Source organism: Paraburkholderia monticola, from assembly GCF_001580545.1.
In the GTDB taxonomy this organism is placed as follows: domain Bacteria; phylum Pseudomonadota; class Gammaproteobacteria; order Burkholderiales; family Burkholderiaceae; genus Paraburkholderia; species Paraburkholderia monticola.
Genome location: NZ_LRBG01000017.1, coordinates 1 through 46,131, shown reverse-complemented (window position 1 = coordinate 46,131; position 46,131 = coordinate 1). Strand labels below are relative to the sequence as shown.

Below are 46,131 nucleotides of genomic sequence, written 5' to 3'. Positions count from 1 at the left end.
GCTGCCGTTCGACTTGCATGTGTAAGGCATGCCGCCAGCGTTCAATCTGAGCCAGGATCAAACTCTTCAGTTCAAACCTGTTACTGTTTTCGGTTCTTTCGAACCGGTCGCTCACTCAACGTACTGACGAAGTGTTCAACCATCTCTCGATGGAAAAACCTTCCTTTCATTACTGTGTGAGGCTTCTGATACTTTTGCTTGACGACAGATTCCGGAGAATCCGCCGCTGCATTCCGCATCAAGCGCCCACACTTATCGGCTGTTAGTTTTTAAAGATCGATCCGCGCACTGCGCAGCACCTGACTACCCGGCACCGCTTCGTTTGCGTCGCTGCGTCTGCAGCAGAGAAACGAGATTATGGAGAGCCGCCTGCGTTCCGTCAACACCCTTTTCGCAATTTATTCTAAAAAGTTGAAGAGCTTAAAAATTGAGCACCGACGTGCACCAACTTCAATTAGTTAGTCCTCCGATGGAACTCGCCCACTCGTCGAGCCGATCGAGAACCCAGCATCTTTTCCACAGAAAATGTTCGCAAGCCTGTGGATAACTGCTCCACAACCGCGCCAAGTACTTGATACAAAACCGTTCTCGCGCGTTGCGCGCGAAACGCGGCCGCTTGCGCGGCCGCACGTACCCCTCATATTCAGGCGGACTTCATCGTCACACGCGCATTCGTACGCAGAAAAGCGCTGCGCTCGACCATCGCGCCGAACAGCAGCCCGATCGTCGTCCACATGATCACCTGCATGCCGATCGCCGCGACGCGGAACTTCCACAGCAGCACGGCCGGGAACGCAGCCGGCACTTCGTTGATGACCGGCATCGACAGTTGCACTGCCGCGATGATCGCGACGTACACGAGTGCCGCGACGATCGAACCGTTCCACGCGCCCAGCTTCGCCACCGCGCGACGGCGTACCTTCAGCGAAAACACCATCGTCGCAAGCGAGATCGCGATCATCAGAAAGAACAGGCCCGTGCGCGCGCCGATCGTCTCCGGATCGCCGACCGATGGCGGATTGGCCGGATACTTGAGATTCGGCACGATCACGAGCGCGATGAAAGCGCCGAGCGCGAGCCACGCGGACAATGCGCGCACGCTCAATGCGCCCGCGCGTCCATAGGCATACGCAAACACCAGCGAGAACAGACCGCCGAATGCCGCGCCATAGGCGACCACGCCCGTCAGCAGGCCGAGGCCCGCCTGCGTCTCGCGGCTCACGATTTCCGGCTCGGGTGCTTCGCCGCGCGCGGCGGCCGCCTTTTCTTCGAATGAAATGGCCTGATCGACGTGCGGTTCGCCGACGATTCGCGCGAACGCGAACGTGAGCAAGCCCGCGACGATGCCCGCGAGCATCCCGCGCACCAACAATTTGCCAACCATGTCGAACTCCGTCAGTGGCAGGGGAAGCCGAGCAGATGGCGGCCGTCGTGCACAAACTCATGCACGTACATGCCGGGCACGAGCGACGTGGCGCCCTGTTCCGCACCAACGAAGTAAAGCGCGAGCAACAGCAACAAACCGCCGAACACGACCCACGGCAGCAGTTCGCGCAAAGGAATGGGAGTGGGCTGGGCCGCGGGTTGCGCGGCGGGATCGAAGACAGCTTCGGTCATGATGGACATCTCCTGGGGTAACGCGCCCCGATAGTCGATTGCAGAGGAATAGTGCGAAGCTCAGGTCTGGCTTTCGGCTTTTGTAGATTGCAATGCCGATTACAGTGGCGCGACCGCGCCGGGCTCTCACCGGCTTCCGTGCTTCGCAGCCCCGTTATTCTACGCGCTAAACTGCGGCTTCCGTAGCGCCGAGGGCTACGGCGCAAAGGCAAGGAATGGATACGCGACTATTACTGGTGAGCCATGCGGCAACGGCCGCGCAGCGTGCGGGCCGCTTCCCCGCCGACGATCCGCTCGACGCGCGCGGCCGCGCCGAAGCCGAAGCGGCGCGCACGCGTCTCGCGCTCCCGGCCGACGCCACCGTGTTCACCAGCCCTGCGGTCTGCGCGCGCGAGACCGCGGCGGCGCTAGGCCTGAGCGCAACACCGGCCGACGCCTTGGCCGATATCGACTACGGCCAGTGGCGCGGCCAGCGCCTCGCGGAGATCGCCGACCAGGCGCCCCACCAACTCGCCGCCTGGACACGCGAGCCCGACGCCGCGCCGCCCGGCGGCGAATCATTCGGTGAACTGGTTCGACGCATTGGAGACTGGCTCGACGCGCAGCAGGCCAACGCGCATTCATGCAATGCCGTCAACGAAGCCACCTTCGGAGCCCCGGCGCACGGTCGAAGCATCGTCGCCATTACCCACGCGCCGCTGCTGCGAGCGGCGATCGTCCATGCGCTCGGCGCATCGCCAGCCGTGTTCTGCCGCATCGAGATCGCACCGCTGTCGGTCGTCGAATTACGCCACTCGCGACGCGGCTGGACATGGTGGCCGGCCGCCACCGTCTGACTGGAACGGCCGCCTACCTGCCCGACACCACGAGCCGCAAGCGATTGGCCCCGTCCGGCGTCAGCGTGATCTCGGTCCGCCGATCCTTCGCGCCGAGATAAAAGTGCTGCCGTCCCGGCGAATTCTGGTCGTGCGTCGCATCGGGAAGGCACGACGCGATGTCGGCCGCGACCGCTTCCACTGCATCCACGTTCGAGCCCGCCGCCTGATGCGGCGTCCATGTGCACTGGAAACTGCGATGCGCGGCTGAACATTGCGCATCGTCGCCATAGGGCTGCGCGACGCCTTTGGCGTCGTCGGGTGTGAGAGAGGTAAAGCCGTCCGGCGCCGCGGCCACGATCCGTTTGAGCGCGGCGCAAGGTCGGGGGCTATCGTCGGCGGATGCGCTGCCCGGCAGCAGCGCAACGAGCGACGCCGCGGCCAGCGCGATAGCGGAGAGTCGATAGGTAGTCATGTCGTGGGTGATGAAGCTCTCAAAGTTCTACCGAAAAAGCTCGCAGCAAGCTTTGCATCCAACAGCACGCTTCATGCCCATGCGCGCAATCAGCGAGCACTCGGGCGACCCAGAGCGGCACACAAATTGCGTGGCGCCGTATCTGCCGCTATATCGCGCCCTTTCCGATGAAAACCCCTGCCGACGTCATTTCAAACATCATGTCGACCACTACCGCCGCCCCTACTCCCGCCCGCCTGTCGTCGGGCATCGAAGGAATCGACGACATCCTCGGTGGCGGTCTCACGCCGAACCGCATGTATCTCGTGGAGGGTGAGCCGGGCACGGGCAAAACCACCCTGGCGTTGCAATTCTTACTCGACGGTCTCGAAGATGGGCAGACCGGCCTCTACATCGCGTTGTCGGAAACACGCGCTGAACTGCTGGCGATCGGGGCGAGCCACGGCTGGGATCTGAGCCGTTTCACGATACTCGAACAGTTGCCCGAAGAAGGGCTCGATCCGCAATACGAACAGACCGTGCTGCACCCGGCCGAAGTCGAACTCGGCGAAAGCGTGCGCAACGTGATCCAGCACGTCGACGAACTGAAGCCCGCGCGCGTCGTGCTCGACAGCCTGTCCGAACTGCGTTTGCTGGCGGAGAACCCGTTGCGCTACCGTCGGCAGATTCTCGCGCTCAAGCATCATTTCTCCACGCGCGAGTGCACGGTGCTGCTGCTCGACGACACATCGGCCGGCGCCTCCGGCATTCAGCTTCACAGCATCGTGCACGGCGTGATCAGCCTCGACAACATCGCCCACGATTTCGGCGGCAACCGCCGCCGTCTGCGCATCGCGAAGATGCGCGGCATCAAGTTCCGCGAGGGCTATCACGACTTCACGCTGAATACCGGCGGGCTGCGCGTCTATCCACGTCTGGTCGCCGCCGAGCATCACCGCGTATTCGACACGAAGCCCAGAAGCACCGGCACCCCAGGTCTCGACGCGCTGCTCGGCGGTGGCCTCGTCCCCGGCACGAATTCGCTGATCATCGGCCCGTCTGGTGTCGGCAAAACCACCACCGTCGTGTCGTGCCTGCTTGCCGCGCTCGAACGCGGCGAGCGTTGCGCGTACTACGTATTCGACGAAACGCTCAGCACGCTGATCACGCGCTGCGCGACGCTCGGCATGGATCTCGCGCCGCACCTCGAAAGCGGTCTGCTGACGCTGCGCCAGATCGATCCCGCGGAAATCTCGCCGGGTGAACTGTCGAGCGATGTACGCAATGCAGTCGAAAACGAAGGCGTGCGCTACATCGCGGTGGACAGCCTGAACGCCTATCTGCAGGCCATGCCCGGCGAGCGCTATCTGCTGCTGCACATGCACGAGCTGCTCGGCTATCTGAATCAACAGGGCGTGGTGACGATGCTCGTCCTCGGGCAACACGGCATCATCGGCGAAGTGCAAACCGAGGTCGACATCAGTTATCTCAGCGACGTGGTCGTGCTGTACCGCTATTTCGAGCATCACGGCGAAGTGCTGACCGCGGTGACCGCCGTGAAGAGCCGCGCGAACGACCATGAACGCACGATCCGCCAGTTCCGCCTCGGCGCCGAAGGTCTCGAGATCGGCGAAGCGCTGCGTGACTTCGAAGGCGTGTTGTCGGGCCTGCCCGCGTATCGGGGCAATACCGCGATGCTCGGCTCGACGAACAGTCTGATCGATACGTCAGGACGGTGAGCGATGGAGCAGCGTGTCCTCATCCTCGCACCGTTCGGCCGCGACGCCGAAGTGATCACCGCTGTGCTGCACAACGACGCGCGCGCCTGCGTGAGGTGCGTCGATGCCGACGCGCTCACCACCGAGCTCGACGTCGGCGCGGGCACCGCGCTGCTGACCGAGGAAGCGCTCGCGAACGGCCACGGCTCGGGTCTCTTTGCATGGCTCGCCCGCCAGCCCGCATGGTCCGACTTCCCGTTCATCCTGCTCGCCGCGCGCAGCATCGGTCATCGATCCGCGCGCGGGCTCGACGTGCTCGAACGGCTCGGCAACGTGGTGGTGCTCGAACGCCCGCTCAATTCGGACACGTTGCGGCGCGCGGTCGCGTCGTCGTTGCGGGCTCGCGGGCGGCAGTACGAATCGCGCCGGCTGCTTGCCGAGCGCATCGAGGCGCAGAACGCGCTGGAGCAGCTGAACGATTCGCTGGAGAGTCGCATCGCGGCGCGCACGTATGAACTCGCGTCGGCCAACGACCGGCTGATGGCCGAGATCCACGAACGCGCGAAGGTGCAGGCCGTGCTCGTGCAAGCGCAGAAGATGGAAGCGCTCGGGCAGCTGACGGGCGGCATCGCGCACGACTTCAACAACCTGCTGAACGTGATCATGGTCAACGCGGAGCTGATCGCGCGCGTGAGCGGCGACGAGCGCCTGCGTGGCATGGCGGCGACCGTCAAGCGCGCGACCGAGCGCGGCGCGAAACTGACCGGCCAGTTGCTGACCTTTTCGCGCAACAGCAACCCGAATCTGAAAGCGATCGACGTGGTCGCCCTGCTGCAAGGGATGCGCGACATCATCGCGGTGTCGCTCGGCTCGGGCATCCGCTATGACAACGACTTCGAGCGTAACGAAATGTGGACCCAGGCCGACGCGAACCAGCTCGAGCTCGCGGTGCTCAATCTGGCGATCAACGCCCGCGACGCGATGCCGACCGGCGGCCGCCTCGACATTCACGTGAGCGCCCGCGATGCGCCCGACCCGACCCTGACGCACGGCCGCTACGTCGTGATCGAAGTCGCCGATACCGGTGAGGGCATTCCGCACGACATCGTGTCGCGCGTCTTCGATCCGTTCTTCACGACCAAGCCGGTCGGCAAGGGCACGGGGCTCGGTCTGAGCCAGGTGTACGGCATCGCGAGGCAGGCGGGCGGCGCCGCGCGCATCTTCAGCGAAGAAGGTGCCGGCACCAAGGTGCAGATCTGGCTGCCGTTGCGCGAGCGCGTGGCGACGCGCGGCGAAGCCGAGACCGACGCGGAGGCGAACGCGGTCGGCGACAAGCGCGTGCTCGTTGTCGAGGACGACAGCGAAGTGCGCGCGATGCTCGTTGAATCGTTGCGTATGCTCGGCTATACGGTGACCGAGGCCGCCGACGGCCAGGCCGGCCTCGACCGTTTGGCCGACGACCACCCCGATCTGCTGATGGTCGACTTCGCGATGCCGGGCATGAACGGCATCGACGTGATCGCCGCGGCGCGCAAGCTGCGCGCCGATCTGCCGGTGATCCTCGCGACCGGTTATGCGGACGTCGACATTGCCGATCTCGCGGTCGAGCATTGCACGATCCTGCGCAAGCCGTTCCAGCTCGACGATCTGGCGCGCACGGTGCGAATCGGGCTGGTCGCGTAAATCGAGTGAATCAGGTAGACAAAGCGCATCAAAACACCTCTTGAAACGCGGCGCATCGCACCTGCAACGGATCTGTAAGCTCACCTCACCGCCGCTTTAACGCCACTGTCGCATTCGCGCCGCAGACTCCACCGGTTCGGCAAGAATTTCCAAATCAATAGTTTGCTAACGAATATTTTGGAAATACAATACCGGCCATGTCGAATCTCGATGCCCTGCGCCGCACCGTCAGCAGCACGCTGGTCGTCGCCGCCAGAAAGTGGCGGCGCACGAGTCATGGCGTGCTCGCGGCCTTCAACGTCTCCGAAGCGTGCGCGACGCCGCTTCTAACCGCGAGCCGGCTCGGCTCGGCGGTGCGCCAGGTCACGCTCGCCGATCACATCGGCATCGAGGGGCCATCGCTCGTGCGGCTGCTCGATCAGTTGTGCGCGGCCGGCCTGATGCGCCGTGACGAAGATCCCGAGGACCGTCGCGCGAAAACCGTCGCACTGACCGACGAGGGCCGCGCCGTCACCGCGAAGATGGAAGAGGAACTGGTCACGCTGCGCGCGCAGGCGCTCAAAGGCGTATCGCGCGACGATCTCGAAGCCGCGCTGCGCGTGCTCGACGCATTCACGACCGATGCCGCCGAACGCGAAGAAGCGGGAGAGCGCGCCCAGCCGGCGCGCCCGGAATCCCCCAGACGCGCGCCGACCAAGCGCACTTCGCCGGCGAAGCGAGAACCCGCCAAACGCGCGGCGCCTGCAAGCAAAGTCAAACCGGCGAGCGGCAAGACCGCGACTAAAGCAGCCAGCAAACCGCGAGGCACCGTCAAGGCGCGCAAGTCCACCAAACGCGGCGCGCGAGCCACTTCGCCGCGCAACGCCGATTCCGCTTAACGGTTTATGGTCTACCCCACTCTCCGCGACTGGCTGTTCTCCGTCAAGACGTTCGCCGCGGCCATGCTCGCGCTTTACATTGGCCTCGCAGGCGAACTGCAGCGGCCCTATTGGGCGATGGCCACCGTCTACATCGTGTCGAATCCGTTCGTCGGCGCGACCCGCTCGAAGGCGATCTATCGTGCGCTGGGTACCGTGCTCGGCGCGTCGGGCGCGGTGCTGCTGGTGCCGCCGTTCGTCGAATCGCCTTACCTGTTCAGCGTGATCGTCGCGACGTGGACCGGCACGATGCTCTATCTCGCGGTAGCGGACCGCACCGCGCGCAGCTACGTGTTCATGCTGGCCGCCTATACGATGCCGATCATCGCGCTGCCATCGGTGACGAATCCGACCGGCATCTTCGATCTCGCCGTGAGCCGGACCGAGGAGATCCTGCTCGGCATCATCTGCGCGAGCGTCGTCGGCAGCGCGGTGTTTCCGAGCCGGCTCGCGCCGACGATCATCGAGCGCACCGACGCATGGTTTCGCGACGCCGCGTTCTACGCGACCGAAACGCTGTCGGGCCGCATGGCCAGCGCGGCGATTTCCGGCGCGCGGCAACGGCTCGCGATCACGATCAATGGTCTCGAACTGCTGCTGAGCCAGCTCGCCTACGATCACACGCGGCCCGACGTACTCGGGCGCGCGCACGAACTACGCGGCCGCATGCAGTTGCTGCTGCCGATCATGTCGTCGCTCGCCGATCCGCTGGTCGCGCTCTACAACAACGGCCCCCAACACTGGCCCGAGGGACTCCAGACGCTGATCGACGACGCGATCAAGTGGTTCAACCAGCCCCTCCCCGCGCCGCGCGAGGGCTACCACGCGGACGAAACCGCCAACGCGCTGCGCGCGCGCATCGCCGCGATGCGCCCGCCCGCCGCCGCACTCACGCATTGGGACGGCGCGCTGCTGTCGAATGCGCTGTGGCGCCTGGGGCAAGTGATCGACGTGTGGCAGGACTGCCGCTCGCTGCGCATCATCATCACGCGCGAAGAAGGGTCGTGGCGGCCACATTTTCGTCACTGGCGGCTCGGCGGCACGGAGCGCTTCTACGATCGCGGCATGATGCTGTTCGCGACCATGTCGGCGGGCCTCGCCGTGGTGCTCGCGTGCGTGCTGTGGATCAGCTCGGGCTGGAACGACGGCGCGAGCGCGGTCACGCTCGCGGCGGTCGCCTGCTGCTTCTTCGCCGCGCTCGACGAGCCCGCGCCATTCGTGTTCCGCTTCTTCGTCGCGACTGCCGTCGCCGTGGTGGCCGCGGGTCTCTACCTGTTCGTCGTGCTGCCGAAGGTGCACGACTTCCCGATGCTGGTCATCCTGTTCTCGGCGCCGTTCATTCTGGTCGGCACGCTGATTCCGCGCCCGCAGTTCAACATGGTGACGGTGCTGGTCGCGGTGAACACGGCCACTTTCATCAGCATTCAGGACGCGTACGACGCGAACTTCCTGACCTTCATGAACGCCAATCTCGCGGGCCTCTCGGGTCTGTTGTACGCGTACCTGTGGACCCGCGTGACACGTCCGTTCGGCGCCGAGCTCGCCGCGGCGCGCCTGTTGCGCTCGAGCTGGGCCGACGTCGCGCTGACTGCCTCGACGCGGCCGATCGAAGACCCGCGCAACCTCGCCGCGCGCATGCTCGACCGGCTGATGCAGTTGATCCCGCGCCTCGCCGCCACCGACGATCACCGCCATCCGTCGATCGAGAGCTTCCGCGACCTGCGCATCGCGTTCAACGCGCTCGATCTGCGCCGCCTCACGCGCAAGCTCGGCGGCGAAGCGCCCGCCGCGATCGACCCGGTGCTCGATGGAGTGCATACATACTACGAGAGCTGCGTCGCCCGACGCCGCCGCGAGCCGGTGCCGGACAGCCTGATGTCGTTGATCGACGTGGCGGTCGCGCGCATCACCGCGCAGGGCCTCGCCAACGCCGCGGCCCCCACGGAGACGTCGCAGACTTCGGCGCGCCAGTTGCGCGATGCGCTGCACGCGCTGGTCGGCTTGCGTCTTTCGCTGTTTCCGGCGACCCTCACGAAACCGACGCCGACCGAACCGGAGGCCGCCGCATGATGTATCCGTTCGTGCGCCCGTTTCCGCAACCCGTTCCACCCCTTGCCCAGTTCCCGCGATGATCGGTGAAATCGATATCTTCGGCGTGTTCGTGCCGGCCGTGCTGGTCCTGATGTTGATCGCGTATCTGATCAACCTCGGCATTCGCACCGTGCTGGACTACGTCGGCTTTTACCGCTTCGTCTGGCATCGCTCCATCTTCGATCTCGGCATCTATGTGCTGGTGCTGGGCCTTGTCGTTGTCGTTTCGCACAGACTAATAACGTGAAAAAAACCTGGTTCTCCGTCGGTCAGATCCTGCTGACCCTGATCGTCGTGGCGGTCGCAGCAGTGGTGCTGTGGAAACTCGTCGACTACTACATGTTCGCGCCGTGGACCCGCGACGGGCACGTGCGCGCCGACGTGATCCAGGTTGCACCCGATGTGTCCGGACTGATTTCCTCGGTCGAGGTCGTGGACAACCAGCAGGTCAAGCAGGGCCAGGTGCTGTTCGAGATCGACCAGGCGCGCTACACGCTCGCATTGCGTCAGGCCGAGGCAACCGCGCAACAGCGCCGCGCCACGCTCGATCAGGCGCGTCGCGAGTACGCGCGCAACCGTCAGCTCGGCAACCTCGTCGCTGCCGAAGTGCTCGAAGAAAGCCGCTCGCGCGTCGAAGCCGGCGAAGCGGCGCTCGCCGATGCGAACGTTGCGATCGATACCGCGAAGCTGAACCTCGAGCGCTCGACGATCAAAAGCCCGGTCGACGGCTATCTGAACGACCGCGCGCCGCGCGCCGGCGAATTCGTTGCGGCCGGCCGCGCGGTGGTGGCGGTGGTCGACATGCATTCGTTCCGCGTCGACGGCTACTTCGAGGAAACCAAGCTGCGCGGCATCGACATCGGCCAGCCGGTCGATATCACCGTGATGGGCGAGCCGAAGCCGCTGCGCGGGCACGTGCAGAGCATCGTCGCCGGTATCGAAGACCGCGACCGCACGCAGAGCGCGAATCTGCTGCCGAACGTGAATCCGGCGTTCAGCTGGGTGCGGCTCGCGCAGCGCATTCCAGTGCGTGTCGCGCTCGATGAAGTGCCCGCTGACTTCCGCCTGATCGCGGGACGTACCGCGACGGTGGCGGTGCGTGATCTGTCGCCGGTCAGGACGCGGGCCGTGTCGGGTACGGGCGCGGCGTCGGGCACGGTTCCGGCTTCGGCCGCGCCGGTGGCGCCGGGTTCATCCGTGGCTTCGGCTGCCGCAGCGTCGGGCGCATCGCAATGAAGTTCGTGCGTACCCTGTCCGCACTGGCGCCGCGCTTGCCGCTGCTGCCACTGCTGCCGTTGTTGCCGCTCACCGTCGCGCTGAACGCTTGTATCAACGTCGGCCCGAACTACACGCTGCCGAAGCAGGCGATCGTCAACGCGCCACTGGCGAACGGACCGCTCGAGGGCGCCGATCCCAGGCTAACGTCGACACTCAACCTTCCGACCGTCTGGTGGAAGCTGTACGACGATCCGGTGCTGAATAGTCTGGTCGACCAGGCGCTGAAATCGAATACCGACCTGCGCGTCGCGGCCGCGAATCTCGCGCGCTCGCGCGAGGCGCTAGGCGTAGCGCAAGCGCAGGGCGGTTTCTCGGGCAACGCGTCGGTGTCGATCGAGCGCGCACAGGAATCGGCCGAGCAGTTCCTGCTGTTCGAGAAAATACCGGTCGCCAACCTCGGTGACATGGGCATCAACGTCTCGTACGAATTCGATCTGTTCGGCAAGCTGCGCCGCGGCGTCGAAGCGGCGGCGGCGGACACCGAGGCCGTGGAAGCCGCGGCCGACCTCGCGCGCATCACCGTCGTGGCGGACGTGGTGCGCTCGTACGTCGAGCAATGCTCGGCGGCCGACGAGTTGCGTATCGCGCAGCAATCGCTCGCGTTGCAGAAGGAGCGAGTGGACGTGTCGCGCCGTCTGCGCGACGCCGGCCGCGGCAATCAGACCGCGGTCACGAGCGGCCAGACCCAGGTCGAGACCCTGACGGCCGACATTCCGCGCTACACCGCGCGCCGCAAGATCGCGCAATACCGTCTCGCGATGCTGCTCGCAGAATCGCCGTCGCAACTGCCGCCGGCCGTGCTGGCCTGCGACCGCCTGCCGCAAATCCACCAGCCGATTCCGATCGGCGACGGCGCCGCGCTGCTGCGCCGCCGCCCCGACGTGCACGAAGCCGAGCGTCAGCTGGCGGCGTCGACGGCGCGCATCGGCGTCGCGACCGGGGCGCTCTACCCGAGCATCAGCATCGGCGCATCGGCGGGCTACACCGGCGTTCTCGAAGACATTCCCACGATACCGACCGCGCGTTGGGCCTTCGGTCCGCTGATCAACTGGAACTTCCCGACCAACGGCGCCCGCCAAAGGGTGCATGAAGCGGAGGCGTCGAGCCAGGCTGCGCTCGCGAAGTTCGACGGCGTCGTGCTGACCGCGCTGCGCGAAACCGAGACCAATCTCGCGACCTATGCGTCCGACTACGCACGTGCCGACTCGCTGCGGGCGGCGCTGAAGTCGGCGGCGCAATCGGCCGATGAAACGCATCGGCTCTATCTCGCGGGCCGCGAGTCGTTCATCTCCGACCTCGACGCGACGCGCACGCTGACGGCCGCGAAGTCGCAGCTTGCGACGGCGGAGGGCCAGGTGGCGGTGGATCAGGTCAATCTGTTCCTGTCGCTTGGCGGTGGCTGGGAAGTTGGCGGACAGGCCACGCCGGGCGAAACGCACCCACAACTGAAGGCGACGCCAGTCGCTGACAGGACGACAGCGAAGCCGGGAGCATCGACGGCCGGGACTGCCAAATCACCGTGATCGTGCGGTGATCGACGAGCCTTACAAATTATTTTTGAGAAGCTTTCTTTTTGCTTTCTGCTCAGGTTAAATACGTGACACCACTACACGCTACGGGGTCTCGTATGTCGCCATTCATGCAGGGTGCAGTCACGTTGGGCGGATGCATCGGTATCTTCACGGTCCTGATTGCGGTGATCGAAATGTTTGCGAATTGAGTTGGACTGACGGCGGCCCGGAAGACTCGCTCAGCTCTTCCGGGCCTTTGCCGCCGCCAGATGTATCGCCGCCCGCACCCGCGGGTACGTGCCGCAACGGCACACCACTGGCGTCATCGCTTCGTCTATATCAGCATCGGTAGGATCTGGCTTGTGCTTCAGCAGTGCGCAAGCCGCCATCAATTGCGCGCTCTGGCAATAACCGCACTGCACCACATCGAGTTCGATCCACGCGGCCTTCAGCGCCTGCGCCTCGCGTCCCTGCAAGCCCTCGATCGTCGTAATCTTCTGCGTATGCAGGCTCGACATCAGCGTCTGACAGGCAAAGGCCGCGGCGTCATCGAGATTGATCGTGCACGCGCCGCAAATGCCCACGCCGCAGCCGAACTTCGTGCCGGTCATGCCGAGGTCGCAGCGCAGCACCCATAGCAGCGGCATGTCCGGCTCGGCGTCGACCTGCACCTTGCGTCCGTTGATATTCAGTACCGCCATGCCTGCCTCCTGAATCGTCGCGCCAGCCCTCATGCGAGCCGCAGCGGCAGCGTCTTCAAACGTTGCCCCGTCAGCGCGAACACCGCATTGGCCACCGCCGGCGCAACCGGCGGCACGCCCGGTTCGCCGACGCCTTGCGGATGCAGCTGGCTCGGCATGATGTCGACTTCGATGGCCGGGCACACGTTCATCCGCACGACCGGAAAATCCACGAAGTTCTTCTGTTGCACCTGGCCATTGCAGATCGTGATCTCGTTCTGCAATGCGCTGGACAGCCCGAACACGATGCCGCCTTCCATCTGCTGACGGATCAGGTTCGGATTCACCGGCAAGCCGCAATCGATCACGCACACGACGCGATGCACGCGAATCTGCTTGTTCGCCCCGATCGACACCTCCGCGACCTGCGCGACGACGCTGCCGAACGCCTCGTGCAACGCGACGCCACGCGCGCAACGCGCGCCATCGGCGGCGGGTTTGAGCGGGCGCCCCCACTCCGAGATGGCCTCGACCCGCTTCAGAACCGCCAGATGCCGCGGATGCTGCGCGAGCAGCATCGCCCGAAACGCGATCGGGTCCTGACCTGCCGCCACGGCCGCTTCATCGGTGAAGCTCTCGGTGAAGAATGCCTGATGCGAGTGACCCACCGAACGCCAGAAGCCGATTGGCACCGGCAATTCGACGATCTTGTGCGACACGCGCGCGGCCGGCCACTCGTACGGTTGATCGAACGCGCCTTCGCAGGTGGTCTTGTCGATCGGGATGTGCGGTACGCCGTAGTACCGCGCCAGCGCGTCCGGCACGATCGCCTGCCCCGCCGACTTCGCGTGCCACGCGACCAGCTTGCCGTGCTCGTCGAAGCCGGCTTGCAGCCACGCCACGCAAGCGGGCCGGTAGAAATCGTGGGTGAAGTCCTGCGCGCGCGACCAGATCGTTTGCACCGGACGGCCATCGGCCTCGCGCGCGATCGCCGCGGCCTGCGCGATGAAATCGAGTTCGAGGCGACGCCCGAACGCGCCGCCCAACAACTGCGTCTGCACGTCGACGAGATCCGTGTCGATGCCAAGTGCTTTCGCCGCATGGTGCCGCGCCAGCGCCGGCATTTGCGTCGATACCCACACGGTCGCCGCGCCGTCCGCGAATTGCACCGTGCAGTTCAGCGGCTCGACCGCGCCATGCGCGAGATAAGGCGCGTGATACACCGATTCGATCCTGCTCTTCGCGCGGCTCATCGCGTTGTCGACGTTGCCGACGTGGTAATACACGTGACCGTCGGTGTCGTCGAGCGCGTCGACGAGCTGGCGGTCCACGTCCGTGCTCCTCACCTTCGCGGCCGCGCCGTCGTGCCAGATCACCTTGATCGCCTCGACGGCGTTCATCGCGCGAAACGCGTTGTCCGCGATCACGGCCACCCCGCCGGTGCCGCCCGCATACGGCGGCACGGCGAACGCCTTGATGAAACCCGGCATTTTCTGCGCGGGCGTCGCGTCGAAATGCGCGACCGTGCCGCCGAGCGTCGGGCACATCACCACGCCCGCATACAGCAAACCGTTGGGCAGCACGTCGATGCCGAAGCGCGCCGCGCCGTCGATTTTCGACGCGGCCTCGATGCGCCGCACGGGCTGGCCGATCAGCTTGAAGTCGCCGGCCTGCTTCAGCACGACGCTGCGCGGCAGCGGCTGGCGTGCCGCCATCGACGACAACTCGCCGAACGACGCCTTGTGCCCCCATGGATGCACCACATAGCCCTTTTCCGCGCGGCATTCGCGGACCGGCACATCCCAGCGCTCGGCCGCCGCGCCGATCAGCATCACGCGCGCCGACGCACCGGCCTCGCGCATCGGCACCCACAGGTCGTTCATGCTCGACGAACCGCCCGTCATCATCGTGCCGACCTCGCGCACCGCCTTGCGCGTGATCCACACGATGCCTTGCTTGACGTAGCTGTCGTCGTCGGGGCGAAACGGCAGATCGTCCGTGACGCTCTGCACGGCGTTGTAGATCCGGTCGATCGGCGACTCTTCGACTCGCACCTGCGACCAGTCGGCGTCGAGCTCTTCGGCGAGCACCATCGCGAGACCGGTGTGGATGCCCTGGCCCATTTCGGCCTTGGGCATCATGATCGTCACGTGGTTGTCGGCGTCGATCTTGACCCAGCCGTTCAGCGCAATCTCCGAGCCTTGCGTCGGCAGCGGCGTCGAGGTGGTCAGGCGTTGCCGCGGCGGCACCACGGCCCAGCCGACCAGCAGCCCGCCCAATGCGCTGGCGCCGCCAAGCAGGAAGGTTCTGCGCGTCAACATGGCATGGCTCGCACGGCTGGCTCGATTATTGGAAAGCGGCGACAGCGCCGATGCATCCGTCTTTGTCTGCGAATAGTAATAAGACGGATAGCCGAGCGGGAGACTTAAATGCGCGCGCGACGCTCAAGCGGCCGTGCGGCGAGGAAAGACGGGGAGGGAATGCAGCGGGGGAAAGCCGTGGGGTGCTTCATTAACTGCCGGGAACGCGGCCGGCGGCGCGACCGGCGGTGCGGGGCCAGCTGTGCGCCGGCGGGAGTCACCGCCGGCACACAGCGCTTGCGCCCGAATCGATCAGGCGATCGATCAGATCAACGGCGGTTCGAACCCGACACCACGTCGATCCACACCGCCAGCACGAGGATGCCGCCCTTCACGATCATCTGCCAGTACGCGTCGACGTCGAGCATCGACATGCCGTTGTCGAGGCTCGCCATCACGAGCGCGCCGATCAGCGCGCCGTACACGGTGCCGGAGCCGCCACGCATCGAGGTGCCGCCGATAAAGCAGGCGGCGATCGCGTCGAGTTCGCCCATCGAGCCCGCCGACGGCGAACCGGCCGCGAGTCGCGCGGTGTTGACGATGCCGGCGAATGCGCACATCAGCCCCATCAGCGCGAAGATCGCGAGCTTCACCCGGTCGGTGTTGACACCCGAGAGCCGCGTCGCTTCGAGGTTCGAGCCGACCGCGTAGATGCGGCGTCCGAACACGGTCTGCGTCGCGATCCACGTGAAGATGCCGAGCAGCGCGAGCAGCAGCAACACCGGCACCGGAATACCACCGTAGTTGTCGAGCATCGCAACGAAGCCGGCGAGAATCGCGCCCGCGCCGATCACCTTCGCGACGTCCTGCCAGAACGGCACGACGCGCAGCTGATAGCGCTGCCGATTCGCGCGCTGGCGGATCGTCAGGAACGCCAACAGCACGAACAGCACGACGGCGAGCGTGTCACCGGCGAGCCGGGGCAGATAGCCCTGGCCGACGAACACGAAGCTGTCCGACACCGGCGCGATCGTCGACCCGCCTGTAATGCCGAGCAGGATGCCGCGATACGCGAGCATGCCGCCGAGCCCGACGATAAACGAAGGCACGCGCCGATAGGTCGACCACCAGCCGTTGAACATGCCGACCGCGATGCCGAGCAGCAACACGATCGGAATCGTCACGCCGATCGGCCAGTGCCGGTTCACGTCGAGAATCGCCGCGACGCCGCCGAGCAGACCGAGCAGCGAACCGACCGACAGATCGATCTCGCCCGCGATGATCACGAACACCATGCCGCACGCGAGCATGCCGGTAATCGACATCTGCCGCAGCAGATTCGACAGATTGCGCGGCGTGACGAACGCGCCGTGCGTGAGCGCCGAAAAGAAAATCCAGATCACCGCAACGGCAATGAGCAGCGCCAGAATCTTGTAGCGCGCGAACAGTTGCTGGATCCGTTGCGTGCCGCCGAACGCGCCTCGCGGCGCGGCGTTGTCGGTGCGTTGGGAAGTTACGTCGGGAGTCATGCGGCACTCGCTGCGGTTGGGTTCGAAGATAGGTGCACGGGACGGATCGCGGCGCCGAGTATGTCTTCCTGCGTGAGACCGTCGTTGGCGAAGTCGCCGCGCAACTCGCCCTCGCCGATCACGAGCACACGGTCGCTGATGCCGAGCACTTCCGGCAATTCGGACGACACCATCACGATCGACATGCCACGCTGCGCCAGCTGAAAGATCAGCTTGTAGATTTCGTATTTCGCGCCGACGTCGACACCGCGTGTCGGTTCGTCGAGGATCAGCACCGTCGGGTTGGTCAGCAGCATGCGCGTGAGCACCGCTTTCTGCTGATTACCGCCCGACAGACTGGCAATCGACAGCATCGGATTCGCGGCGCGCACCGACAGTCGCTTCATTTCCGTATGAATCGTGTCGAGTTCGGCCGCCGAATCGATGCGTCCGCCCGATGCGAAACGCTGCAACACGGCAAGCGTGATGTTATGGCCGACGCTCAAGCCCGGCACGATGCCGTGACGCTTGCGGTCCTCGGGCACCATCGCGATGCCGGCGCGAATCGCGTCGATCGGTGCGCGAATCTTCAACGGCTTGCCGTCAAGCACGACGCTCGCCTCGCTGATACCCGCATAAGCGCCGAAAATCGCCTGCATCAGCTCGGTGCGGCCCGCGCCGACCAGCCCGGCGACGCCGAGAATTTCGCCGCGCCGCAACGTGAACGAGACATCGTCGACGCGCTTGCGGCGCGGATTCGTCACGTCGAAACAGGTGACGTTGCGTGCTTCGAAGATCACGTCGCCGATCGGATGCGGCTCACGCGGAAACAGGTTCTTGATCTCGCGGCCGACCATCAGCGAGATGATGCGGTCGGTCGTCAACGCGTGCATCGGCTCGGTCGCGACATGGCGGCCGTCGCGAATCACGCTGATCGTGTCGCAGACCGCCGCGACTTCGTCGAGCTTGTGCGAGATGTACACGCAAGCGATGCCGCGCCGCTTCAGATCGCGCACGATGTCGAGCAGAATCGCGATTTCGGAGGCGGTCAGCGACGACGACGGCTCGTCGAGAATCAGCAGCTTCGCGCGCTTGTTCAGCGCCTTTGCGATTTCGATCAACTGCTGATGGCCACCGCCGTAGTTCATCACCGGCTGCGCGGCGTTGATGCCGCTGATGCCGAGTTCGCGCAGCAGTTCGTCGGCGCGCTGATACATCGCCGCGTAATTCATGCGCCCACCCGGCAACGTGATTTCATTGCCGAGAAAGATGTTCTCCGCGACCGACAGCTCCGGCACGAGCATCAGTTCCTGGTGGATGATGATGATGCCCGCGCGCTCCGTGTCGCGCACGCTCGCGGCCTTCAGCGTCTCGCCTTCCCACGTTATTTCGCCATCCCAGGTACCGTGCGGATACACGCCGGACAGCACTTTCATCAGCGTCGATTTGCCTGCGCCGTTTTCGCCGCACAGGCCCACGCATTCGCCCGGCGATACGGTCAGATCGATGCCGTCGAGCGCCTTCACGCCGGAAAATGCTTTGACGATGCCGCGCATCGTCAGAAGAGGTTGCGTCATTCGCTATGCCTCGCTGCGAGGTGAGCCGATGTACGTCCACGCTCCCGGGCGCGATGACCCGGGAGCGTGGCGTTCACATCAAGCCCGTCTCCGTGTTATTTGCTCGCGAGCTGATCCTGCGTGTAGAAGCCGTCCTTCACGACGATGTCGAGGTTGGCCTTGGTCAGCTTGGTCGGCTGCAGCAGCACCGTATCGACCTTCTTCTTGCCGTTGTCGTATTGCGCGTTGAACGCCGGCTTCTCACCCTTGGCGAGCGCGACCGACAGCTTCGCGGCTTCACCCGCGATCAGCTTCAGCGGCTTGTAGACCGTCATGGTCTGCGTGCCTGCCGCGACGCGCTTGACGGCTGCGAGGTCGGCATCCTGACCCGAGATCGGTACCTTGCCGGCGAGGCCCTGTGCGGCGAGCGCCTGGATCGCGCCGCCGGCGGTGCCGTCATTCGACGCGACGACGGCGTCGATCTTGTTGTTGTTCGCGGTCAGCGCGTCTTCCATGATGCGCAGCGCCGTCGATGCGCTCCACTCCGGCACCCACTGCTGGCCGACCACCTTGATGTCACCCTTGTCGATCGCCGGTTGCAGGACCTTCAGCTGGCCCTGGCGCAGCATCTTGGCGTTGTTGTCGGTCGGCGCGCCGCCGAGCAGGAAGTAGTTGCCCTTCGGCCGCACGTCGTAGACGCCCTGCGCCTGCATTTCACCGACCTTCTCGTTGTCGAACGAGATATAGGCGTCGATATCGGCATCGAGAATCAGGCGGTCATACGACACGACCTTGATGCCCGCCTTGCGTGCTTCGGCGACCACGTTGCCGAGCGTCTTCGAGTTGAACGGCACGATCACGATGACGTCGACGCCGCGCGAGATCAGGTTTTCGATCTGCGAGATCTGACGCTCCTCGCTCGCATCGGCCGATTGCACCGATACCTTCGCGCCGAGCTTTTCCGCCGCGGCGACGAAATAGTCGCGATCGCGCGACCAGCGTTCGACGCGCAGATCGTCGATACAGAAGCCAATTTCCGGATGATCCTTGCTGGCGTGCGCGAGCGGCGCGGCGAGCGACAGGCTGGCGAGTACCGCGCCGCATAGCAGCGAACCCAGTACGTTACGGCGCATTGCGAACTTCATTTCTGTCTCCTTCGTGTAGTGATATCCGGAATACCGGGTCTATCGGTCTGCGCTGCGAGCCGCAGACTCGGACAAGCAAAACCCACAGCTTGCTGGTGCGCGCGGTCGACGTGGCCGCGCGATCGTTATTCAACGTCCGCTATAAATCGCCTGATTGACGATGTTTTCCATGTGTTCCTGCTGGCCGCTCACATGCTGCGGATTCAGATCGCGCGAGAGCGTGTCCGCCGCGAGTGCGGAGAGCGAATAGTCGCCGGACAGGATCTTGCGGCCGAACTCGCCATCCCAGCCCGCGTAGCGTTGCCGCTTGAACTGCTCGAGGCGCTCGTTCTCGACCAGCACCGCCGCGCGTTCGAGACCGAGCGCGAGGTTGTCGATCGCGCCGATGTGGCCGTGAAACAGGTCTTCGGCATCGACGCTCTGGCGCCGCACCTTCGAATCGAAGTTCATGCCGCCGGTCGTGAAGCCGCCGTGGCACAGAATCTCGTAGAACGCGAGCGTCAGTTCCTCGACGCTATTGGGGAATTGATCGGTGTCCCAGCCGTTTTGCGGATCGCCGCGATTGGCATCGACACTGCCGAAGATGCCGAGCGCAAACGCGGTCGCAATCTCGTGATGGAACGAGTGGCCCGCGAGCGTCGCGTGATTCGCCTCGATGTTCACGCGAATCTCCTTGTCGAGACCATGCTGCAGCAGGAAGCCGTGCACGGTCGCGACGTCGTAATCGTATTGATGCTTGGTCGGCTCCTGCGGCTTGGGCTCGATCAGCAGCGCGCCCTTGAAGCCGATCTTGTGCTTGTGGTCGACCACCATGTGCAGAAAGCGCGCAAGCTGCTCGCGCTCACGGACCAGGTTGGTGTTGAGCAGCGTGTCGTAGCCTTCGCGGCCGCCCCACAACACGTAGTTTTCGCCGCCGAGGCGCAGCGTCGCGTCGAGCGCATGACGCACCTGGGTCGCGGCGAACGCGAAGATCTCCGGATTCGGATTGGTCGCGGCGCCGGCCGCGTAACGCGGATGCGAAAACAGATTCGCGGTGCCCCACAGCAGCCTGATACCGGTATCCTGCTGCTTGCGCCCGAGGTAGTCGGCCACGCGCAGGAAGTTCTCGCTGTATTCCTTCACGCTCGCGCCTTCGGGGGCGACGTCGGTATCGTGGAACGTGTAGTAGGGGGTGCCGAGCTTCGAGAAGAATTCGAACGCGGCGTCGGCCTTTTGCAGCGCTCGCTCCATCGCGTCGCCGGGTTGCTGCCACGACCGCCGGAACGTGCCCTGACCGAAGATATCGACACCGGGCCACACGAACGTGTGCCAGTAGCACACGGCGATACGCAGATGTTCTTCGAGCGTCTTGCCGAGCACCTTCCGGCTCTTGTCGTAGTGACGGTACGCAAGCGGGTTGTCCGATTGCGGGCCTTCATAACGGATCTCGGGAATATGTTCGAAGTAGGACATCGGCGTCTCCACGTATTGTTGCACCGCAACCCGCGCGGCGTGGCCGTGACGGCCGACGAGGTGACGCCATGCTGCCGCTTGCACGAGGTGGCGGCAATTGCGAAATTTCGCAGCGGGCTTGATGTTTCTTACCGCCCGCGCGTTTGTTTACTGCTGTCTCGTAATTCGGCGCCTAGAATAACCAGACGCTTAAAAACGGGGCGGTCAACCCAACCCCGACACAATGGAGACAAAGGCGCGTGATCCATCGATCCACCCGCCGCTTACCGCCATGACCCGTCCGCAAGCACCTCAGACGACCCATCGGATCGCGCTGCTGTTCAACGCGAACAAGGTCTACGATCGCGAGATCATCACCGGCATCGGCAACTACCTGCTGTCCACACGCGTCGCGTGGGACCTGTTCCTCGAAGAAGATTTCCGTTGCCGGCTCGCGGGTATCCAGCGCTTCGACGGTGACGGCATCATCGCCGACTTCGACGACCCCGCCGTCGACGAAGCCCTGCGCGACTGCCCACTGCCGGTGGTCGCCGTCGGCTCGTCGTATGAGGATCCGACGCAGTACCCCCCGGATTTACCCTATATCGCGACCGACAACAGCAAGCTCGTCTCGCTCGCGTACACGCATCTGATCGGCTCGGGTCTCGAAAACTTCGCGCTGTACAGCCTGCCGCAGGCGCAGGAAAACCGCTGGGCGCAGCAGCGCGAACTCGCGTTCGCGCATCTGCGCAGCGCGGACGGACGCAGTGCCGCGCAGATCGATAGCGAGATCTATCGCGGTCTGTCGACGAGCGCGACGTCATGGAACCAGGCGATCGAACAGCTCACCGCATGGCTGCGGCAATTGCCGAAGCCGGTCGGCATCATCGCGGTGACCGACGCGCGGGCGCGGCATTTGCTGCAGGCCTGCTTGATCGCCGGCATTCCGGTGCCCGAGGAAGTGGCGATCATCGGCATCGACAACGATCCGCTCACGCGTACGTTGACGCGCATTCCGTTGTCGTCGGTGATCCAGGGTACCGAGGAAATGGGGCGCACCGCCGCGCACATCCTGCATCAGATGCTGCATGGCGCACGCTTTCCGGGGCGCCGCATTCTGGTGCCCCCGGTCGGCATCAACGTGCTCGAATCGACGCGGCATCAACCGCTCGCGAGTCCCTACGTGATGCGCGCGCGCCATTTCATTCGCCAGTACGCGTGCCAGGGCATCCGTACCGAGCAGGTGGCCGACTATGTGGGCGTGTCGCGTTCGTCGCTCGAAGAGTACTTCCGGCGCGAGCGCCAATGCACTGTGCATCAGGAGATCCTGCGCCACAAGCTCGACGTCGCGAAGTCGCTGCTCGCGAAGCGCGATGCGTCGAGCGCGGAAGTCGCGATTCGTTGCGGCTTCACGTCGTTGCAATACATGTACGCGGTGTTTCGCCGCGAACTCGGCTGCACGCCGCGCGAATACCAGGAGCGCGTGGGCCCGAAGGCAAAAACCGCTGGCTGAGCATGCACTTCTATTTTTCTTCGCACTGACCACATGATCAGCATCGCACAACTCTCTTCCGAGCCATGGGGCACGCTGCAGGGCGGCGATCGCGTCCGGCTCTACACGCTGCGCAATGCGCACGGCATGAAAGTCACCATCAGCGACCTCGGCGCGACGCTGGTCTCGTGGCATGCACCGGATCGCTCGGGACGTCTCGGCGATATTCTGCTCGGCCACGACACGCCCGCCGAATACGTCGCGGTCACGACCTACATGGGCGGATTGATCGGCCGCTGGGCGAATCGCATTGCGGACGCGCGCTTTTCGCTCGATGGGATCGAGTACACGCTCGATCGCAACGAAGGTCCGAACCTGCTGCATGGCGGCACGGTCGGTTTTCATCGCGCGCTGTGGGACGTCAGCGAGGACGAGGGCGCATTGCTGATGCGGCTCGAGTCGCCTGAAGGCGATGCCGGCTTTCCGGGCAACGTGACCGTGCAAGTGCGCTATTCGCTCGACGACGACGGCACGCTGACGATCGGCTACGAAGCGATCACCGACGCGCCGACGCCGCTCAATCTGACCAGCCATCCGTACTTCAATCTGACCGGACGCGCGGGCAGCGACATTCGCGGTCACGTGCTGTCGATCGATGCCGAGCGTTTCTTCGAGGTCGACGCGACGATGATTCCGTGCAAGCTCGCCGACGTCGCGGGCAACGCGTTCGACTTCCGGCAGAGCGCACCGATCGGCGGGCGGCTCGACTGGCCGCACGCGCAGCTCGCACGCGCCGGCGGCTTCGATCATTGCTACGTGTTGCGCGAGGCACCGGCAAGCGCGGCAAACGCGGCACACGGCAACGACGGCAACGCGCCGCGGTTGCGCGAAGTAGCCTGCGCCTACGATCCTGGCAGCGGACGCGAGCTGACCGTCGCGACCGATCAGCGGGGCCTGCAGTTCTATACGGGCAACGCGCTGAACGGCAATGCGGGACGCGGCGGCGTTCGCTATCAACGGCATGCAGGGTTGTGCCTCGAGGCGGGCGGCTTTCCGAACGAGGTGAATATGACCGGACAGGACGCCGTGATCGTGCGACCCGGTGATACTTACCGGCAAATCACGACTTACCGCGTCGATGTGCGCAAAGGCGTGTGACCGGAGCGAGATTACAGCTCGCCGACTGGTTGTTCTCTGCAATACTGAATTAGCCGACTAGTGGTTTTCCCCGAATGCACTCACTCCTAGACTGCGTCTATGGCATCCGTATTGCTGCGGTGCCGGATAGACAACTAGGGAGGGAAATATCATGAAATCGCTTATCCAGGCCGTTGCGCTTGCGGTCGTGATCGCCGCACCGGCAGCGGCATTCGCGCAATCGGATCAGCCGATCACGCGCGCCGAAGTCAAGGCAGAGGTCCAGCAACTCGAACAGGCGGGCTACAACCCGGCCACCGCGCGCGATCCCCAGTATCCCGCGGACATTCAGGCGGCCGAGGCGCGCGTCTCCGCGATGAAGGGCCAAGGCGACACGTCGGGATACGGATCGTCGACGGGCGGAACGTCGCAATCCGGTCAACATCCGATGTGGGTCAATCCTGACGGTCAGTGAGGCGTTGCGAACCATAACGTGAGTTAAGGGCCCTTTCGACCTTTTCCATCCTTTGGCCCTTTCCGCCTTTGCGGCTTTCGCCATTTCGATCGACACGAAGCGAGCCATGCTTTCGGGCATGCGCTCGCTTTTTTGCGTTCATACGGCAAGCGAGATCGTGCCGCGAGAGCCGACTCAGCCAGAGCGCGCCTGCGGACATTCCGCCTGATACCAGATCTCCACCTGTCGCTGCGCGCGTTCGAGACTCGCCGGATAGTCGGGATCGAAGCGTCGTTCCGGGTGGTAGCCCGCCTGCTGCAGCGCCGACAGTTCGCTCATGCTCCGCTCGTGCGTGGCGGGTGCCTTGTTCTTGAGATCGGTCAGGTCGCGGCATTGCGTTGCACTGAGATGTGTTTGCGTGCCGCCATTCCCGCCGCCCGCGGCACAGCCAACGAGCGTAAGCACCAACGCGGCAAGAATCGACCGCATCTGCGTCGCGATATTCATTTCCTGTCTCCTCGCGGTCAAGCAACTCTTGAATTATTCGAAACGCCGGCGAAACTCGCCACTATTTTCATCGACCGTGCATTCGATACGGACATAGACTTTCCCCTGGTGAATGCCGATTTGCTCTCTCACTTCATGGAGAAATGCGATGCCCCGCACCGCCGCTGAAAAACGCGCCGCCTTCCGCGCGCTGCACTCGTCCGGATGTTTCGTGCTGCCCAATCCGTGGGACGCGGGCAGCGCCCGCTATCTGCACACGCTCGGCTTCAAGGCGCTCGCCACCACGAGTTCCGGTTTTGCGTGGTCGACCGGGCATGCCGACAACGCACTGCCGCGCGAAACGATCCTCGCGCACCTGCGCGCGATCGTCGACGCGACCGACCTGCCGGTCAACGCCGACTTCGAAAACGGCTTCGGCCGCGATCCGGAAGAAGTTGCCGAAAGTGTGACGCTGGCGGTGGCAACGGGTGTCGCGGGTCTGTCGATCGAGGACTCGACCGGCGACCACGCCGCGCCGCTCTTTGCGGTCGACGTCGCCGTGCAGCGGCTCAGCGCGGCGCGGCGCGCGATCGATCAGACCGGCGGCGACACGTTGCTGATCGGGCGCGCAGAGAACTTCTTCGCGGGCAAGCCCGATCTCGACGATGCGATCGCGCGTCTGAAGGCCTATGCGGCGGCGGGCGCCGACTGCCTGTACGCGCCCGGCATTCAGACGCGCGAGCAGATCGAAGCGGTGGTTGCCGCCGTCGCGCCGAAGCCCGTCAATCTGCTGATCGGCTCGACGTCGGACCTGACGCTGCAGGACGTGGCCGCGCTCGGCGTGCGGCGCATCAGCGTCGGCGGCGGCCTCGCGCGCGCGGCGTGGGGTGGCTTCATGCACGCTGCTCAGGCGCTGGCCGATGGCCGCTTCGACTTCACGGGCGCGGCGGCCGGGACCCAGCTCAACGCGCTTTTCAACCGCGATGCGTGAAGCGTTGCGACCACCCGAAACCTTGTCTCTATAGCAGGAGAGCGCCATGCCTCGCGAAATCATCCGCGTCGAACCGTTGTCGACTTACCTCGAAAAATTGAAAGCGCCGACCTCCGCCGTCACGCGTCACGGCGATACGGTCTACGTGTCGGGTTTTCCGCCGTTCGATCCCGAGACCGGTGAAGTGGTCAACGCGCCGATCGAGCGGCAGACCGAACTCGTGCTCGAACAGATGAAGCTGTGTCTGGAGACAGCCGGCTCGTCGCTCGATCACGTGCTCAAGTGCAACGTCTATTGCACGTCGGTCGAGAAATTCGCCGCGGTCAACGCGGTCTACAAGCGCTATTTCCCGGTCGATCCGCCGGCCCGGATTTTCGTCAGCGTGCCCGCCTGGTTCGGGCCTTTCGACATCGAGATCGATTGCATCGCGGCCGTCAAATAGACGCTTCGCTGTTGCGCGACAGGCGTTCGGACGACGTGTCGAGTTCGCCGCAAAGCTCTGGCGTTTCCGATGAGAAAGCCGCACGAACGCCTGAATGGGCGTACCAAAGCACCCGCCGCGCCAAATGTTATGATCGGAAACATTATTCGCTCCGATCCAGCGCGCACCCGCACAGCAGCAAGCCTCATGGACACCCACCTCACCAAATCCGCCGACGCGTCTTCCACCGATCTCGGCCGGCGCGTGCGCGCCGCCCGTCAGGCGCAGGATCTGACGCTCGAAACCGCGAGCCGCCTGTGCGGGGTCTCGCGCTCGACGCTGTCGAAAGTCGAAAACGGCCTGATGTCCCCCACTTTCGACGTGCTGCAAAAAATCGTGCTGGGCCTGAAGATCGAAATCGGCGAACTATTCGGCTCGACGCCGAAAGTCAGCGCGAGCGGCCGGCGCGCGCTGACGCGCAAGAACGAAGGCCAGCGTCACGCCTATCGCGGCTATCAGATGGAGTTGCTCGCCACCGACCTCGCGCACAAGGCGATGCTGCCGTTTCGGATCCGCATCTCGGCGCACACGCTCGACGCCTTCGACGACTGGGGCCGCCACGAGGGCGAGGAGTTTCTCTACGTGATCAGCGGCAGCGTATGTCTCTATTCAGAGCTGTATGCGCCGACGCATCTGAATGCGGGCGACAGCCTCTATTTCGACAGCCGTACCGGGCACGCGGCGGTGTCGACCAGCGAGGAAGACGCCGAAGTGTTGTGGATGGCGACCAACGCGGACCTGCCGCACACGCCGCCGACTGGGAACGAATCGGCGAAGAAATAGGTTTTTCGCGGAATTCCCGGGGGAGGGCTCTGTTCGCCCCACTGCCGTCAGTGTCCTGCGATCTTCAGATGCCCGGAAAACGCAACGTCAACGTGCTATCCGGACAGTTTCCTTTCCACCATGCCCGCGCTCATCAAAGACAGTTCGCGCGGCTCCATTCGCATGCAGATCAACTCCGCGCTCGAAAACTGTCGTCCTCGGGGCATCGAACGTAAAGCGAACCCGACGTATGCATTGTCGAGCTCAAAGCGATAAGACGTTCGAAATCGCGTAGTCCAGAAGCCCCCGTTTTTCTCAGAACGGTGCGAATCTGGCTGCGTACCGTGTCGAGCGATACGCGTCGGGTACGCGCGACGTCTTCAGCCGTTACGCCGCCCGCCAGGGCGACCGCGACTTCCGCTTCAGCGCGAGTGAGTCCGAACAGATCGATGAGCAGCCCGACGGGCGGCGATGACGGCCTGAGCAGATGGCGCGTGAGCACGGTCGCCGCGCCGTGGACGACGCCCGTGCCCATATTCGGCTGCGTTGACGAAGACAGGTGTCGCAGAGCGGGGCACACCAAAGCCGACAGCATGGTGGAATCGCCTGGCGACACGCCTGGACGCGCGTGGATTTGCATGCCGCCACCGGCACCGCCTCGGGAGGCGGCGGCCACCAGGCGGCAAAGCTGCGCATCGTCGTCGGGATGCCGCGCGAAAAGTCGGAATGCGCTCGTGACGGTTCCGGGCCGAGGCCGTCCTGAAGAGAGCCCAGATTGCGAATCGCTTAGCAACGCTGCGGCTTCCGCGTTGTTGTAAAGGATCCGCATTTCCCTGTCGACGACAATGACGCCAATCGGAAGGGCATCGAGCGCGCCAGCGCCAAGGCTTGATGTGGTGGGCACTAGCCGGGCGCGCATCTGAAGCCCGCGCTGCAAATGCGGAAGCAACTGGGAGAGAGTACGTTTGTCCTCTTCACTAAATGGCCGCGATGCGGCATCCCGGTGCAATCCAAGCGGAATGACCTTCGATACACTGATCAGGCCGCCGATCATGTAGCGTCGCGAGCTCTTGCGACCGAAGTCGCCGTAGAACTCGCTTTTCACATAGCTGGCGTCCGGAACAATCTCGTGACCGAGCCGGACGTCCCCCCGCCGGCGCACGGTTTCCTCGACACTCACCTCGCGCGCGGATGCACGATAGGGATCAAGAAGAACATACCTCGACGCGTATTCTTCGTCATACGAATCATGCCGCATCAGAAGGTTGCCCGGCATGCCACCCTCGTCCGCGAACCACAACGTCGCACGTTGTGCCTGCATAAGCGCCATCAGTTTGTCACCCACATCCTGCCAGCTCGCACCTTCGTTGAGCGCGGCAGCATAGATCAGATCGACAGCTTCCAGGAGTTCGTTACGTTGCAAGGGAGGCTCCGTGTGTGGAGGCCATTCAACGCGACCATCACCATTTCTGGTGATGCCAAAGTGCGCTCAATCTTACACACTTTGTTTGATCTCCACTGAGTTAAGGCCATGCCTCGAATTGCACGGTTTGCGAAGTGGGCGACGGCAATTGGCGCAGGGCATCAAACCCAAAAAGGCGAACTTCAGACCTTAGTCATCCGCAATAAAGCAGGCAGTAAATGAAGGAGAGATGCCATGTCCCAAGATGCGGCAGAACATCGGAAACCGCCAACAAGGTCTCGACCAGGGATGATCGCCTTGACCGTTGCTGTCGTGTCGTCGATCTTTTTCGCGCATGGCTGCCAGAGCGACATTGATAGCCCTCCCACTGTCGTTGTGCAGACGAAACTGGATGGAACGTGCCTTCCGAAGTTCGTGGTCAGCCTGCCGGTGTTCGGACCGGCCGGCTCAATACCGCGCGTGGATGCCGCTGCTCACCCCAATCTGACCGTCACCATGATGGAGACCAGTCAGCAGGTGCTGCCTCAAGGTTCCTACCCGCAATGCGGCTCGGGCGTCACGTTGGGTCCGACACGCGTGTGGACATACCAGACCACCGATTCCGGCACAGGCACGGTGCTGGGTCCAGCCCACTGGCCGGCGGTCACCATCGTGGCCCAGCGCGGCGTCCCGACTCAGGCCACCTACGTCAACAAACTGCCGAGCTTTGATCCGGCGAACCCCAGCGGCCCTGGGCTGGTTCAAGGAGAACTGCCATTCGACCAAACCGTGCACTGGGCCGATCCGTTGAAGGGCGGTTGCGGGATGGCGATGCAGAGCACTGGCGTCAGTGCGCCATGCAAGCAGAATTACATCGGACCGGTTCCCGCTGTTGTCCACTTGCATGGTGCTGAAATTCCCGCCGCCTACGACGGCGATCCGGAATCGTGGTTCACGCCAAACGGACTGAAAGGCGCGGACTTCCACACGATCGGCAGCCCCGCTCCCGGCACGGCGATCTATCGATATCCAAATTCGCAGGAACCAGGCACGCTATGGTTCCATGATCATGCTCTGGGCGTCACGCGTCTGAACGTCTACGCGGGGCTCGCGGGATTCTATTTTCTCAAGGACCCCAACACGGAGCCGCAAGGCTATCCCAGCGGTCCCGACGAAATTGAAATGGCGGTACAGGACCACATGTTCGACACGCATGGTCAGCAGTACCTGCCAACCCAGCAGCCTTCCCTTAATCACCCATTCTGGAGTCCGATTTTCGAGGGCGATGTCGCAGTCGTGAACGGGGCCGCCTTCCCTTACCTGAACGTCGAGCCGCGACGTTATCGCCTGCATATCCTGAACGGCAGTCTGAACCGCGGATATACATTCGTCTTTGGCAAGGTGCCCGTTTATCTGGTCGGAGCGGATGACAACTATTTCGACAAGCCTGTTCCGCTTACGGCTTCTTCGGATGGTACGTCCGGGGGGCTACCTGTATCGCCAGGAGAGCGGGCCGACATCATCGTCGACTTCTCCAACTTTGCCGGCCAGACGATCGAAATGACGAATTCGCAGCGCGGCCAGGACGTTCAACTGCCCGACATCATGCAATTCCGGGTTGCGGCGTCGACATCGACGCCTGATACCAGTTGTGATCCCGCAAACCCGGACGCGGCGTCCGGGCTTTGCGCGAGGAAAATTCCGATCGTTCGTCTGACCGACGGAAACGGCAACGTACCATCCGGAGTGAAAGTCGATCGTGTCAGGCAGTTGGTCCTTTACGACCACGTCGAGACGTCTGGTGGCCCCGTCCCCACGGAAATCAAAGAGTATGTCAATAACACCACGTGGAACGGTCTGGAGTCGGTCGCCATCGCCCACGATTTCCCGAGCGATGGCATCAGCGAACTGCCACGCGTGGGTTCGACGGAAATGTGGGAAATCCTCTATCTGTCGACGATGCCTGGGGCCAGCCATCCGGTTCATCTCCATCTGACGCAGTTCCAGGTGCTCAATCGTCAGGCCGTCAATACAGCGCAATATCTGTCGGACTGGACCAAAGCATTCGGTGCGGCAGGAAGCAGCCCAACGCCTCTGCCGGCGGGATGCACGGCCGGCACGTACTGCGCCGACTATGGCCCTCCGCTCGACTACTCAACGCCCAATAAAGACGGTGCGCTTGGCGGCAATCTTCCCTTCAGTGGCTACCTGGAAGGCGCCACCATCCCCCCAACGTCTGGGGAATCGGGATGGAAGGACACGGCGGATGCACATTCAGGACAGGTGCTCAGAATTCTCGTGCGATGGACGCCTTCGAGCGTTCCTCTAACTGCCAACCAATCCGACGCGGGACAAAACCTGTACGAGTTCGACCCGACGCAGGGATATTACGTGTGGCACTGTCATGTCCTCACGCATGAAGACAATGAGATGATGCGGCCGTATCGCGTGACGAATTGAAGGTGGATTGATATGCACTCCGTCCTATCGTCACGTCTGAAGCCGCACGCTTACCGGCTTCACGGTTCTATAGAGGCTGCAAACGTCGTTGCCACGCATCCTGGTGGCCGCTCCGCGAGCATGAAACGGCTAACGGGTCACTTGCTGGTCGCGATGGCATTTGCCTTCCTTGCCGTCGCGACATCCATGCGTACTCCGCTCGAAAATGAAGTGACGGTCTACATGTTGTCTTGTGACGGAGAACCGGTCGACGGTGTCTGCTACGGCAAGGATAAAACGTACCCGCCTTTCACGTACAAGGTGTCGGTTGACCAACATTCCGTGTGGTATTGGACGATGGGTGATCCGGGTATGCGACGTGAGCTTTCGTTCTGCGCAGTTCATGACACAAACAGTTGGTTGTGCCAGTGGAACAGCGATGAAACTCCGAAGACAAGCTTCGGGATGGTGTCCGGAAAATACGTGGAGATCGCAACCTGCGTGACGGATACGACTCACCGACCTCCAATTCAGGTACCGATGTGGCGCTGGTGGCTTGTACGGTTGCGCGAGAAGCTCTCCTGAAGGCTTTGTGATAGAGCTTCTGTTGTGCGCACGTTTGTTCAGTTCCAAATGACTGCCATGGGGAGAGAGAACAGTCCGCAAAGAGGTCGACGATACCCGTGACTGAACGCGTAAGCTACCGTCCACAGCGGACAGGCAATGATCGGCCTGCGGCGGCCGCGACGCGCCCGCACTCAGCGCGCCGCCAGCGCCCGTTGTGCCAGTTGCGCGATATGCAGCGCGTGTCGTCCCGTGCCGTGCACGATCTGCTCGCGGCAACTGAAGCCGTTGGTCAGCACGATCGTTGCCGCATTCGCCGCGGTGGCCTCGCGCACCGCCGGAAACAGCCTGTCCTCGCCGATCTTTTCCGACATCGCGTGATGCTCGACGTTGAAGCCAAACGACCCCGCCATCCCGCAGCAGCCGGTATCGAGCAGCTTCCATTTGACGCCGAGCTTGTTCAGCAACGCCGTATCGCCCTGCATGCCGAACAACGCCTTCTGATGACAATGGCCGTGCACGATTACATCGGCGGCGAGCGTCGGCCACTCGAACGGCTGACGCGCGACGAAATCGGAAAACAGATACGTTTGCGCCGACAGCTTCTTCGCCAGCGCGTGATCGGGGAGTTGCTTCAGCAACTCGTCCTTGAAGACCGATAGACAGCCCGGTTCCAGACCGACCAGCGGCACGCCGGCGGCGATGTCGTCCGCGAGGTCATCGACGATATGCGTGAGCAGTTCGCGCGCGCGTTCGAGCAGGCCGAAGTCGTACAGCGGGCGCCCGCAGCACAGACGCTTGTTCGGCAGCACGACATGCCAGCCGAGTTGCGTGAGCACCTCAGCTGCGGCCTGGGCGATCTCGGGCGTGAAGTGGTCGTTGAACGTGTCCACCCACAAGATCACTTTCTTAACGTCGTCGCCACGCGCGTGAATCGCGGATGCTTGCGACGACGCGCTCTGTCTATAAGTCCTGGCGGCAAAGCGTGGCAACGCGCGAGTTTGCGCTACGCCCGCCATCCATTTGCCGAGCGCGGACAAACCGGGCGCCGTCGTCAGAAAGTTCGTCACACGCGGAAAACGCGCGGCCCACGGCGCCCATTCGCCGATCCGCCCCATGAACAGCGCCTGACGCGGCCGACGATTGTTCTCATAGTAGTGCGCGAGAAACTCCGCTTTATACGACGCCATATCCGTATGCGTCGGGCAATCGGACTTGCAGCCCTTGCACGCGAGGCACGTGTCGAGCGCTTCTTTCACCTCGCGACTGTTCCAGCCATCGGCGATCACGTCGCCTTGCAGCATTTCCCAGAACAGATGCGCACGTCCGCGCGTCGAGTACTTTTCTTCGCGCGTCGCGCGATAGCTCGGGCACATCGTGCCGCCTTCGAGCGAGCGGCATTTGCCCATGCCGATGCAGCGTTCGATCGCACGCTGAAAACCATCGCCTTCCTGGCTCGCGAACGCAAGCTTCGTGTGCAGCGTCACCGGCTTGTAGGCGGGCCCGATGCGCAGGTTTTCGTCGGCGCGATACGCGTGCACGACCTTGCCCGGATTCAAGCGATTCGCCGGGTCCCAGATCGCTTTGAACTGTTCCATCGCCTGCATCAGTTCGGGGCCGTACATGATCGGCAGAAACTCGGCCTTCGCCTGGCCATCGCCGTGTTCGCCCGACAGCGAGCCGCCGAATTCGACCACCAGTTCCGCTGCTTCGCGCAAGAACCGGCGCCACGTCGCGATACCTTCCGCGCTGCGCAGATCGAACGTGATGCGCGCGTGCACGCAGCCGTCGCCGAAATGGCCATACAGGCTCGTCTCGTAGCCATGGCGGTCGACGAGCGCCTGAAATGCGCGCAGATAATCGCCGAGCCGCAGCGGATCGACCGCCGCGTCTTCCCAGCCGACCACCGGATCCGGCTTGTCGCGATCCACCGACAACGCCACCGCCGACGCACCCGTCTCGCGAATCGACCACACCTTCGCCTGCAACGCGCGCTCTTCGACGAGCATCGTCGAGATCTCCGGCCCCGCCGCGCCCGACTGAAAATACGTGGCGGCGGCCCGGGCCTGTTGCAGCACCTCGTCCTGGGTATCCGCGCCGAACTCGAGCACGACCCATGCATCGCCCTCGGGCAATAGCGCGATCTCTTCCTTCTTCAGGCCGCGCGCCTGCAAGCCGCGAATGATCGCGCGGTCGAGTCCCTCGATCGCAATCGGTCCCCAGCGCGTGAAATGCGGCACGGCGTCCGCCGCCGTGTAGATGTCGGTGAAGCCGACCACGACGATCACGCGCCTCGCCGGACTCTTCACGAGACGCACTTTCGCCTGCAACGTCACCGCGCACGTGCCCTCGCTGCCGACCAGCGCACGCGCGACGTTGAAGCCGCTTTCCGGCAGCAGTTGATCGAGATTGAAGCCCGACACGCGCCGCTTGATCCGCGGATATTTCGCGCGAATCTGTTCCGCGTAGGTATCGCGCAGTTGCTTGAGCGCCGCGTAGATTTCGCCTTGCCGGCCGCCCGCGGCGATGATGCGTTCGAGTTCCGGTTCGGATGTCGGGCCGACCCAGAAGCGCGCGCCGTCGAAGGTCGCGATTTCGAGCGCCTCGATGTTTTCGACCGTCTTGCCGGCCATCACGGAATGCGCGCCGCACGAGTTGTTCGCGATCATGCCGCCGAGTGTGCAGCGGCTATGCGTGGCCGGATCGGGCGCGAATGTGAGGCCGTGCTGTTCGGCGGCATTGCGCAAGGTATCGCACACGACGCCCGGTTCGACGATCGCCACGCCCGCACGCGGATCGATCGAGACGACGCGGTTCACATACTTGCTCGCGTCGGTCACGACCGCGACGTTCACGCACTGGCCGTTCTGCGAGGTGCCGCCGCCGCGCGCGAGAAACGGCACGTCGTGGCGCCGGCATGCGGCGAGCGTCGCGAGCAGATCGTCGATATCGGCGGGCACCACGACACCGAGCGGCACTTGCCGATAGTTCGACGCATCCGATGCATACAACGCCTTGGAGCCCTGATCGAATCGCACTTCGCCGCGCACATGGCGGCGCAGGTCGCTTTCGAGCGCCTGCAACAGCGCGGCGCTGCCTACGAAAGGCGTGGCGACGCGCGGTTCATCCGATGCGCCGCGCTCGTCCGCGACGCCTCCCTGCGCACCAACGCGCCGCGCTTCATCCGATGACAATGACGTCCCCACTGCGCACCTCGTCTGCGATGCCGGCGCCCGCGCCGCCGTGTGCGCTCAGGCCGCCTGGCTTGCGGTCATCCGGAAGATGCCCTGTGCGTTGCCCGCGTCGAAACGCAGGTCCGTTTCCCAGCGGCGCGCGTCCTGATCGAAACTGCGCTTGCGGGTGATGAATTCATAGAACGAGCCCGGCACGTCGCGCGTGACCACGCTGCCGTCGGCCGCGCGAAATTCGCGCCGCACGATATCCGCGCGATACGCGGTCTGGAACACGCGCCCGGAACGCGAATGCTCGACTTCCGGCTTCATCGGACGACCCTTCGCCTTTTCTTCGTCCGACAGCTTGAACACGTCCGCCACGCGATCGGTCGCGTGGTTGAACGCGTTGCCTTCGGTCGCGATCCACGCCATTTCCGCCGATTCCTTCAACAATACTTCGTAATCGGCTTCGCGGGGCATCTCGTGCTGACGCGCGAACGCACCGACGATCACGGGTAGCAACTCGTGCGCCGCGTCGAGCGGCAGCACGCCGTCGCGTTCGAGCTCCCATAATTGGCCGCTCGCGCGCGGCGTCAGCGGATCGCGCGACGCGCCGATCACGTTCGTCACCGCCTGCTGGAACGCCGCCGAAAAACGCTCCGGATGCAGTTCGCTGACGAAGAACTGCGCGATCTCGTCGGGCGCGTCTTCATGCGCCCAGGCGCGGCCGGTCATGCCGAGACGATCGAGCGGATAGCGGCCGTTGATGCGAAAGCCGAGCGGCCGCAGGATGCGCGCGAACGCGGCCTCGCCGGGCGGCAGCGCGCCGCTGTGCGGCCAGCGCACGGTACGCAGCGCGCCATGATCGAAATACACGCTGCCGCCGGCGGCGACCGTTTCGTCCGTATAGCGACGGCCGTTCTGCGAGCGCGCGAGCAGGTCGTCGAACAGCGCCATGTTCAGCGCCTGGGCGAGTTCGGCGCGCGTCACGCTGCCGCTTTCCCACTCGTTCAACACATGAGGATGATTCAGCGTCGCGAAAAGCCGCGCGGTTTTCTCCGCGCCCAGCAGCTTCAGCAGCAGTTGTTCGACGTTCGCATTGTTCAGGTTTCGCATCCGGCATCTCCGCGCTATCCGTTGAGCACCCGCACGGGCGCCTCATCACGGGCGAGATTATTCAAAACCCGCTGCGTCCCCGTAAAGCGAGATAAAATCGCCACTTGATGCGTTTTTGGAATTAACGTGCGAAAGTTCAAGATTCCCAACATGGGCGCGCTGCTCGCGTTCGAAGCCGCCGCGCGGCACGAGAGCTTCACGCATGCGGCGCGCGAGCTGTTCCTCACCGAAAGCGCGGTGTCGCGACAGATCAATACACTCGAAAGCAATCTCGGCGTGCGACTGTTCGTGCGCGTCAAGCAACGCGTGGTGCTGACGCGCGCGGGCAAGGTGTACAGCGCGCAGGTGCGGCGCTCGCTCGAACAGCTCGATCGCGACACGCTGTCGATCATCGCGCACGGCAGCGGCGGCGGTTATCTGGAACTCGCGGTGTTGCCGACTTTCGCATCGCAATGGCTGATTCCGCGCATGGCCTCGTTCAACGAGCAATACCCGGACGTGCGCGTGAACATGGGCGTGCGCACCGGGACATTCCCATTCGCCGACACGCCTTTCGAAGCGGCGATTCACTACGGCAAGCCGACATGGCCCGGTACGTCGGCGGATTTTCTGTTCCGCGAGGACGTGGTGCCGGTGTGCGCGGCGAGCCTGCTGAAGCGTCGAGTCCGCAACGCCGCCGAACTACTCAACTATCCGCTGCTGCATTCGACGACCCGACCCGACGGCTGGGCGAGCTGGTTCGCCAATCTCGGCGTCGACGACAACCGCACGATGCAGGGCGTGCGCTACGAATTGCACACGATGCTGATCAGCGCGGCCGCCGCCGGACTCGGCATTGCGCTGGTGCCACGCTTTTTCGTCGACACGCAGTTGCAGCAGTTCGGCCTCGTGATTCCGCTCGACACACCCGCCGTCGCCGATGCCGCGTACTACCTCGTGTATCCGACCGAGTTGAGTCACGGCAAACCACTCGCGAGTTTCCGCGAGTGGCTGCTGCGCGAAGCGAGCGCGTATGGCGCGATTTATCCGGAGTTGGCTCAGCGGCCCGACGGGGCGTGAAATTCAGCTGCCCGTGCGCGCCTGCGCGAGGGCGGCGAGATTGCCTTCGCCGAAGCCATGATGCCCCCGGCGCTGCACGATCTCGAAGAAGATCTCGCCGGCGCGGCGGCGCACGAAAGTCTGGAAAAACAGCAGCGGCACGCCGTCCGCGCCGACCTCGCCATCCACGAGCACATGCGTGCGACGCAGCCGCTCGACATCCAGACCATGGCCCGGCAAACGCGCATCGAGTTGATCGTAGTAGCGCGGCGGGGGCTCGACGAATTCGACGCCGTTCGCCAGCAGATGCTCGACGCACGCGAAGATGTCGTCGGTGGCGAGCGCGATGTGCTGCACACCTTCGCCCGGATGATCGGGCAGATATTCGTGCATCAGGTTGGTCCGGCGCGTGCCTTCCTCGTAGAGCGGCACGCGGATCGCGCCGCACGGCGACACCATCACGCGTGATTCCGCCGACACGTGCCAGTTCGCGTGCAGCTCGTGAATCTCGCGGAAATTCAGCAGGTCGCGATAGAAGTCGATCCACTCCTGCATGCGGCCTTCGCCGACGGTTTGCGTCAGATGGTCCACCGCGCTCAGGCCGCTGCCCGTGTGATTCAGATCGGCTTCGGCCGTGTCGATTTCGATCGGCCGGAAGTCGATGTCGAAGATCGAGATATCACCGAGGCCACCGCGCTGACCGCCGCGCCCGCGCCAGCGATCGACGAAATAGATGTGCGAATCGCCGATGCCCTGAATCGCCGGAATCAGCAACTCGCCCGCGCCGAGGCGCTCGCCCTCGAACTCCCACGCGCCGAGTTCCACCGCGCGCTCGAACGCGCGCTGCGCGTCGGCGACGCGAATCCCGATCGCGCAGATGCCGACCCCGTATTCCTCCGCGTAGCGCGACGCGAACGAATCGGGCTCCGCGTTGATCAGGAAATTCATCTCGCCCTGACGATAGAGTGTCACATCCTTGCTGATATGGCGCGCGATCGCCTTGAAGCCGAGCCGCGTGAAGGTCTCGCCGAGCGCCTTTGGATCGCTTGCGGCGAACTCCACGAACTCGAGGCCGGCGGTGCCGAGCGGATTGTGCTCGGGTGCCAACACGGCGCGCTGCGCGGCCTCGGGAGTGGGCAAGTCGCTGGGCATGGCAATCTCCTTGTACGGTCTTTCGATGCGGTGGCCGGTGTTTCCGGGGTTCGGCGGCTTTCGCACCGTGTTTTTACACCGGGTCGCGGGGCGTTCGCAACCGTCCTTTTGTACCGGTTCGTTCATCACTCGAACGGCGTGCCGTCTCAATCGAGCGGCGCGTCGCCTGGACTGCCTTTGTGCGCCGATTTGCCTGCGGTTTTGCCGATGCTTTTGCCCGCCTCCTTACCCGAGACGGCTGACATTCTGGCCCGCGCAACCTCGCGCACCGCCTCGATGAACGCGTGCCCCACCGCCGACGGCTGGGTATCCGAGCGCCGAATCAGCCCCACCGGCTCGCCGGTGCCTGCGAAGGGCAGCGGCAAACGCACCAGCAAGCCATGTGCGAGCTCGTATTCCACCGCGCTTTGCGGCACGAACCACACCGCGCCGTTCTCCAGCGTCAGCGCGCGCCCGGTCGATACCGACAACACCTCGACGAACGCGGACAAAGGCGGCACGCCCCACGCGGCAAGCAGGCTCTCGGCCGACTGGCGAATCAGCGTGCCGAACGGCGGTAGCACGATCGGAAATGCCTCCAGCGACGTCGCCGGCAAAGCCGCCCCTTGCGCGAGCGGATGTCCGGCCCGCACGACCGTGATCAGCGGCTCGGTAAAGAGCTGCTCGAAGCTCAGGCCGACCATGCGCTCGGGGTCCGCGAGGCGGCCGATCGCGAATTCGATCGAGCCCGCTTTCAGGCGTTCGAGCAATTCGGGATTCGCGCCGGTGGCGAGGCGCACGATCACGCGCGGCCATTGCGTCGCGAACTCCCTGAGCACGGGCGGTATCAGCACCGCGGCGACGGTCGGCAGCACGCCGACTTCGAGCGTCGCGGCGGCCGCGCCCCCGCCGTGCGCAAGCAGATCGACGCCCTGACGCAGCGCGCTCACACAAGCGCTCGCGTGCGGCATGAAAAGCTGCCCCTCGCGCGTCGGCACCGCGCCGTGACGGCCGCGCTCGAACAGCTTCACGCCGAGAATGGTCTCCAGCTCGGCGACCGTCTTCGATACCGCCGGCTGCGTGATGGACAAGCTGTCAGCCGCCCGCTGGACGCTGCCGAACTGCGCGACGGCCAGAAAGCACTGGAGATGACGGAATTTGACGCGGCTATCCGCGAGACTTCGTTGCATAACGGAAGGTTATACGAAACGGGCAAAAACGTCATTTTGCATAACCGCACGCTTTGTATAAAGTGCGAGTCATAACGTCGCATCCCACGATTCCTCCAACGGAGACACCTCATGGAAGATTCAATTCTCTCCCCGCGAGACTTCGCGTCCCATCCCGAGTACATCTACCCGCCGTACGGTTCGTCGGTCAAACGCGGCCCGACGCGTCCGCTGATTCCGCTGAAGGAACGGCTGCGCGACCAGCGCGTGCCGGTCTATGGCACCGACGACCTCGATCCGCTCGACAACGATCTGACCCGCAACGCGGCGCGCAATGGCGAACCGCTCGGCGAACGCATCATCGTGACGGGCCGCGTGCTCGACGAAGGCGGCCGCCCGGTGCGCAACACGCTCGTGGAAGTCTGGCAGGCCAACGCGGCCGGCCGCTATGTGCACAAGGCCGACCAGCACGACGCGCCGCTCGACCCGAACTTCCTCGGCGCGGGCCGCTGCATCACCGACAACGAAGGCCGTTACCGCTTCCTGACCATCAAGCCGGGCGCGTATCCGTGGGGCAACCATCCGAACGCATGGCGTCCGCAGCACATCCACTTCTCGCTGTTCGGCGACCACTTCGGCTCGCGTCTCGTCACGCAGATGTACTTCCCCGGCGACCCGCTGCTCGCGTTCGATCCGATCTACCAGGGCACGCCGGCCGATGCACGTGAGCGCATGATCTCGAAGTTCTCGCTCGACATTACGCAAGAGGCCTATGCGCTCGGCTACGATTTCGACATCGTGCTGCGCGGCCCGAACGAAACCCCGATGGAGCGCTAAGCCATGACGACCCTCAAGCAAACGCCTTCGCAAACCGTTGGTCCCTACTTCGCCTACGGTCTTTGCCCGCAGCAATACGACTTCGACTACAAGAGCCTGTTCACGAACGTTCTGGCGGATAGGGAAGCGGCCGGCGAGCACATCACGATCGTCGGTCAGGTGTTCGACGGCGACGGCAAGGTCGTCGGCGACGCGATGATCGAAATGTCGCAAGTCGACTCGAACGGCCACTATCCGGAATCGCGCGAGGAAATCCTGAAGACCGGCTTTCACGGCTTCGCACGCGTCGGCACCGGCACGGACGCGCACAAGCGCTTTATCGTCGAGACGGTGAAGCCGGGCCGCGCGAGCCCCGGCGACGCGCCGCACATCGACGTGATCCTGACGATGCGCGGCATGCTGCTGCACACGTTCACGCGCATCTATTTCGAGGACGAAGCGCAGGCGAACGGGCAGGACGCCGTGCTGGCGTCGGTGCCGGCCGAGCGGCGCGACACGCTGATCGCGCGCCGCGTTTCCGGCACGGCTAACGTGTATCGCTTCGACATCCACATGCAGGGCGATAAGGAAACCGTGTTTTTCGACCTGTAATGCGCGATCGGGTCATACGCGGATGTGAAGCGATTGTTTTTTACTTTCATATCGCTTTCACATAAAGTGCGCATGATCCGTTACGCGACTGGATCGCGAAACTCCAAGCAGTAAATATTGAGCCCGCCTTGTGCGGGCTTTTTTTTCGCACGTGGGGCGCGCGTGCTGGTCCTGGCGCGCGTGCTCAGCAGCGGAAGTGATCGATGCTTTGTCCCGCGTGAATCGCGCGCGCGAGCCAGGCCGGTTTATCACCGCGACCGTCCCATGTGTTACCGAATGCGTCGCGATACCGCACCGCGGCCACCGCATTCGCATCGGCTTCGAGCGATTCGGCCAGCGCTTCCATCGTGATGTTGTGGTCGTCCATGCGTCGGCGGATCCACGCGATCATGCGCTCGCGCAGGTTCTCATCGCGTTCGAACAGTCGTTGTTGCGTTTCTCGTTCTTTCATAACGTATTGGTGTCGCAGCTCTTGCTGGCATTAGACAAACAGGCTTCTCGCAATACAACGCGAAGCCTGTGCGTAATTCAATTTGAACGGAAGCAATTCGACGAATTCACGCGATCCTTGCAAATGCGTGGAAACCCGCATTCGCAAATGATGCCTGTCAAATCCTGAATTTAAGCGCCTGAGTTGAAGCGCTGGGATCAAGCGAATCGGCTACTCGAAGAATCGACGTGGCTCGAATTGCGCCCGTGTTTCGCCTGATGGGTCGCCTCGTTGTTGCGAGGGAGCTTCGGCGTATGGAAAGTCATTCTAGCATTCGACGAATTTTGGTCGCAGCAAAGAACTTTTTCCAATTGTATTTATTGCGGGAATGTCGACTCTTCAGTAATCGTGGCCTCCGCCTCGCAATTGACGGACAATGCGAGACTCGATTCTCGCCAGAAGGTCCGATATCGGCCCGCCATCAGGAGACACGACCATGCCCGCTTCAACCGCCATCCTCACGATCCTCGCCGCGCTGCTGCTAGGCGCGATGAGCCCGGGGCCGAGCTTCGTCATCGTCGCGCGCAACGCGATCGGCCTGTCGCGCGGCGACGGTCTCGCGACGGCGCTCGGCATGGGGATCGGCGGCGTGTTTTTTAGCGGCATCGCGCTGCTCGGGCTCTATACGCTGCTCGCGACGGTCGAATGGCTCTACGTCGGGCTGAAAGTGGCCGGCGGCGTCTACCTCGTGTATCTCGCGTCGAAGATCTGGCGTGGCGCCGCGAAGCCGCTCGCGTTCAGCGAGACGCAAACCGGCAGCGGCGGCAATCCGCGCAAATCGTTCTGGATCGGCTTGAGCACGCAGCTCAGCAATCCGAAGACGGCCGTCTATTACGGCAGTATCTTCGCCGCGCTGCTGCCGCAGCATCCGCCGCTGTGGTGCTATTTCGCGCTGCCGCCGGCGATCTTCGCGATCGAAGCGGGCTGGTACACGATCGTCGCGCTGTGCTTTTCGAGCCAACGGCCGCGCGAAATCTATCTGCGCTGGAAGGCTTGGATCGATCGCATCGCCGCGGGCGCTGTGACCGCGCTGGGCTTGCGGCTGATTCTGAACGCGCACAAGGTGGGGATTTGACGGCAACATGAGGCGGCGCGCAACGTCGTGAGTCGAAGCGCGCCACCGTAAAACGCTGACAACCGTCGTGCGTTATCCCTTTCCCTCCGCCTTGATCCGCGCGCGCAACTCGAACTTCTGGATCTTTCCCGTCGACGTCTTCGGCAACTCGCCAAAGCGCACCGCCTTCGGCAACTTGAAGCCGGCGAGAAACAGCCGGCAGTGCGCGATGATCTCCTCCTCAGTCACCTGTGCGCCTTCCTTCAGCTCGATGAACGCACACGGCACCTCGCCCCACTTCGGATCGGCCATCGCGACGACCGCCGCCACCGACACCGCCGGATGCCGATACAGCGTGTCCTCGACCTCGATGCTCGAAATGTTCTCGCCGCCTGAAATGATGATGTCCTTGCTGCGATCGCGGATGCGGATATAACCGTCGGCCGTGCGCACGCCGAGGTCGCCGGTGTGGAACCAGCCGCCATTGAACGCCGCGTCGGTCGCGCGTTCGTTCTTCAGATAGCCCTTCATGCAGATGTTGCCGCGGAACATGATCTCGCCGATCGTCTCGCCGTCGTCCGGCACCGGCGCGAGCGTGTCGGGATCGAGCACCGCGACCGCCGCCTGCAGGTGATAGCGCACGCCCTGGCGCGCGGTCAGCTCGGCGCGGGTTTGATCGTCGAGCGCGTCCCATTCTTCCTGCTTCGCGCAGACGGCCGCCGGCCCGTAGGTTTCGGTGAGTCCGTAGACATGCGTCAGATCGAAGCCGATCTGCTTCATCTTCGCGATCACCGCGGACGGCGGCGCGGCGCCCGCGACCATCGTCGACACACGATGCGTGATGCCCTCGCGCCATTCGGCCGGTGCATTCGCGAGCGAACTCTGCACGATCGGCGCGCCGCAGTAATGCGTGACGCGCTCGCGGCGGATCAGCTCGAACACGGTCTTCGCATCGAATTTGCGCAAGCAGACGTTGACGCCCGCTCGCGCGGCCACGGTCCATGGAAAGCACCAGCCGTTGCAATGAAACAGCGGCAGCGTCCACAGATAGACCGCGTGCTTCGGCATGTCCCATTCGAGAATGTTGCTGAGCGCGTTCAGATACGCGCCGCGGTGATGGTAGACCACGCCCTTCGGATCGCCGGTCGTGCCCGACGTGTAGTTCAGCGCGATCGCGTCCCATTCGTCGGCGGGCGCGGTCCAGTCGAAGGACGGATCGCCGCTTTGCAGGAACTGCTCGTAGTCCGTCGCGCGGATGAATTGCGCGGCGTCGGCGGGCTGTGCGTCGGCCACGCTGATCACGCGGAGGTCCGGGAATTCGAGCGCCGCGCGATGCGCGAACTCGCCGTATTCGGTATCGACGATCAGCGCCTTCGCCTCGCCGTGGCGCAGCATGAACAGCAGTGTCGCGACGTCGAGCCGCGTGTTCAGCGTGTTGAGCACGGCACCCGCCATCGGCACGCCGAAGTGCGCTTCGACCATCGGCGGGATATTCGGCAGTAGCGCGGCGACCGTATCGCCTCGGCCGATGCCGGCTTGCCGCAGCGCGCTCGCCAGCCGCCGTGCGCGCTCGTAAGTCTCGCGCCAGTTGCGGCGAATCTCCCCATGGACGATCGCGAGCCGCTCGCCATACACTTGCGCTGCGCGCACGAGGAAATCGATCGGCGTCAACGGGACGTAATTGGCTTCGCGCCGCCCGAGGCCTTCGTCGAACATGTGCTGTGTCATTGCTTCGTCTCCTGAGGCGCCAGCCGCGCCGCCGATTGTCGTGATCGTGTTCTGATGGATGAATCAGGGGCTAGCCTAGCAATTGTCGTCACGAACTGTCTGTCATTCAAATGACAGAGTGGCGCGGCTGGCGCCTCGCCTTGACCCGGCTCAGCCGGAACTGCTTCCAGGCCCCTTTATCGCCGATGAACGACGCTCCGCTCACCGACCGCGGCGACACCCGCCCACCCCAACGTGTCGCGACCGCCGAACTTGCGCGGCTGTTCGCGACGTGCGCATGGTTTCGCGCGCTCGCCGCCGACCATCAGGCGATGGTGCTCGCCAGCGCGCACGCCGAGCGTCTCGAAGGCGGCGCGTGGATCGCGCGTCGCCAGGAACCGTCCGACTATTGGATCGGCGTGCACTCCGGGCTCATCAAGCTGGCTATCTACAACGCGTCGGGACGCAGCTGCACGCTGTCGGGCGTGCCGCCGGGCGGCTGGTTCGGCGAAGGCAGCGTGATCAAACGCGAACTGCGCAAATACGACGTGGCCGCGATCCAGCCGTCGCTGGTGATGTTCGTGCCGTCCGAGACTTTCCATGCGCTGCTCGAATCGAGCCTGCCGTTCACGGGCTTCGTGATCCGCCAACTGAACAACCGGATGGGGGAATTCATCGCATCGATCCAGAACAGCCGGCTGCTCGATGTGGACGCGCGTGTCGCGCAATCGCTCGCGCAGTTGTTCAACCCGGATCTGTACCCCGACACGGGCCGCACGCTGGCCATTTCGCAGGAAGAAGTCGGCTTGCTCGCCGGGGTGTCGCGGCAGCGGATCAATCAGGCGCTGCAGAACCTCGAGAAGCTGCGGATTTTGCGTCTGTCGTACAACCAGATCGACGTGCTCGATCTCGAGCGCCTCTCTGCTTACGGGCGTGAGCAGATCTAGCGGCGCGACTGGCTTGAGCTACCCCGTGCGCGCGCCGCCCTGCGCGTCGCGCGCGTTGCTACAGCGTCGTCGGTTTTGAACAGCGCGAGCATGATCGCGCTCAACACGCCCGATCTTTTCCACCGCAGATAGTAGCGATGCGCAGTCTGGTACGGCGCGCAGTGCTCGGGCATCGCGCTCCACGGCGCGCGCGTGTGCAACACCCACATCACGCTGTTGAGCACGAGGCGAATGTCGATTGGCGGACGACCACGGCGCGGTCTGTCGCTCAACGCTTCAGGCAACAGCGGCGCGACGCGCTGCCATTGCTCGTCGGTCAAGTCCGGAACGACCGGCCAGGTCGCGATCGATTGGGAAGATGGGCTATTCATGCCGGAAAGCGCTCACGCGCACAACGGGTTCAGGCGTCGCTGCGAAAGTCAGGTCGATTCGTCTAAGCATTCGAGACTACTCGAAGCTTGCCTGGGTGAAAGTGAACTTTTGTCAGCCAGACCGACGCAATTGTCAAAAATGGCAATAGGTTATTGCGTCAAAGCGCGGAGGAAGCCAGGTGGACCGTGGTCTATCATCGGCGCGCCCGGCGCCGCCGCCCCTCGGCGTGCGCCGCGTCTGAACCAGAAAAAGCTCTCTCCACCCGCAGGACATCCATTGAGACCCATCCGCTATATCAAGACGGCGGCGCTCGTCGGCAGCGCCGCTCTTGCCGTGACTTCCGAACACGCTTCGGCGCAAAGCTCTATTACGCTGTACGGCGTCGCCGACGTCAGCGTGCGCTACCTGACGAATTCGAACGCCCAGAACGACAATCGCCTGTACATGACCAACGGCGCGATCACCAATAGCCGTTGGGGTCTGCGTGGCTCGGAAGATCTCGGCGGCGGACTGAAGGCGATTTTCGATCTGGAAAGCGGGATCAATCTGCAGAACGGCTCGGCAACGGACAGCCAGCGCATCTTCAATCGCAATGCCTACGTCGGCGTCAGCAGCCCGTACGGCACGCTGACGCTCGGTCGCCAGAAAACGCCGCTGTTCGACCTGCTCGGCGACACCTACGACCCGCTCACGGTCGGCAACTACAACGAGAACTCGTGGCTGCCGGGCGCGCTCGGCGCGGGGCTGTACGCGGACAATGCGGTCAAGTACACCGGCACGTTCAACGGCCTGACGGTGGCCGCGATGTACTCGTTCGGTACGAACTCGGAATCGACCGGCGAGGACGGCTTCTCGGGCCAGATACCGGGCCACCTCGGCGCGGGCAATATGTACGGCTTCACGCTGTCGTACGTGACGGGGCCGCTGTCGGTCGCGGCCGGCGTGCAGCAGAACAGCGACAACAGCAATCACAAGCAGACCATCTTCAACGCGAACGCGGTCTATGCGTTCAGCTCGACGAAGCTGTACGTCGGCTATCTGCATTCGAAGGACGACACCGGTTTCGTCGACAGCGCGCTCGCGCAGCAGACGCTGGTGCCGGGCGTCGATATCGTCAAGGGCTCGGGCCGCATCGACAACGGGCCGTTTGCCGGCGTCACGTGGCAGACCACGCGTGCGCTGACGCTGACGGGCGCCGCGTACTACGACCACATGTCGAACGCGGCGATCGGCGACGGTCAGCTCGGCAGCGGCTATCGCTACACGTTCGTCGCACTGGCCGAGTACGCGCTGTCGAAGCGCACCGAGGTGTACGGCACCGTCGATTTCAACAAGGTGTCGGGCGCGGCCTCGGTCGAACTGCCGGGCCGCGACAACCAGACCGGCGTTGCGCTCGGTCTGCGGACGATTTTCTGAACGGCTGAATCATCACGGCAAAGCGGCGTCCCCAGGTGAAGTGACCCCGCAAAGTTGGACGGCCAGGTAATACTAGCCGACGACTGTCTCTTATACACATCTGACGCTGCCGACGAGTGCTTACGTGAACATGCGGGGTTGCGCGATGATCCTCAGAAGACAGAACTCCTCACCACCC

Annotated in this window: 41 protein-coding genes and 1 rRNA gene; 23 read left to right on the top strand and 19 right to left on the bottom strand. The window is 63.9% G+C overall.

Translation table 11 applies throughout. The features are described 5' to 3' along the window. The 3 genes from CI15_RS16790 to CI15_RS16780 form a co-directional block, all read right to left on the bottom strand. Positions 1–73, bottom strand: a 16S ribosomal RNA gene (locus CI15_RS16790); the annotation flags it as partial. A 570-nt stretch (positions 74–643) separates the two neighbouring features. Then, the gene (locus tag CI15_RS16785) at positions 644–1,384 is read right to left on the bottom strand and encodes a CbtA family protein (RefSeq protein ID WP_062129464.1); all 741 of its coding nucleotides are present in this window, start codon (positions 1,382–1,384) and stop codon (positions 644–646) included. An 11-nt stretch (positions 1,385–1,395) separates the two neighbouring features. Further along, positions 1,396–1,617 carry a CbtB domain-containing protein gene (locus tag CI15_RS16780; RefSeq protein WP_062129463.1) on the bottom strand — a complete coding sequence of 74 codons (222 nt, stop codon included), beginning with the start codon at positions 1,615–1,617 and terminating at the stop codon, positions 1,396–1,398. 215 nt (positions 1,618–1,832) lie between these two features. On the opposite strand from CI15_RS16780, the gene CI15_RS16775 reads away from it, so the two are divergent. Beyond that, entirely contained in the window at positions 1,833–2,453 is a 621-nt protein-coding gene (locus CI15_RS16775) for a histidine phosphatase family protein (RefSeq protein WP_062129462.1), read from the top strand. Between the two features lie 13 nt (positions 2,454–2,466). Here CI15_RS16775 and CI15_RS16770 read toward each other — a convergent pair whose 3' ends face one another. Then, positions 2,467–2,907 carry a hypothetical protein gene (locus tag CI15_RS16770; protein ID WP_062129461.1) on the bottom strand — a complete coding sequence of 147 codons (441 nt, stop codon included), beginning with the start codon at positions 2,905–2,907 and terminating at the stop codon, positions 2,467–2,469. Between the two features lie 200 nt (positions 2,908–3,107). On the opposite strand from CI15_RS16770, the gene CI15_RS16765 reads away from it, so the two are divergent. The 7 genes from CI15_RS16765 to CI15_RS16735 all read left to right on the top strand — a co-directional run bounded on the left by CI15_RS16765 (position 3,108) and on the right by CI15_RS16735 (position 12,096). Further along, the gene (locus tag CI15_RS16765) at positions 3,108–4,625 is read left to right on the top strand and encodes an ATPase domain-containing protein (protein WP_062129466.1); all 1,518 of its coding nucleotides are present in this window, start codon (positions 3,108–3,110) and stop codon (positions 4,623–4,625) included. A gap of 3 nt (positions 4,626–4,628) precedes the next feature. Then, positions 4,629–6,287: an ATP-binding protein gene (locus CI15_RS16760; RefSeq protein ID WP_062129460.1), complete on the top strand. Its 1,659-nt coding sequence runs from the start codon at positions 4,629–4,631 to the stop codon at positions 6,285–6,287. A 197-nt stretch (positions 6,288–6,484) separates the two neighbouring features. Continuing rightward, positions 6,485–7,165, top strand: coding sequence for a MarR family winged helix-turn-helix transcriptional regulator (locus tag CI15_RS16755; protein ID WP_062129459.1), 681 nt, complete (start codon positions 6,485–6,487; stop codon positions 7,163–7,165). A 6-nt stretch (positions 7,166–7,171) separates the two neighbouring features. Next, entirely contained in the window at positions 7,172–9,274 is a 2,103-nt protein-coding gene (locus tag CI15_RS16750; RefSeq protein ID WP_062129458.1) for an FUSC family protein, read from the top strand. A 58-nt stretch (positions 9,275–9,332) separates the two neighbouring features. Next, on the top strand, positions 9,333–9,542 hold the full coding sequence (locus tag CI15_RS16745) for a DUF1656 domain-containing protein (RefSeq protein WP_062129457.1): 210 nt from the start codon (positions 9,333–9,335) through the stop codon (positions 9,540–9,542). Beyond that, entirely contained in the window at positions 9,539–10,531 is a 993-nt protein-coding gene (locus tag CI15_RS16740; RefSeq protein WP_062129456.1) for an efflux RND transporter periplasmic adaptor subunit, read from the top strand. Before CI15_RS16745 ends, CI15_RS16740 begins: the two co-directional genes overlap by 4 nt. Then, positions 10,528–12,096, top strand: coding sequence for an efflux transporter outer membrane subunit (locus CI15_RS16735; RefSeq protein WP_062129455.1), 1,569 nt, complete (start codon positions 10,528–10,530; stop codon positions 12,094–12,096). Before CI15_RS16740 ends, CI15_RS16735 begins: the two co-directional genes overlap by 4 nt. 227 nt (positions 12,097–12,323) lie before the next feature. Here the strand turns inward: CI15_RS16735 and CI15_RS16730 are convergent, their stop codons facing one another. The 6 genes from CI15_RS16730 to xylA all read right to left on the bottom strand — a co-directional run bounded on the left by CI15_RS16730 (position 12,324) and on the right by xylA (position 20,725). Beyond that, positions 12,324–12,785, bottom strand: a complete 462-nt coding sequence (locus CI15_RS16730) for a (2Fe-2S)-binding protein (protein WP_062129454.1) — start codon at positions 12,783–12,785, stop codon at positions 12,324–12,326. 29 nt (positions 12,786–12,814) lie between these two features. After that, complete coding sequence (locus tag CI15_RS16725; protein WP_062129453.1) at positions 12,815–15,085, bottom strand: xanthine dehydrogenase family protein molybdopterin-binding subunit; 2,271 nt, start codon at positions 15,083–15,085, stop codon at positions 12,815–12,817. Positions 15,086–15,393: 308 nt separating this feature from the next. Then, positions 15,394–16,593, bottom strand: coding sequence for a sugar ABC transporter permease (locus CI15_RS16720; RefSeq protein WP_062129452.1), 1,200 nt, complete (start codon positions 16,591–16,593; stop codon positions 15,394–15,396). Then, complete coding sequence (xylG, locus tag CI15_RS16715) at positions 16,590–18,149, bottom strand: D-xylose ABC transporter ATP-binding protein (protein WP_062129451.1); 1,560 nt, start codon at positions 18,147–18,149, stop codon at positions 16,590–16,592. Before xylG ends, CI15_RS16720 begins: the two co-directional genes overlap by 4 nt. Before the next feature lie 95 nt (positions 18,150–18,244). Continuing rightward, positions 18,245–19,273 (bottom strand): D-xylose ABC transporter substrate-binding protein, encoded by a 1,029-nt coding sequence (gene xylF / locus CI15_RS16710; RefSeq protein ID WP_062129450.1) that lies wholly within the window; start codon positions 19,271–19,273, stop codon positions 18,245–18,247. A 129-nt stretch (positions 19,274–19,402) separates the two neighbouring features. Next, positions 19,403–20,725, bottom strand: a complete 1,323-nt coding sequence (gene xylA / locus CI15_RS16705) for a xylose isomerase (protein ID WP_062129449.1) — start codon at positions 20,723–20,725, stop codon at positions 19,403–19,405. Positions 20,726–20,996: 271 nt separating this feature from the next. On the opposite strand from xylA, the gene CI15_RS16700 reads away from it, so the two are divergent. The 3 genes from CI15_RS16700 (at position 20,997) to CI15_RS16690 (ending at position 23,808) form a co-directional block, all read left to right on the top strand. Beyond that, positions 20,997–22,217, top strand: coding sequence for a XylR family transcriptional regulator (locus tag CI15_RS16700; RefSeq protein WP_062129448.1), 1,221 nt, complete (start codon positions 20,997–20,999; stop codon positions 22,215–22,217). Between the two features lie 33 nt (positions 22,218–22,250). Continuing rightward, positions 22,251–23,354: an aldose epimerase family protein gene (locus tag CI15_RS16695; protein WP_062129447.1), complete on the top strand. Its 1,104-nt coding sequence runs from the start codon at positions 22,251–22,253 to the stop codon at positions 23,352–23,354. Between the two features lie 151 nt (positions 23,355–23,505). After that, positions 23,506–23,808 carry a DUF4148 domain-containing protein gene (locus CI15_RS16690; protein ID WP_062129446.1) on the top strand — a complete coding sequence of 101 codons (303 nt, stop codon included), beginning with the start codon at positions 23,506–23,508 and terminating at the stop codon, positions 23,806–23,808. Positions 23,809–23,982: 174 nt separating this feature from the next. Here CI15_RS16690 and CI15_RS16685 read toward each other — a convergent pair whose 3' ends face one another. Continuing rightward, positions 23,983–24,294 carry a DUF4148 domain-containing protein gene (locus CI15_RS16685; protein WP_062129445.1) on the bottom strand — a complete coding sequence of 104 codons (312 nt, stop codon included), beginning with the start codon at positions 24,292–24,294 and terminating at the stop codon, positions 23,983–23,985. Here CI15_RS16685 and CI15_RS37150 point away from each other — a divergent pair. The 4 genes from CI15_RS37150 (at position 24,202) to CI15_RS16670 (ending at position 26,528) form a co-directional block, all read left to right on the top strand. Continuing rightward, positions 24,202–24,462: a hypothetical protein gene (locus tag CI15_RS37150; protein ID WP_162532570.1), complete on the top strand. Its 261-nt coding sequence runs from the start codon at positions 24,202–24,204 to the stop codon at positions 24,460–24,462. The two genes, CI15_RS16685 and CI15_RS37150, sit on opposite strands and share 93 nt — an antisense overlap. Then, positions 24,443–25,264: an isocitrate lyase/PEP mutase family protein gene (locus tag CI15_RS16680; protein ID WP_062129444.1), complete on the top strand. Its 822-nt coding sequence runs from the start codon at positions 24,443–24,445 to the stop codon at positions 25,262–25,264. Before CI15_RS37150 ends, CI15_RS16680 begins: the two co-directional genes overlap by 20 nt. Before the next feature lie 46 nt (positions 25,265–25,310). Next, the gene (locus CI15_RS16675) at positions 25,311–25,706 is read left to right on the top strand and encodes a RidA family protein (RefSeq protein WP_062129443.1); all 396 of its coding nucleotides are present in this window, start codon (positions 25,311–25,313) and stop codon (positions 25,704–25,706) included. 186 nt (positions 25,707–25,892) lie between these two features. Beyond that, positions 25,893–26,528, top strand: coding sequence for a helix-turn-helix domain-containing protein (locus CI15_RS16670; protein WP_062129442.1), 636 nt, complete (start codon positions 25,893–25,895; stop codon positions 26,526–26,528). A gap of 169 nt (positions 26,529–26,697) precedes the next feature. Here CI15_RS16670 and CI15_RS16665 read toward each other — a convergent pair whose 3' ends face one another. Continuing rightward, positions 26,698–27,930 (bottom strand): PAS domain-containing protein, encoded by a 1,233-nt coding sequence (locus CI15_RS16665; RefSeq protein WP_062129441.1) that lies wholly within the window; start codon positions 27,928–27,930, stop codon positions 26,698–26,700. Positions 27,931–28,164: 234 nt separating this feature from the next. Between CI15_RS16665 and CI15_RS16660 the strand changes: the two genes are divergently transcribed. Together CI15_RS16660 and CI15_RS16655 are read left to right on the top strand one after the other, a co-directional pair. After that, a complete protein-coding gene (locus CI15_RS16660; RefSeq protein ID WP_153041129.1) occupies positions 28,165–30,369 on the top strand; it encodes a multicopper oxidase family protein in 2,205 nt (734 codons plus the stop codon). 12 nt (positions 30,370–30,381) lie between these two features. Further along, positions 30,382–30,933, top strand: coding sequence for a hypothetical protein (locus CI15_RS16655; RefSeq protein WP_153041128.1), 552 nt, complete (start codon positions 30,382–30,384; stop codon positions 30,931–30,933). A 173-nt stretch (positions 30,934–31,106) separates the two neighbouring features. Here CI15_RS16655 and CI15_RS16650 read toward each other — a convergent pair whose 3' ends face one another. Then, positions 31,107–34,118, bottom strand: coding sequence for an FAD-binding and (Fe-S)-binding domain-containing protein (locus CI15_RS16650; RefSeq protein WP_062129438.1), 3,012 nt, complete (start codon positions 34,116–34,118; stop codon positions 31,107–31,109). A 45-nt stretch (positions 34,119–34,163) separates the two neighbouring features. Continuing rightward, entirely contained in the window at positions 34,164–35,201 is a 1,038-nt protein-coding gene (locus tag CI15_RS16645) for a DUF1338 domain-containing protein (protein ID WP_062129437.1), read from the bottom strand. A 126-nt stretch (positions 35,202–35,327) separates the two neighbouring features. Between CI15_RS16645 and CI15_RS16640 the strand changes: the two genes are divergently transcribed. Continuing rightward, positions 35,328–36,260 (top strand): LysR substrate-binding domain-containing protein, encoded by a 933-nt coding sequence (locus tag CI15_RS16640; protein ID WP_174543236.1) that lies wholly within the window; start codon positions 35,328–35,330, stop codon positions 36,258–36,260. Positions 36,261–36,263: 3 nt separating this feature from the next. Here the strand turns inward: CI15_RS16640 and CI15_RS16635 are convergent, their stop codons facing one another. Both CI15_RS16635 and pcaQ read right to left on the bottom strand, forming a co-directional pair. Then, entirely contained in the window at positions 36,264–37,391 is a 1,128-nt protein-coding gene (locus CI15_RS16635; protein ID WP_062129435.1) for a 4-hydroxyphenylpyruvate dioxygenase family protein, read from the bottom strand. 146 nt (positions 37,392–37,537) lie between these two features. Then, the gene (pcaQ, locus tag CI15_RS16630) at positions 37,538–38,560 is read right to left on the bottom strand and encodes a pca operon transcription factor PcaQ (protein WP_062129434.1); all 1,023 of its coding nucleotides are present in this window, start codon (positions 38,558–38,560) and stop codon (positions 37,538–37,540) included. Between the two features lie 111 nt (positions 38,561–38,671). On the opposite strand from pcaQ, the gene pcaH reads away from it, so the two are divergent. After that, on the top strand, positions 38,672–39,376 hold the full coding sequence (gene pcaH, locus CI15_RS16625) for a protocatechuate 3,4-dioxygenase subunit beta (protein WP_062129433.1): 705 nt from the start codon (positions 38,672–38,674) through the stop codon (positions 39,374–39,376). Positions 39,377–39,379: 3 nt separating this feature from the next. Next, positions 39,380–39,967 (top strand): protocatechuate 3,4-dioxygenase subunit alpha, encoded by a 588-nt coding sequence (pcaG, locus tag CI15_RS16620; RefSeq protein ID WP_062129432.1) that lies wholly within the window; start codon positions 39,380–39,382, stop codon positions 39,965–39,967. A gap of 184 nt (positions 39,968–40,151) precedes the next feature. Here pcaG and CI15_RS16615 read toward each other — a convergent pair whose 3' ends face one another. Beyond that, positions 40,152–40,418 carry an H-NS family nucleoid-associated regulatory protein gene (locus tag CI15_RS16615; RefSeq protein WP_062129431.1) on the bottom strand — a complete coding sequence of 89 codons (267 nt, stop codon included), beginning with the start codon at positions 40,416–40,418 and terminating at the stop codon, positions 40,152–40,154. A gap of 475 nt (positions 40,419–40,893) precedes the next feature. On the opposite strand from CI15_RS16615, the gene CI15_RS16610 reads away from it, so the two are divergent. Further along, positions 40,894–41,532 carry a LysE family translocator gene (locus CI15_RS16610; RefSeq protein ID WP_062129430.1) on the top strand — a complete coding sequence of 213 codons (639 nt, stop codon included), beginning with the start codon at positions 40,894–40,896 and terminating at the stop codon, positions 41,530–41,532. Positions 41,533–41,604: 72 nt separating this feature from the next. Here the strand turns inward: CI15_RS16610 and CI15_RS16605 are convergent, their stop codons facing one another. After that, a complete protein-coding gene (locus CI15_RS16605; protein ID WP_062129429.1) occupies positions 41,605–43,239 on the bottom strand; it encodes an acyl-CoA synthetase in 1,635 nt (544 codons plus the stop codon). Between the two features lie 185 nt (positions 43,240–43,424). Between CI15_RS16605 and CI15_RS16600 the strand changes: the two genes are divergently transcribed. Continuing rightward, the gene (locus CI15_RS16600) at positions 43,425–44,165 is read left to right on the top strand and encodes a Crp/Fnr family transcriptional regulator (protein WP_062129428.1); all 741 of its coding nucleotides are present in this window, start codon (positions 43,425–43,427) and stop codon (positions 44,163–44,165) included. On the opposite strand, the gene CI15_RS16595 is transcribed toward CI15_RS16600, so the two are convergent. Further along, entirely contained in the window at positions 44,162–44,536 is a 375-nt protein-coding gene (locus tag CI15_RS16595; protein WP_062129427.1) for a transposase, read from the bottom strand. The two genes, CI15_RS16600 and CI15_RS16595, sit on opposite strands and share 4 nt — an antisense overlap. Before the next feature lie 295 nt (positions 44,537–44,831). On the opposite strand from CI15_RS16595, the gene CI15_RS16590 reads away from it, so the two are divergent. Continuing rightward, the gene (locus tag CI15_RS16590) at positions 44,832–45,953 is read left to right on the top strand and encodes a porin (protein ID WP_479494851.1); all 1,122 of its coding nucleotides are present in this window, start codon (positions 44,832–44,834) and stop codon (positions 45,951–45,953) included. Positions 45,954–46,131: the final 178 nt, after the last annotated feature.

Excerpts from the sequence above, each read along its gene's own strand:
- CI15_RS16785 (WP_062129464.1), bottom strand. The coding sequence starts at position 1,384 with ATGGTTGGCAAATTGTTGGTGCGCGGGATGCTCGCGGGCATCGTCGCG.
- CI15_RS16780 (WP_062129463.1), bottom strand. The coding sequence starts at position 1,617 with ATGACCGAAGCTGTCTTCGATCCCGCCGCGCAACCCGCGGCCCAGCCC.
- CI15_RS16775 (WP_062129462.1), top strand. The coding sequence starts at position 1,833 with ATGGATACGCGACTATTACTGGTGAGCCATGCGGCAACGGCCGCGCAG.
- CI15_RS16770 (WP_062129461.1), bottom strand. The coding sequence starts at position 2,907 with ATGACTACCTATCGACTCTCCGCTATCGCGCTGGCCGCGGCGTCGCTC.
- CI15_RS16765 (WP_062129466.1), top strand. The coding sequence starts at position 3,108 with ATGTCGACCACTACCGCCGCCCCTACTCCCGCCCGCCTGTCGTCGGGC.
- CI15_RS16760 (WP_062129460.1), top strand. The coding sequence starts at position 4,629 with ATGGAGCAGCGTGTCCTCATCCTCGCACCGTTCGGCCGCGACGCCGAA.
- CI15_RS16755 (WP_062129459.1), top strand. The coding sequence starts at position 6,485 with ATGTCGAATCTCGATGCCCTGCGCCGCACCGTCAGCAGCACGCTGGTC.
- CI15_RS16750 (WP_062129458.1), top strand. The coding sequence starts at position 7,172 with ATGGTCTACCCCACTCTCCGCGACTGGCTGTTCTCCGTCAAGACGTTC.
- CI15_RS16745 (WP_062129457.1), top strand. The coding sequence starts at position 9,333 with ATGATCGGTGAAATCGATATCTTCGGCGTGTTCGTGCCGGCCGTGCTG.
- CI15_RS16735 (WP_062129455.1), top strand. The coding sequence starts at position 10,528 with ATGAAGTTCGTGCGTACCCTGTCCGCACTGGCGCCGCGCTTGCCGCTG.
- CI15_RS16730 (WP_062129454.1), bottom strand. The coding sequence starts at position 12,785 with ATGGCGGTACTGAATATCAACGGACGCAAGGTGCAGGTCGACGCCGAG.
- CI15_RS16725 (WP_062129453.1), bottom strand. The coding sequence starts at position 15,085 with ATGTTGACGCGCAGAACCTTCCTGCTTGGCGGCGCCAGCGCATTGGGC.
- CI15_RS16720 (WP_062129452.1), bottom strand. The coding sequence starts at position 16,593 with ATGACTCCCGACGTAACTTCCCAACGCACCGACAACGCCGCGCCGCGA.
- xylG (WP_062129451.1), bottom strand. The coding sequence starts at position 18,149 with ATGACGCAACCTCTTCTGACGATGCGCGGCATCGTCAAAGCATTTTCC.
- xylF (WP_062129450.1), bottom strand. The coding sequence starts at position 19,273 with ATGAAGTTCGCAATGCGCCGTAACGTACTGGGTTCGCTGCTATGCGGC.
- xylA (WP_062129449.1), bottom strand. The coding sequence starts at position 20,725 with ATGTCCTACTTCGAACATATTCCCGAGATCCGTTATGAAGGCCCGCAA.
- CI15_RS16700 (WP_062129448.1), top strand. The coding sequence starts at position 20,997 with ATGACCCGTCCGCAAGCACCTCAGACGACCCATCGGATCGCGCTGCTG.
- CI15_RS16695 (WP_062129447.1), top strand. The coding sequence starts at position 22,251 with ATGATCAGCATCGCACAACTCTCTTCCGAGCCATGGGGCACGCTGCAG.
- CI15_RS16690 (WP_062129446.1), top strand. The coding sequence starts at position 23,506 with ATGAAATCGCTTATCCAGGCCGTTGCGCTTGCGGTCGTGATCGCCGCA.
- CI15_RS16685 (WP_062129445.1), bottom strand. The coding sequence starts at position 24,294 with ATGAATATCGCGACGCAGATGCGGTCGATTCTTGCCGCGTTGGTGCTT.
- CI15_RS16680 (WP_062129444.1), top strand. The coding sequence starts at position 24,443 with ATGCCCCGCACCGCCGCTGAAAAACGCGCCGCCTTCCGCGCGCTGCAC.
- CI15_RS16675 (WP_062129443.1), top strand. The coding sequence starts at position 25,311 with ATGCCTCGCGAAATCATCCGCGTCGAACCGTTGTCGACTTACCTCGAA.
- CI15_RS16670 (WP_062129442.1), top strand. The coding sequence starts at position 25,893 with ATGGACACCCACCTCACCAAATCCGCCGACGCGTCTTCCACCGATCTC.
- CI15_RS16660 (WP_153041129.1), top strand. The coding sequence starts at position 28,165 with ATGTCCCAAGATGCGGCAGAACATCGGAAACCGCCAACAAGGTCTCGA.
- CI15_RS16655 (WP_153041128.1), top strand. The coding sequence starts at position 30,382 with ATGCACTCCGTCCTATCGTCACGTCTGAAGCCGCACGCTTACCGGCTT.
- CI15_RS16645 (WP_062129437.1), bottom strand. The coding sequence starts at position 35,201 with ATGCGAAACCTGAACAATGCGAACGTCGAACAACTGCTGCTGAAGCTG.
- CI15_RS16635 (WP_062129435.1), bottom strand. The coding sequence starts at position 37,391 with ATGCCCAGCGACTTGCCCACTCCCGAGGCCGCGCAGCGCGCCGTGTTG.
- pcaQ (WP_062129434.1), bottom strand. The coding sequence starts at position 38,560 with ATGCAACGAAGTCTCGCGGATAGCCGCGTCAAATTCCGTCATCTCCAG.
- pcaH (WP_062129433.1), top strand. The coding sequence starts at position 38,672 with ATGGAAGATTCAATTCTCTCCCCGCGAGACTTCGCGTCCCATCCCGAG.
- pcaG (WP_062129432.1), top strand. The coding sequence starts at position 39,380 with ATGACGACCCTCAAGCAAACGCCTTCGCAAACCGTTGGTCCCTACTTC.
- CI15_RS16615 (WP_062129431.1), bottom strand. The coding sequence starts at position 40,418 with ATGAAAGAACGAGAAACGCAACAACGACTGTTCGAACGCGATGAGAAC.
- CI15_RS16610 (WP_062129430.1), top strand. The coding sequence starts at position 40,894 with ATGCCCGCTTCAACCGCCATCCTCACGATCCTCGCCGCGCTGCTGCTA.
- CI15_RS16605 (WP_062129429.1), bottom strand. The coding sequence starts at position 43,239 with ATGACACAGCACATGTTCGACGAAGGCCTCGGGCGGCGCGAAGCCAAT.
- CI15_RS16600 (WP_062129428.1), top strand. The coding sequence starts at position 43,425 with ATGAACGACGCTCCGCTCACCGACCGCGGCGACACCCGCCCACCCCAA.
- CI15_RS16595 (WP_062129427.1), bottom strand. The coding sequence starts at position 44,536 with ATGAATAGCCCATCTTCCCAATCGATCGCGACCTGGCCGGTCGTTCCG.